The following is a 57,671-nucleotide window of genomic DNA, read 5'->3' on the forward strand; positions in this document are numbered from 1 at the left end:
CTCATATAACTAGAACGATTATCAAACTTACCAATCGAAACAGGTACTTTCACCCCGTTATATTTAATCTGTTGAACAGCTGCCGTCACTTGCGGGCTTTGAATTGATTTGGATGTTTCTGTGGTTGAGCAGGCCATTAAGCCGAAAGTACTAAATACTGTAACCGCTAATAATTTTTTCATTTTGACTCAAATAAGCAAGATATAAAAAAGTTTCACTAGTATATACTAAAAAAACTGAAAACAGTTTATCGCCATCAATACACTAAACCATTATTAATTATAATAAAATTTATTCCATAGTCTCATAAATATTGCATATTATAAGTACATGATTATGGTTCAATCGGCTGGAATAACCGAGAATCTCCCTTAGTCCTTGGCTCAATCAGATGAAATGATCATTAGAGTTTTAATATGAATAAAATGTGCTTTCATATTGACCACTATTTTTCTCGATGCTACTTTCATTTTGCTAGACCTCAAGTTCTCACCATAGCCAAGCTGTGCTACATCTCTAGATAGATTATTCGCCCTAAATTTGCCTATTCAATATCATTTTATTTCAGCTAGTAACGATAAACAGTAAGACATCAAGCTCATGTTCACCTCTTAATTGAACAAATCAACCCACAAAAAAGGATAAAAAATGTTTGGAAAAATGATACATCAGGATTTATTGATTAGTAACTTAATTGAGCATGCAGCAAAATACCATGCAGATACTGCCATTTTTTCACGTGAAGTTGACGGTCAGCTCAGCACAACAGATTGGAAACACATCCAGCAGAATAGTAAACGCTTAGCGAATGCTTTCAAGGCGTTTAATTTAACAGAGGGTGATCGTATTGCCACAATCGCATGGAATAATCGCCGTCACTTAGAATCATGGTATGCCATTTCCGGATGTGGTTATGTTTGTCACACCATTAACCCACGATTATTTCTAGAGCAGTTGACCTTTATTATTAATGATGCCCAAGATAAAGTTATTTTCTTCGACATTACATTTTTGCCATTAATCAGTGCAATTAAGGATCAAGTTCCTTCGGTTGAAAAATTGATCTGTTTAAGCGCCTATGATGAAAGCGTTGCCACCGCACTTCCAAACGTTCTTTTTTATGATGCGTTAATTCAAGATCAATCGGTAGAATTTGATTGGCCACAATTCAAAGAAGAAACCCCCAGCTCCTTATGTTATACCTCCGGCACAACGGGGAATCCCAAAGGTGTGTTATATAGCCATCGTTCGACCTTACTGCACACGATGGCCATTGCACTCCCCGACTCGTTAAATATTTCTGCTCGAGATATTGTCATGCCTGTAGTGCCTATGTTCCATGTCAATGCATGGGGCATTCCCTATGCAGCAGCAATGGTCGGGAGTTCTCTCATTCTGCCTGGACCACATTTAGATGGTGATAGCCTGGTTCGTTTAATTGATGATTATAAAGTGACAGTGGCATTGGGCGTTCCGACCATTTGGCAGGGATTATTGCTTGCTGCTAAAAAAATAGGCAGCAGCTTAGAAAGTATGCAGCGCAATGTGGTTGGTGGTGCAACCTGCCCACCCTCTATCATCCGTGAATTTAGAGACACCTATCATTGTGACACGATTCATGCATGGGGAATGTCAGAAATAAGTCCACTGGGCACAGCCAATCAACCCAAAGCAAAACATGCCTCGTTAAATCCGACAGAACTTGAGAAATTGCGCCAAAGCCAAGGTCGTCCGCCTTTTGGTATAGAGCTACGTATTGTTGATGAAAATAGCATAACACCACTCGCAAATGATGGGCATACCCAAGGAAACCTACAAGTTCGTGGTCCATGGGTCGTTGATCACTATTTTAATCAAGAAAAAAGTTCTCTAACTTCAGATGGTTGGTTTGATACTGGTGATATCGCAAGCATTGATTCTGATGGTTACATGACCATCCGTGATCGCGCCAAAGATTTAATCAAATCAGGCGGTGAATGGATTTCATCTGTTGAAATAGAGAATATTACCGTCGGCCACCCTGAAATTCGTATGGCTGCAGCAATTGCTGCACGCCACCCCAAATGGGATGAACGTCCAATTTTAATTGCGGTAAAACAAGAGCACTCCACTTTAACTGAAGAAGACTTGCTTACATACTTCGCCGATAAAATCGCATCTTGGCAGGTTCCAGATGCCGTGATTTTTGTTGATGCTCTGCCTATCAATGGAACAGGGAAAATTGTGAAGGCAGAACTGCGCGAAAAATATGGTGATTTTTTACTAAAATCATAATCGCTGAATACCACGATAGAATAAATTCACTATTCACCAAAGCGTAACCCTACACCCGCAATGGTGAAAATATACTTAGGTGTCACTGCGGAATCCCCTATTTTAGTTCTGAGTTTTTTTACTAAGATTCTAAGATAGTGGGTATCCTCTTCATGACTAATCCCCCATAACTCAGTCATGATTTGTTTTTGCGTCACGATTTTGCCTTGATGACGAATCAACAGGGCCAACAACTGAAATTCTTTTTTGGTTAAGGTAATTTCGCCGCCAGCTAACTTGGCTGCATGTTCAGCAACATCAATCCAAAGCTGTCCATCATTAAATATTAGATTGTGTTCTGCCTGTTGTGGCTTATTGCGGAACATCACCCGAATACGGGCACAGAGCTCCTGAATGCTAAACGGCTTGGTAACATAGTCATTGGCACCCGCATCTAGCAGTTTAATTTTTTGATTTTCATCTGGACGTGCCGACAAGACGATCACAGGAATGTCTGACCATTGGCGCAATTCTGTTAAAACCTCTAGCCCTTCCATATCGGGTAAACCCAGATCTAGAATCAACAGATCAGCGCCACGTGTTGCTAAACTCTCCAATCCTTTCATACCATTTTCAGCCACATGTACCTGATAGCCCTGTGCACGTAAAGCAATGTCCAAAAACTTCCGGATTTGTGGCTCATCATCAATAATCAGAATTGATGCTGGTGAGTTAAATGAGTGCGGCATAACAGTGGTTTTAATCCTGATGAAGTGGTAATCGTATTCTAATTAAGGTGCCCTGACCATATGTCCCTGCGAGTGCTTCGATACTGCCCATATGCGCCCCAATAATCGCTTTAACAATAGCAAGACCTAAACCTGTTCCCGTTTTGCCCCGATCACCACGTTGCATGGTATAGAACATATCAAAAATTTGCTCTCGCTCATCTTCTGGGATTCCGATGCCTTGATCTATAATATCAATTTGTAGGAACTGATCTTCTTGATAAATCCTGACCTCAATCGGCACATCATCAGGTGAAAATTTGGCTGCATTTTCCAACACATTAAAGATGGCCTGCTCAATCAAGGCCGGATGCACAAATAATTGTGGCAAGTCATCTGTCATTGTAACGTCAATATTAATCTTGGGCTGATAGCGCTTCAGTCGCTGTGTCGCCGATCCGATCAGTTCTTCTACACCAATCCAGTCACGACTTAGACTTAAACCCTGATGACCTAATCGGGTCATATCCAGCAGATTTTGAATATAACGATCCAAACGCTCACCTTCAACATGAATGGTGTCCAATAAACTTTCACGATCCTCTGCTGGCATCTGCTCACCATAGTATTTCAGACTATCTGCTGATCCGATCATTGCAGCCAAGGGGGAACGTAGATCATGAGAGACAGATGACAATAATGCCGAACGTAATTTTTCAGTTTCTGCTACCACGCGGGAGTTTTCTAACTGTAAAGACAACTGTACCCGTGACGTGGTTTGTGCAATATCATCAATCATCAGTTCCGCCAACCGTTGCTGCTCAAAACTGATTGTTTCTGTTTTTTGATTAAATCGAAGTGCGATCACCCCATAGCCTCCCACCAGATTTAGTGGATTAAACCACCATTCGGATTGGGTTAGCGTATTGGTAAAACGCCCACAAGGCTTGGCATTTTTCTGGGTCCAATTGGCCGCGATTTGATCTTTTTCATTCAACACACTGCTATCGCCTAACTCCTGTGTGCCAATTCTCAACCACACTGTTGCATTTAAACAACTCTCTAAATGTTGTTTGGCAATATTTAAAACCTGTTCAATATCGACACAGCTAGATAACTTCCGCTCCAACTCCTGTATTTGTAAAGACACTGAGTTGGCAGCACGTAAACTAAGAACTTGAGCGCGTAATTGATTGGCTAAACGCCCCACCAACAAGGCCGAAGCAATAAAGATAACAATGGTGATCACGCCACGTTCAGCACTAATGCGCAAGGTAAATCGAGGTTCAATAAAAAAGTAGTTATAAAGCAAGAAACAAATCACCACACTCAAAATGGTGATCAGCATCCGCGCCCGCATCGCAACCACCAACACGGTGACCACAAAAATCAAAGCCAATTCACTATACCCAATAAAATGATCACTCACTGTTGCCGCAATTAAGCCCAATAAGACAATCAAACTACTTTCAATGATCTCACGTGGGTTAAAAACCAGTGCTTGTGCCGACCACGATACGCGTGCGCTATCTGTCTGCGGTTTCGGTTCATTAGATTTCGTTTTTAATGGTTGAACGAAGGTGATCTCAAAAGGGTGCTGTTTTTCTAAAAGTTGATCCGCAATATGGTCTGATAACAGACGCTGCCAAAACGATTTTTGAGGACTTTTACCGAGTAAAATATTGGATGCACCATAATCATAGGCCGCCTGTAAAATGGTCGATGCAATATGATTGCTATGTAACAAATAGGTATCTGCACCGAGTTTCCGCGCCAAGTTAAATGCCTTGGTTACGGCTAAGGTTTGTGTTGTTGTTTTCTGGCTCTTTTGAATTGAAATTACACTCCACATCGCATTGCGTCTCTCTGCGATACGATGTGCCCGCCTAACCAAATCCTCAGAAAACTCAGAACCATCAATTGCTAACATCACATGATTTTGAATCGGGATAATCTGCCCTTGTGCAACAAATTTTTCCCGATAATCAATTTCAACTTGCCCTGCAACGGTTTGAATCGCTAAATCCCGTAAAGCGGTTAAATGTGCAGGTTTAAAAAATCCTTGTAATGCTTGAGGAGCAACATCAGCAAAATAAATCTTGCCATGGTTCATGCGTTCTAATAACTCAGGTACGGGCAAATCAACCAAACGAATGTCTTTCAGACGTTTTAATAATGCGTCAGGAACCGTTTCACTAACCCGAATGCCCGTGATCTGATAGACCACATCATTCAGGCTTTCCAGGTGTTGAATGTTTAAAGTGCTATAAACATCAATGCCTGCATCCAACAGTTCATTGACATCTTGCCAACGATATTCATGCCGACTGTTTGGCACATTACGATGTGCCAATTCATCCACCAACACGATTTCAGGCTTTAATTTAAGAATTTGGTCAAGATCCATCTCTTCCAGCATACGGCCTTGATATTCCACAGCCTTTCTTGGAATTACATTGAGGCCTTGAATCAAACGCTCGGTATCAGATCGACCGTGGGTTTCAACCACCCCGACCATCACATGCTGCCCTTGTTGCATCAGTTCATGCGCTCGGGTCAGCATGGCATAGGTTTTACCTACGCCAGGTGCTGCGCCCAAGAAAATGGTTAAACGTCCAGATTGTTCGCGTTGACTATGTGCCAACCACGCATCTGCTTTGTTATTACGATCAATCTGCATAAGTGCGCTCTATTAACGAGGTGTAGATGACAATTGATCTAAGGCTAGATTCAACTGCAGTACATTGACTCGTGCTTGTCCATATAAACCAAGCTGTGCAGGCTGAATCTGTTGTTGTACTAAATCTCGCAATTGTTGCTCTGCTAAATGACGTTGTTGTGCCACTCGCTTCACCTGTAACAATGCACTCTCAGGTGAAATATCAGGGTCAATCCCACTACCTGATGCTGTCACCATATCGTTCGGTACCTGCTGTTCTGAAATATGATTGTTCTGGGCAAATTGCACCGTTCTTTCCTTAATTTGTTTTTGTAAGTCAGGATTAGAGACTGCCAAGTTACTACCTGCCATTCCATCAACATTGTAACTTACCGCACTAGGGCGACCATGGAAATATTGTTCACCAACAAAATTTTGCCCCACCAAACGAGAACCCACAATTCTGCCATCCAGTTCGATTAAGCTGCCATTGGCTTGCACTGGAAAGAGTAGCTGTGCAATAGAAACACTAGCCGTAGCATACAGCACTCCTGCAATTAGGAAACCCACGGCTATCAGACCAAGACTAGGACGTAGAACTGAATGTCCTTGACCCGATAATGCCAAGTCCTGTTGATTCAATTGCTCATGATTCAATAAAGTATTCATTTCTCACTCCTAAATCCACAATGACACAATAAGGTCGATCAACTTGATCGCGATAAACGGAAAGATCACCCCACCTACCCCATAAATCAACATATTACGGCGTAACAATTGCAATGCACTGGCAGGTTTAAACTGCACCCCTCTTAAAGCCAATGGGATCAACATTGGAATAATCAGTGCATTAAAAATCAAGGCTGAAATTACTGCACTGCTTGGACTACTGAGTTGCAAAATATTCAGCACCCCAAGTTGTGGAATGGCCACCGCAAACAATGCAGGTAAGATCACAAAGTACTTGGAGACATCATTTGCTAAAGAAAAGGTGGTTAAGGCGCCACGGGTAATCAATTGCTGCTTCCCAATTTCAACTACATCCAACAACTTGGTTGGGTCAGAGTCCAGATCTACCATATTGCCAGCTTCTTTCGCGGCTTGGGTGCCTGAGTTCATGGCTAAGCCAATGTCTGCCTGTGCCAAGGCAGGTGCATCATTGGTACCATCACCGACCATTGCCACCAGTTTACCCGCAGCTTGTTCTTTACGGATACAAGCCAATTTATCTTCAGGTTTGGCTTCTGCAATATAATCATCCACCCCCGCTTCTGCTGCAATCGCTGCTGCAGTCAACGGATTGTCACCTGTAACCATAATGGTTTTAATACCCATCTCACGTAACAGCGCAAAACGTTCTTTAATACCCTGCTTGATCACATCTGATAGCTCAATCACCCCTAAAATACTGTGATTTGAAGCGACTACGAGTGGTGTTGCACCTTTAGAAGCCACTTGCTCGACACGAGTTTTGAGTTCAATGTTGTCTTTGATCTCTTGATTGGTAAATTTAAGGATGGCATCGACAGCACCTTTACGAATCTTTTGTCCAGTCGCTAAGTCCACACCAGACAAACGTGTTGATGCACTAAACTGGATAAATTCTGCATCTTGAGGCTCACGAATGCTCTCGCCCATTTCTTTACCCAAACTCACCACAGATTTACCTTCAGGGGTTGGGTCAGCGAAAGACGTCAACATTGCGGCTTGACGTAATTCAGTTGGACTCACACCAGCCAATGGATAAAAAGCTGTCGCTTGGCGGTCGCCATAGGTAATCGTGCCGGTTTTGTCCAATAGCAGCACATCAATATCACCTGCAACTTCAACTGCTTTCCCTGATTTGGCTAAGACATTGGCTTTTAAAGCACGGTTCATCCCAGCAATCCCAATCGCAGGGAGCAAGCCCCCAATTGTGGTTGGAATCAAACATACCAATAGAGCAATCAACAAGACGATGCTGATTTTAATCCCGACCATTGAACCAATAAAGGGTAAGCTTGCCACCACCACAATAAAAGTAATGGTCATAATATTGAGCAAAATACTTAACGCGACCTCATTCGGTGTTTTTTGGCGATTGGCACCTTCAACTAAGGCAATCATACGGTCTAGGAAACTATGACCAGCTTCATTACTCACGCGAATAATAATTTCATCTGACAAAACCTTAGTGCCGCCAATCACGCCTGAACGATCCGTATTGGCTTCACGCAATACAGGCGCAGACTCTCCGGTAACAGCTGATTCATTGATGGTCGCAAAGCCTTGAATAATCTCGCCATCCGCAGGAACAATTTCACCGGCTTTGACGATGACCAGATCATCTTTTTTAAGCAGATTGGCAGAAATCGTATTCGGTACAGCATTTAAATCGAGGATACGATTTGCGGTTAAATTTTCACGGGCCTGACGTAGAGATGCAGCTTGCCCACGCCCTTTGGCCTCAGCAACCGCTTCTGCATAATTAGCAAATAGTACTGTCACCAATAAGATCAGACTCAACAGCAGACCAAAACCGAAACTGGTACTCCCCATCAAGGTTGCGACAATCGTTAAGATTGTACCCACCCAGACACAGGCCATCACTGGATTTTTAAAAGCATACTGTGGCAACAGTTTATGAAAAGTTTGCTGAATAATTTCTTTATTCAAAATATCCATTTGTTGTGTCGCATTTGAATGTTTCATTGTTGTCGCTCCACGCTTAAACTTTCACAGATAGCACAGATAAATAATCAGCAATTGGCCCAATCACCAACACAGGCATGAATTGCAATAAAGTGAGAATCAACACGATCCCAATTAAGGTCAGTGCAAAGGTCGGTGACTCAATATGTAAAGAACCTTTGCTTTCGGTTGCTTGAGGTTTGGTTGCTAAACTGACCGCAATCAACACGGGGATGATCAAGACGCTATAACGGCCTGCCAACAGAGCAATACTGGCACTCAGATTCCACCAGAGCGTGTTATCGCCTAAACCTTCAAAACCAGAACCATTGTTGGCATAAGCAGAGACATACTCATAAAACACTTGGCTAATACCATGGAAGGCTGGATTTGAATTCCCTGTAATCGATGGAAATGCAATGGCAATCGCAGTTAAACCCAGAATCACTACAGGTTGTAATACAATCACCAGCGCTAACAACTTAATTTCAGTGACTTCAATTTTTCGACCAAACAACTCAGGGGTACGTCCCGTCATCAAGCCTGCAATAAATACAGCCAAGAACAGGTAAATAAAGAACTGTAATAGACCACAGCCAATCCCACCCCAAATGGCATTAATCAGCATATTGCACAACTCAACCAATCCCGTCAGTGGTGAAGCAGAGTCATGCATCATATTGACCGAACCGTTATTCACTTGCGTGGTCAAACTTGCCCACAGTGCCGATGCCTCTGTACCAAAGCGGACTTCCTTACCTTCCATCAATGCCGTGTTTGCAATCAACGAAGATTTTTCAGTCCACAACGTTAATGAGGTTGAAGCCAACGACATCAGCAGCATGGTGCCAAAAATCATCCACATCAATTTCTTACGTTGGATAAAGCGGCCAACCATAAACACCACAGACAATGGAATCAGTAAGATCGCGATCATCTCGATCACATTGGATAACGGCGTTGGATTCTCCAATGGCACACTGCTATTCGGACCATACCAACCACCACCGTTACTTCCCAGTTGTTTAATCGCAACCATGGGGGCAACTGGACCCAGTGGAATATGTTGAGTTTGTACTTCTGCTGTAGGCGCTAAAACCTGTGCAGTTGGACCAGCGGATAATGTTGCAGGAACGCCTTGAAAAGTAAGCAGCAAAGAAAAAATTAAGCCGAGCGGAATAAAGAATCTAAATAATGGTCGAATGATATCCATCCAGTAATTACCTAAATTAATCGTATTTCCATCTTTTTTATTCGAGCCCTCTTCGTTGCCAGATTGCAAAAACAAAGCTCTCAACATTGCCACCAGTAAAGCCAGTCCAATAATTGGCGACAAATATTGCAAGCCGACAATCACCGTCATTTGCGATAGATAAGACAGTTGAGCCTGTCCTGAATAGTGTTGTTGGTTGGTATTGGTCAGAAATGAAATGGTGGTATGTAAGGCCAGATCCCAATTCATATTCGGGATATGATCAGGGTTGAGTGGTAACCATGCTTGAGTCATTAAAATAGTGACGCTTGCAGCGAGCAGTAAAATATTACTGAGTACAAATGCTGTTAAATATTGCCGCCAACTCATTCCACTACGCTTAACCCCTAGCACCGCATAAATTGGTTGCTCAATCCATTTAAACAACGCGTCACTTTTCATTGGCTTTGCTTGCATCACATCGGCAAGATAAGCCCCTAGCGGATACGCAAGCAGTAATGAAAAGACAAATACAGAGATAAATTCCCACATAGCATATGCCATTTAAAAATAGTTCAGCTTTAGTATGGAAATTGGGAACGTAAATTCTCTATATTGAAAAAAGCAGGAAACGTAAATTCTGCGTAAAATTATTCAACTTTGTTCTAATACGCTGAAATTTTTAGCTAAAAAGAAAATATGGAGAAATAAATCTCATTTTTTACAAAAAATCTTTGACCAAATAAAAAACTTTTTTGGGAAAAATGCAAAAAAGAACGATTATTATTTTAAAATAATAATTTATATTTATCATTATTTTACAAATAAAAACACATATGTATATAAATTTTTTAAGATTTATTTTTATCCATTTTCATCTAAACCAGCGTACTGTTTAGTTCATTTAGAACATTTACTCTTATTTTAATTATGGTATTTTTGTTACATGAAGTTATAGCCAATCACGATAGATAACTTTTTTGTTGTCAGATCATAGCTTCTTAACACTTAAGAATCTTGAAGTTCAAGGAAAGATTACAATGAAATTAAAACATCTTAGCACTGCCATGATCTTAGCAACGCTACCTGCAACTGGAGTTTTTGCAGCTGCGTTAGACCGTTCAGGTCAATCCATTTCTGCTTTTTTACAACCGGGCAACTATTTTGAAGCGGGTATTTCCGTTCTAGATCCGACAGTTAAAGGTAAAGAAGCAGGCACTTCAAAAACAACTCGTAATATTAGCGATATGGGTGATGACTACTATTTCCCGAGTGCTGCATTAAAACTTCAATTGACTGATAAATTCTCTTTTGGTCTTCTTTATGATCAGCCATTTGGTGCAGATGCTCAATACAAAGGCAATAACGTATTCGTAGCAAGCCCTTCAGATCCAATTCTTGGTAGCTTACCAATTACAACTGGCGCATTAGGTGGAACTCAAGGCGGAACATCGGTTGAAGTTGATAGCCAAAATATCTCGATGATCTTCGGCTTCCAACCAACTGAAAACTTTAACTTCTACGGTGGTGGTGTTTACCAAACGATTAAAGGAAGTGTGAATTTACGTGGTTCAGCGTACAGCGTCTATAATGGTTACGATGCATCGATTCCAGAAGATGGTGCTGCTGGATGGTTAGCAGGTGCTGCTTTCCAAATCCCTGAAATTGCACTTAAAGCGTCTATCACCTACCGTTCTGAAATTGATCATAAAATCAATGCGAATGAAACCATTGCACTTGCAGATGCTATTGGTGCAAATTCTGCAATGTTAGGTGGTGCAATTACACAGCTAGTTCAAGCTGGTCAATTAACTGCAGCTCAAGCTGGTGCGATTCAGCAAACAATTGGTAAAGCAGTTGCTGCCAACCAATTGGAAGGTCAAACAAAAATCACCACACCTCAATCTGTTAACTTAGATTTCCAAACAGGCATCATGGCAAATACAGTTGCATTTGCAAACGTACGTTGGGTGAACTGGAAGGATTTCTCTATTCGTCCATATAAATTTGGCAAAGTTTCAGAAGCTGTCGGTGGGCTAGTTGGTCGTCCAAATGGCTTTAACTTAGTTGAATACTCTGATGACCAATGGTCTGTAAATGCGGGTGTTGGTCGTAAACTCAACGATCAATGGGCGGGTAACGTTTCGGTAGGTTGGGATTCTGGTGCAGGCAACCCTGTAACTACACTTGGTCCAACAGAAGGTTATTGGAACGTAGGTGTAGGTGTTCAATATAGCCCTACTCCTGCAACCTTTATTGCGGGTGGCGTGAAGTACTTCTGGTTAGGTGATGCCAAAGCGCAAACCGGTGCTCAAGCTGGCGGTAATGACTATGTTGCTGAGTTCGAAGATAACAAAGCAATCGCATACGGTTTAAAAATTGGTTATAAATTCTAATTAGAATTTATAAAAGAAAGGTCATCTTCGGATGGCCTTTTTTATTGTGCTTTAATAAATAAAATCAAAACTATAGATCAAAATTCAACATTCATTTCAAATCATAGAAACACCAAGATAAAACTTGAATGCTCAACCATTTTTCGTGACCTCATCAGTTCATTTATTGACATTTGTAAAATATTTAAGCGCATAAAAATTATGTTACTTTCCGCGCCATTCTGTTACAAAGTGATTTGAGAGAACATATTAATGAAGCTGAATGCTATTCAAACGGCTCTTCTACTTAGCTTAGTTCCAACAACGACAACATTTGCCGCAGCACTGGATCGCTCAGGCCAGTCTATTGCCGCTTTTTTACAGCCAAATAATTATTTTGAAGCGGGTATTACGGTTCTTGATCCCAATGTATCAGGTCAGGACACATCACAAAACAATACTGGCAATATGGCGAATCATTACTACTCGCCAAATGCTGCCTTAAAAATTCAAGCAACCGACAAATTCTCGATTGGTTTGATCTATGACCAACCTTATGGTGCTGATGCTGAATATACGGGAAAAAGTAACTTTATCGAAAGTCGACCTCTACCATTTAAAGGTGGTACTTCCGTTACCGTAGATACTGAAAACTTAAACCTGTTATTCGGTTACCAACCAAATCAAAACTGGAACCTCTACGCGGGGGCAGTTTATCAAACCTTAGACAGTACTGTGCTATTACGTGGTCAAAGCTATAGTGCTTACAGCGGTTATGACTTTAAAACAGGTAAAGATGAAGCTGTCGGCTGGTTAGCGGGTGTTGCTTATCAAATTCCTGAAATTGCGCTCAAAGCATCTTTGACTTACCGCGCCAAAATCAAACATGAAATGAATGCCCATGAAACGCATGGCATTGCGGGTATGACTGGCAATGCGGGTTTTGATGCGATTTTAAATAAAATTAACCATTCAGAGGGTACAACTGAAATCACCACCCCTCAGTCAGTTAATCTTGATTTCCAAACAGGGATTATGGCAGACACCGTTGCATTTGCGAATTTACGCTGGGTGAACTGGAAAGACTTTGCCATTCGTCCATATAAATTTGGTGCTGCTTCAACTTTACCGCCAATCGTTGCTTCAACAGGTAAAAAAGACGGTTTTGATCTGGTTGCCTATACTGAAGATCAATACTCGATTACTGCGGGTGTCGGTCGTAAACTGAATGAGCAATGGGCTGGTAATTTATCGGTAGGTTGGGACTCTGGTGCAGGTAACCCTGTGACGACATTAGGTCCAACAGAAGGCTATTGGAATGTCGGTATCGGTGTTCAATATAGTCCTACGCCTGCAACCTTTATTGCGGGTGGGGTGAAATACTTCTGGCTCGGCGATGCCAAAGCACAATCAGGTTCGCAATTCAATACACCTGCTTATGTGGCTGAATTTGAAAATAATGATGCCATCGCTTATGGCTTAAAGATTGGGTATAAATTCTAACTATCGACCCAAAATAAAAGGCGCTATTTGGCGCCTTTTATTTTTCAATTTTCCCCAACATACTTAAAAGAAAGCTGAGGAGAATTCATTATTCAGGAATATCACGTTGCGATACCGAACGAATCGCCTGTTTTAATGCATCATAACCATGCAATGGTGGAAATTGCGGAAATTCGGCAATCACATTGGCTGGTGCATCAAATAAGAAACCATGATCCGCTTCACCGAGCATCGTAGTATCGTTATATGAATCACCTGCTGCAATGACACGGAAATTCAAGCCATGTAATGCTTTTACTGCCTGACGCTTTTGATCAGGTTGACGTAATTTATATGCGGTGATCATGCCATTTTCATCAGTTTCAAGCTTATGGCAGAAAATAGTCGGCCATCCCAATTGCTTCATTAATGGATGTGCAAACTCATAAAAAGTATCGGACAAAATAATCAATTGGAAATGGGTACGCACCCATTCAACAAATTCTTTCGCGCCTTCAAATGGTCCCATATCTGCAATCACAGCTTGAATATCATTCAATCCCAAGCCGTGCTGTTTTAAGATATTCAGACGTTGTGTCATCAGTACATCGTAATCTGGAATGTCACGTGTAGTTGCTTCGAGTTCTTTAATCCCTGTTTTTTTTGCAAAGTTAATCCAGATTTCTGGAACTAACACCCCTTCAAGATCTAGGCATACGATTTCCATGAATGCTTCCAATGTTGGTTAAAAATTGCTGTATCATAGCACTAAGATTATTCAATTTTTGCGCTGTTGTTGAATAAAATCATTTTATTCTGCAAGATTAAAATCAATGACAAGCACGCTGCTTTGCTTCGAATGATTTACAATTGTGCCCAAGCCTATCGCCAGGAACATCCATGACTGTTATTCCGACTATTGACCTTGTAGATGCGCTCGCTGCTGAATATGCAGATAAATCGCCACGAGAAATTTTAGAACTTGCATTAAGCCAAGAAGGTGAAATCGCGATTTCCTTTTCAGGCGCAGAAGATGTTGTTTTGATTGATATTGCTTCTCGTCTAGGTAAGCCCTTCCGTGTTTTTAGTTTAGATACGGGACGTTTACATGCAGAGACTTACCAATTCATTGAAACAGTTCGTAAGCACTATAAGATCGATATTGAAATTTGTTTCCCAGAGTCTGCTGCTGTTCAGCAATTCGTGACCGAAAAAGGCTTATTCAGCTTTTTTGAAGATGGGCATCAGGAATGCTGTGGAATTCGAAAAGTACAACCTTTACGTAAAAAACTGGCAACTTTGGATGGATGGATCACCGGACAACGTAAAGATCAAAGTCCAACGCGTAGTGAAGTGCCTGTAGTTCAAGCTGATGCAGGTTTTTCTGGTGAAGGCAAGCAGTTGATCAAATATAACCCACTTGCGAATTGGAGCAGTGCTGATGTCTGGAGTTATATCCGCATGATGGAAATTCCATATAACCCTTTGCACGAACGAGGTTTTATTTCAATCGGTTGTGAACCGTGTACACGCGCGGTACTGCCAAATCAACATGAACGCGAAGGTCGTTGGTGGTGGGAAGAGGCTACGCATAAAGAATGTGGCTTGCATGCGGGTAACCTTAAAAAATAATCAATTACAGATTTGGTATATTAAAACCACTGATTCGTCAGTGGTTTTATTTTTCCTGACTCGCTTGTCTAAAGTCATATTTTAACCAGAACAAACAGTATATACTGCGCAGAACGGTTCCAATAATTCTAATAAGAGCTCCTAGAGAGTATCTTAGAAAAAAATGCGATGAGAGGCTAGATCTGCTATGCGCCCACTACACCCCATTGATTTTATCTTTCTCTCGCTAGAGAAAAGACAACAGCCTATGCATGTAGGTGGCTTGTTTTTATTTGAGCTTCCAGAGAATGCGTCACCGACGTTTGTGCACGATCTCGTCAATGAAATTCGCCAATCAAAAAGTATCCCTGTACCGCCATTTAACAATCAACTGAATGGTTTATTCTGGGGTGAAGACAGCGAATTTGATCTCGACCACCACTTCCGCCATATTGCACTACCCAATCCAGGGCGTATCCGTGAATTACTGGTTTATATTTCACAGCAACATAGCTCTTTAATTGATCGTGCCAAACCACTTTGGACCTGTGACATTATTGAAGGCATTGAAGGCAACCGTTTTGCCATGTATTTCAAGATTCACCATGCCATGGTAGACGGCGTCGCAGGTATGCGTCTGATTGAAAAATCACTTTCGCAAGATCCAAATGAAAAGCATGTGGTGCCATTGTGGTGTGTAGAAGGCAAACGAACCAAACGTCTCAAAGCGCCAAAACCACCAACAGTCAGCAAAATCAAAGGTGTGATGGAAGGGATTAAATCGCAGCTTGAAGTTGCGCCTAAAGTCATGCAGGAACTGTCTCAAACCATATTTAGAGAAATGGGCAAAAATCCAGACTATGTCTCGACCTTTCAAGCCCCACCCTCGATTTTGAACCAACGAGTAAGTTCTTCACGTCGTTTTGCTGCTCAATCGTTTGAGCTTGGTCGTTTCCGTCATATTGCCAAATCATTGGGCGTAACACTGAATGATGTGATCTTAGCCGTCTGCTCTGGCGCTTTACGTGAGTATCTACTCAGCCACAATAGTCTGCCAAAGAAACCGCTGATTGCGATGGTCCCTGCATCACTGCGTACTGATGATTCAGATGTCAGTAACCGTATTACCATGATTTTGGCAAATCTGGCGACCCATATTGAAGATCCAATTGAGCGTTTAGAAATTATTCGCCGCAGCGTACAAAACTCAAAACAGCGTTTTAGTCGTATGACTGCCAATGAAATCTTGAACTATAGTGCGGTGGTGTATGGACCAGCAGGTTTAAATATTGCGTCAGGCATGCTGCCTAAACGTCAGGCATTTAATCTGGTGATTTCCAATGTCCCAGGCCCACGTGAACCTTTGTATTGGAATGGGGCGAAGCTCGATGCGCTCTATCCTGCATCGATTGTGATGGATGGACAGGCACTGAATATCACTATGACTAGTTATTTAGATAAACTGGAAGTGGGTCTAATTGCATGTCGTAATGCTTTACCAAAAATGCAAAATCTACTCACCCATTTAGAAGAAGAAATTCAACGCTTTGAACAAGCAATTCAAGATTTACCACAAAAAGTGGCGAATTAATCATTGAGAAAAAATTAAGGGGCTTTCAGTGGCCCCTTATTTTTTGATTGTGCGGCAACGCTGTAGTAGTTGATGGCAGGCTGAACGAATCATTGCCGTGGTAATCTGAACTTCTTTACCTTGGCTGTCTACCATATAACATGTATTTACAGGGTTACTGTCTAAAACATGCTTGAAACCGTGGTTCACTAATCTTTCACTCACATTCATCGTTATATACCTCATATTATTTGCTAAGGGACCCAAAAGTACCTATGGCTCATTTTATGGTTCTAGTATTTAAAATTCGTGATAGAAAGTAAAATTTCAGTTGTAACAAGGCTTAAGCGAAATCTTGTTACAACTTTAAGTTAAAATGATATCGTATTGCTCTTGCGTATATAGATTTTCCACTTGGAATTTAATCACTCGATTCACAAAATGTTCTAAATCCGCGACAGCTGGGGCTTCTGCTGTTAATAGGCGATCAATCACCGCTGGATGTGCAACAACAGTAAAGCCACCCTTGGAATCAAATGCACGGGCATAACGTAATATCTCTCGAAATATCTCGTAACATACTGTCTCTGCAGTCTTCACATATCCCCGTCCTTGGCAGGTTGGGCATGATTCACAGAGCAAGTGTTCCAAAGATTCACGCGTGCGTTTACGGGTCATTTCGACTAGACCAAGTTCAGAAACTTGAGTAATTTTAGTCTTGGCGTGATCGCGTTCCAACATACGATCAAACTGACGCATTACTTCTTCACGGTGCTCAGCTTCTTGCATGTCGATAAAATCAATAATGATAATTCCCCCCAAATTGCGCAGACGTAACTGCCTTGCAATCACTTGGGTGGCTTCCATATTGGTTTTAAATACCGTGTCTTCTAAACTGCGCCCACCGACATACGAACCAGTATTCACATCAATCGTGGTCATGGCTTCGGTCTGATCAATCATCAGATAACCACCAGACTTCAGTGCAACACGCGTCTGCAAGGCTTTCTGGATATCTTCTTCAACGTTATACAAGTCGAAAAGTGGCTTTTCACCCGGATAATGAATTAAACGGTTTTGAATGGTCGGCACAAATTCATCAACAAAGTCACTGAGCTTGGCATGAATCTCACGTGAATCGACATAAATCTTCGCGGTTTCATCACTGGCCAGATCACGTACGATACGTTGTGGCAGGGGTAATTCTTCAAAGATCAGTTCAGCCGTCGCAGCTTCTTTCTGCTTACGTTGAATAAATTCCCACAGCTTACTGAGATAGCACATGTCCTGTGCAATCGCAGCTTCGTCTACCCCTTCGGCGGCAGTGCGAACAATCACACTACCTGGTAAATTATGTTCTGCCTGAATATGTTCAATGATGCCACGTAAACGATCACGTTCATCTTCTGATTCGATTCGCTGTGATACCCCAATATGGTTGCCATACGGCATCAACACCAGATAACGAGATGGAATGGAAAGATCAGTACTCAGGCGTGCACCTTTGGTGCCCAACATGTCCTTCATGACTTGGACGGTCAGCATTTGCCCAGGATGTAATAACTCAAAGACATTTGGAGTCGGCTGCGAACGCGACCACACCATATCGTTAATATGCAAAAAAGCGGTTCGAGACAAACCAATATCGACAAAGGCAGCTTGCATACCCGGCAATACGCGTACGACTTTGCCTTTGTAAATATTACCCACTAACCCACGTTTTACAGTTCGCTCAACGAATAATTCATTGACCGTACCATTTTCAATCAATGCCACACGACATTCCATCGGCGTGACGTTAATCAGCAACTCTTCTGCCATAACAAACTCAAAACTTTTATAAAAATTCTTATACCCGAAAGTGTCAGCGTAGTGCTTTAACCCTTTCTAATAACTGTGCTGTCTCATGCAAAGGCAAACCGACGACATTACTATAACTGCCTCGGATTTGCGGAATATACTGCGCTGCAATACCCTGTATTGCGTATGCACCCGCTTTGCCTATCGGCTCACTCGTGGCCCAATATTGTTCCATGTCTGCATGACTGAGTTGCTGCAACTCAACTTGCGTTCTGACCACAGTACTCAATATTTGAGTCGCAGTTGCCACACAAAGGCCAGAATAGACATCGTGCCATTGTCCAGAAAGTGCCGACCAGATGCTAAAAGCATGTTGCTTTGATTCTGGCTTGCCAATAATCTGTCCAGCAAAACTTAAGCTCGTATCTGCTGCAATTACAATTGCAGCAGGATATTTCTTTAAAACAACTTGCGCTTTATCTCTGGCTAAGCGTTCAACATAATGCTCAACCGCTTCTCCATCATGCACCGCTTCATCGACATCTGGACTAAATATTTCAAAGTCCAAACCCAATTGCTGTAGTAGCTCCTGCCGACGCGGCGAGCTTGATGCAAGAATTATATGCGCCATTTATGTAAACAATAATAAACCAGAGGCCATGCCAATACACTGGTCACAACCGGTTGCCAATGGCGCGCAATCGAAAAATGTGTACCCGCAATGGTCTGACTAATCCACAAGAATGTAATATGTACAACAGCCGCAATCACCGCAATCACCCAGGAATTACCAAAAGTCAAAATACGACGTTCACGAATTAAATAACGGATACCAAAAGTGATGAGTACGAAACTCAGCGCATTTAGACCAAAAGGTGCATCAAGCAACAGATCAGCAAAAAGCCCCATACCAAAGGCAAACCAGACCCCGCACCAGACGGGCTGGTAAAGAATCCAGAACAGCATGACCAAAAGCATGATCGAAGGACGCCATCCTGAAGCCTCATAGGCCATTGGATAAACCATCAATACCGAAGCAATCACAATGGATAAAATAATCATCCATAGTGGGTCTTTGCGTTTTTCATAATTGAGCTTAGCGATCGGCATACGGTTGCTCCTGCGCTAAGGATTCAGAGAAAAGCACCACTACATGATGACCACTGGCAAGTTGAGCCGCTGGTGTGACATCAATTTCAGCAAATTCACCTGAAGTATGACGACTCACTTTAGATACAGTTCCCACTAAATAACCCGCTGGAAAATGTTCGCCCAAACCTGAACTAAACACTTTGTCTCCAACCTGAATATTGGCACTGGTCGGTACATATTCCATCTTAAGCTGACCTAAATCACCTGTACCCGAAACAATCGCACGCATGCCAGTACGCTCTAAGCGCACAGACAATGAATGTTCTTTATCAGACAGTAGCATGATGCGGGCACTATGCGGATAGACATTAATGATCTGCCCCATGATTCCCTTATCATCCAGAACAGTTTGCCCTGTTCTTAAATGATCAACCGCACCACGGTTAATGATAATAATATGGCGCAATGGGTCTGCATCGGTTCCAATCACTTCGGCAATTTGCATACGACCATCAATAATCAATGGCGTATCCAACAGCCCTCTCAAACGGTTATTTTCCGCAGAAAGTTCTGAAAGCTTTTGTAGACGGACTTGTGCTTGAAGGAGTTCAGCTTGCATTGCGGTGTTTTCACGGCGCAACTGAGCTTCAGATTTGGTTTGTTGGTTAAGCCATTCTCGCGACAGTACAGGATAGCTTGCCAGCGCATAAATTGGATTATACGCGGCATACAAGACATCCCTTGCAGGTTGAATTACATAAGGCATGCGCCAATCAAAGAAAAGCACCACCAAGCATGTAATCACCGCAATGACAAATGAGCGAAAAGATGGCGGTTGTCTTGAAAAAAGATTCGGTTGCACCGCCTAGTCCTTATGATTTAACCAACGAAAAGCATGTCGTGGTTTGGATTGTCAAAGAACTCTAATACTTTACCGCCGCCACGAGTGACACAAGTTAAAGGATCATCTGCAACAATTACAGGTAAACCTGTTTCTTGCGCAAGTAATTTATCTAGGTTACGCAGTAATGCACCACCACCTGTCAACACAATACCACGCTCTGCAATATCCGAAGACAATTCAGGTGGCGTTTGTTCAAGTGCAGATTTTACAGCGCTGACAATGCTTTGCAACGGATCAGAAATCGCCTGCGTAATTTCATCAGAAGTCACTGTAATCGCGCGAGGTACACCCTCAGCCAAGTTACGACCGCGAACTTCGATCTCTAGGGTCTTGCCATCAGCAACAGCCATACCCACTTCTTTTTTAATGACTTCGGCTGTCGTTTCCCCGATCACACAACCGTGTGCTTTACGCACATAATTGATGATTTGCTCATCAAATACATCACCACCGATACGTAATGAATCAGCATATACGCAACCCTGTAATGAAATGATTGCAATTTCAGTGGTGCCACCACCAACATCAACCACCATCGAACCACATGCTTGCTCAACTGGCATACCTGCGCCAATTGCAGCCGCCATTGGCTCTTCGATTAAACGTACATCACGCGCACCTGCATTAAATACAGCTTCGCGAATCGCACGACGCTCAACCAATGTCGATTTACAAGGTACACAGACCACAACACGCGGTGCAGGCGGGAACAACCGCTTTTCATGCACTTTGCCAATGAACTGATTCAACATGGTCTCAGTGACTTCGAAATCAGCAATCACACCGTCTTTCATCGGACGAATTGCTGAAATATTCGCTGGTGTACGGCCTAACATTTGTTTAGCATCAATACCTACAGCGGCAACAATTTTTTGTGAACCACTATGGCGAATTGCCACAACAGTTGGTTCATTTAATATAATGCCACGGCCTGGTGCATAAATAAGTGTATTTGCAGTACCTAAATCAATGGCTAAATCCGGCGAAAACAAGCCAATTAGTCGTTTTAGAATCACGGGGGCGTTCTCAATTAAACTTTGTGTGAATACAAGGTGGCAACTTTAACTAAATGTGATGATTTGAACAAGTCAATCGCTTATTATAACGCACGATATTTTGAAATTTTTTAATACTGAATTAGGTAAAGTTATGTCTACATCATCAGATGCTCAGCAGACAACAGACTTAAATGCGCAAACGGTCTCGCAAATTGCACACCTTGCACGTTTATCTCTCAATGACACGCAATCTGCTGAATATGCTCAAAGTTTAAATAAAATCCTTGGCATGATGGAAAGCTTGAAAGGCATTAATACCGATGATGTTGAGCCTTTAAAGAGCCCATTTGACAACCCGCAACCCTTACGCGCTGACGTTGTGACTGAAAGCAACCATCGTGATGAATATCAAGCGGTCGCGCCTGCTACAGAAGCAGGTTTGTACCTCGTACCTCGCGTAATTGAATAAGTTTTATTCGATTAGTCAATATTTTATATTTAGAATGTAAAGAAATTTTTCATATGACAGATTTACATCGCTTATCAATCCGTGAACTCTCTGAAGGCTTAAAAACAGCCCAATTTTCATCACGCGAATTGACTGAACATTATTTAAAGCGTATTGCCCAAATTGACCCAAAAGTAAAAAGTTATGTGACGGTTACCGCAGAACAGGCGCTTGCTGAAGCGAATGCGGCCGATGCAGCACTGAAAGCAGGCAATGCACACGCGCTGGCAGGTATTCCCCTTGCCCACAAAGATATTTTTTGTACCCAAGGCATTAAAACCACTGCGGGTTCAAAAATGCTGGATAACTTCATTTCACCTTATGATGCAACTGTGGTTGCAAAAGCCAAAGCTGCGGGTCTCGTGACTTTAGGTAAGGTGAACATGGACGAATTCGCCATGGGTTCAACTTCTGAAAACTCTTATGTCGGTGCAACGTCTAACCCTTGGGCACTGGATCATGTTCCGGGTGGTTCATCAGGTGGTTCTGCAGCAGCCGTCGCGGCTGATCTCGCGCCGATCGCAACAGGAACTGATACAGGTGGCTCAATTCGTCAACCTGCTTCATTCTGCGGCTTAACGGGTTTAAAACCGACCTATGGTCGTGTGTCTCGCTTCGGTATGATTGCTTATGCATCATCACTCGATCAAGGCGGTCCAATGGCACGTTCTGCGGAAGACTGTGCTTATTTGATGAATGTGATTGCTGGTCATGATGCAAAAGACTCGACTTCAATCAACAAAGAAGTGGACGATTACGTTGCTAACCTGAATGGCACAGCGGTGAAAGGCTTACGCATTGGTATTCCAAAGCAATACTTCAATGTGGCAGGTTTAGACGCTGATGTAAAAGCACGCGTTGAAGAATCGTTGAAAAAGCTTGAAGAGATGGGAGCAATCTTAGTTGAGGTTGACCTTAACATGACTGAAGCTTATGTGCCGACGTACTACTTGATCGCACCTGCGGAAGCCTCTTCGAACCTGTCACGTTTTGACGGTGTACGTTATGGCTACCGTTGTGAAAACCCAGTGGACTTGATGGACTTGTACAAGCGTTCACGTTCAGAAGGTTTTGGTGCTGAAGTACAACGTCGTATCCTGATTGGGACTTATGCCCTTTCTGCGGGTTACTACGATGCCTACTATGTCAAAGCACAAAAAGTACGTCGTTTGATTCAGCAAGATTTCCTCAAGGCATTTGAAAATGTCGATGTGATTGCTGCGCCATCTGCACCAACCACAGCTTACAAAATCGGTGCAAACCTCAGCCCGACTGAAATGTATTTAGGCGATATCTATACCCTTGCAGTGAACTTGGCAGGTCTACCAGCCATCAATGCACCTGTTGGTTTTGATAAAGACAGCCTACCTGTGGGCTTACAGTTGATTGGTAACTACTGGTCAGAATCACAATTGCTTTCGATTGTGCATCAATATCAACAAAATACAGACTGGCATACCAAACGTGCGGCAATTGCTGAGGAGAATGCATAATGACTGAAGCTCAAAAGTTGAAATTGATTGACGGTTGGGAAGTCGTTATCGGGATTGAGATCCACACTCAGTTGGCGACCAAGTCTAAAATCTTCTCAGGTTCATCGACTGAATTCGGTCAAGACCCAAATACACAAGCCAGCCTTGTTGATTTGGCCATGCCGGGCGTATTGCCAGTATTGAACGCAGAAGTGGTTGATCTTGCAATTCGCTTTGGTTTGGGGATTGATGCGTATATCGACCAAGCCTCTGTATTTGCACGTAAGAACTACTTCTATCCAGACTCGCCAAAAGGCTACCAGATTAGCCAGATGGACAATCCGATTGTAGGCTTGGGTCATATCGACATCCAGCTTGAAGATGGCACTGTGAAGCGTATTGGCGTGACTCGTGCCCATCTTGAAGAAGATGCAGGTAAATCGATTCATGACCATTTCGAAGGTATGTCTGGTATCGACTTAAACCGTGCGGGCACGCCATTGCTCGAAATCGTGTCTGAGCCAGATATGCGTTCGGTTGAAGAAGCGGTTGCCTATATCAAGTCGATTCACACGCTCGTGCGTTGGTTAGGTATTTCTGACGGTAACATGGCAGAAGGTTCATTCCGTGCTGACTGTAACGTGTCGCTGCGTCGTCCGGGTCAACCTTTTGGTACGCGTTGCGAGTTGAAAAACCTCAACTCATTCCGTTTCATTGAGCAAGCGATCAATGTTGAAATTGAACGCCAAATGGAAATCTTGGAATACGGCGGCACGATTGATCAGGAAACTCGTTTGTTCGATCCGAACAAGATGGAAACCCGTTCAATGCGTTCGAAAGAAGAAGCGAACGACTACCGCTACTTCCCAGATCCAGACTTATTGCCAGTAATTATTGCTGATGAGCAGATCGAAGCGGCACGTGCTGCCCTTCCAGAACTGCCTAAAGCGCGTCGTGCACGCTTTATCGCTGACTTTGCTGTGACTGAGTACGATGCGCATGTATTGACGCTGTCACGCGAAATGGCGGACTTCTACGAAGCTGTTGTGGCTGCTGCTGGCGGTGCAAAGCAAGGTAAAGTTTCTGCAAACTGGGTGATGGGTGAATTCTCAGGTGCTTTAAACAAAGCGGGCCTAGAATTGGCGGACTCTCCTGTTTCTGCTGAGCAGTTAGGCGGCATGATCGCGCGTATTGTCGACAATACCATTAACGGTAAAATTGCAAAGCAAGTGTTTGGCTTTATGTGGGAAGCAGAAGGAAAATCTGCGGATGACATCATTGCTGAAAAAGGCTTGAAGCAAGAAACCGATACAGGTGCGATTGAAGCGATTATCAAAGACGTGCTTGCAGCCAATGAAAAAATGGTTGAAGAGTACAAGTCTGGTAAAGAAAAAGCCTTTAACGGTCTGGTTGGTCAAGTCATGAAAGCTGCAAAAGGTAAAGCTAACCCAGCTCAAGTGAATGAATTAATGAAGAAATTGATTGGTTAAACTGATTTAATTTCAAAAGAAAACCCGCTTTAGAGCGGGTTTTTTGGTTTTTATAGGATAAAATATCTGCACAATAAATTTTAAACTAAAACGGACATGATTATTCAACTTATGAAAAATAGATTACTCCTGAGTGCCTGTTTGCTTTTGATCAGCAATTCTAATTTTGCACAAACCCCTCAAATCCCTAAAGCCGATGCTGATGCTATTTTCAAAGCGGCAGGTTTTACAAAAAGTAAAAAAGGCTGGAAAAGTGATTGCTCAGTCGGTGAAATTACAACTTACGCCGATTTAAACGGTGACGGCTTAAAGGATGCTGTTGTTTCAGATTACGGCACCATGTGTTATGGCAATACAGGGGTTGGTTACTATGTTGTAGCGCAACAGAAAAATGGTCAATGGAAAACCATTTTAAAAGAAGCAGGTATGCCTGAGTTTTTAAAAACAAAAGGAACAGATGGCTGGCCTGATATTGAGAATGGTGGGCCTGGTTTCTGTTTTGAAGTTTTACGCTGGAATGGTCAAGCCTATAAGGTTAATCGCTACGAATATGAAGGCAAGGCTTGTGAGTTATAACGAATAAAGTATCAAGCCAATGAACTAAGAAAAAGTTGCTTGGTTAAGTTAAGCTGATCTCATTTCAAAAAACCCGCTTTAAAGCGGGTCGGCTTAGAAATATTTTGTAAATATAATTGATGCTATCACTCCAGCTAAAATATTAAGACATAAAACTATAGTTTGTGTAAATAAAGATTTAAGCATACTTGGTTGAGCATTTGAGATTAATTTACTATCAGCTGCATTAAAATTAATGTAGCTAATATTTCTATAAGAATCAACAACTTGCTCTAACTTATTACCAAAGATATTGGCAATAAAAAGCATTATTAGGAAATAACAACCAAAATTAATTAAAAATATCGCAAGACCATTGAAATCACTAATTCCTAAATTTAAACCAAGCTTTGTATTAAAGATAAAAGCCACAAGACTAATAACAATAATCTTTGAAAGAACGGTAAAATAATGAGAATATTGTTGCAAAAAATTAAAAAGTGAATTTAATTTACCATCAGAAGAGTTAGATGTATTTACCCATTCTTCAATTGCTTTCACAAAAGGGATCGTTACGAAATAGCTCTCATATTTCATAGAAAAATCTAATGTTGGCACCATTTTCAGAACATTTGAATGAAGATGTTTTGGAACATTATTTGATTTGGATAAGTCTTCTTCAATACCTAGTTTTGATGAAACCTTTATAGTTATCTCATAATTAGAAATCTCTCCTGTAGTAGAATTTTTCAGACAAAAACCATACTCAATGATTATCTGTGTGGTAGCATGGTCTTGTGAGGTTGCATTATTTTCAAATGATTGAAAATTCAAAAATGATTGGGACTCATCGTTCACTCTCAATACAACAATTTTAGTTTTTGTTTCAATACACTGATAATGATCTTGTGTTGACAGTTGAACTATTTTGAAATACAAGCTTTTAATTGAATTAAAATCAATTAATAAGCTATTAAAAAATTGCTTATTAATTTTTTGATTTGATTTCACTATTTGATCATAAATTTCTTTGTATGTCCCCAGAGTTATTAATTCTCCTGATGGTGTTTGTACCATTTGGTTATCATTAGTCATTTCAGGTAGAATTGACATATTTACCCCCTTTGAATGAAAAATGAATTTATAACATAGTAGCTTTCAAAAAAACAATTAAAAAAACAAAACCACAAGGCTTAAAATATTACTACTAAATCAAACAAAATTATTTACTTTAAACTATATTTTCTATTTTTAAATTTAAACCCACCAACTATTACTCATTATTTAATTAAAACCTAAGCTATTAGCTACATATCCATTTAACCAATATATTCCAAAGAAAATTAAGAATCTTATATTATAAAAAGCCAGTAGAAACATTCCTTCACTGCCCTCTTAACACACCCAACTTATTCCAAATATCTGGCGTTAAAAAAGTCGTGACCAACTTATTTAAATCAATATAACGCAAGGTGCCTTGCAACTGCTGTCTAACTGCTGGATCTTTAACAATATCCTGCCCTGCACTCTGACCTAACTGCTGAAAAGCCTCTCCAACAGCCTTAATACCTTCAGCCTGAATCACTGCTTTGGTTTGTGTCGAACACTGCTCCACAATCACACGCTGTAACACCTGAGCCAACTTCTGATCCAACTGGGTTTTCTGCTCAGGCGTAACATTACTAAAAGACTTTAAATCAGGATGTGCTGCCAAAGCGCTAAAAGTCCATTGCAAAACCGTAGTCTTATCCGCTGCTGTTGTGGCTTTCACTAAACAATCACTCAATTGATCGACTGTTGGCCCTGCCATTGCCACTTGGGTTGTGCCCAACACAGCCGCAGCCATCAACACAGAACGACTCAAATGAGAAAATTTACGGCGGGTAGAAGTATAAACACGAGACATAAGCACAGTTCCAAATTGCAATCTTTCCCTTTGTATCATGCTCTGTCTAGATCATCTGTTATGACGCTGTAAATTGCGTAAGTCCATGCCCTTAACACTTTGGCAAAATGTAAAAGCGTTCATGGTTGTAAATTCTCAGCCTGCACCTTCATAATCCCATTCTTCTGGAATATTCGGCTGCTCAGGTGCTTTATTTAGATCAATATTCAGATTGCGGCTGCCCTTAAATGATTTCTCACCCGAATCTGACGCAGGTGATACATCCAGACTGTAGCGATAACGGAATTGCCATAACATCGGCTTGATCGGACGAATATCTAAACTCAAACTATCTTCATCATGGCACTTGCCCTTAGAGTTTTCATAATCCTGTTCGGAGAAACAGGCCCGAATCATACGGCTAAAATTAAAAGGATAGTTTTCAATAAAGCGATGCGTTTTACCTGAATCCTTTAACTCATAAAAGCTGGCCCGTTCAATTCCAGCCCCACCACCTGAATACATTTCTGAAAAGGTATCAATCACTGCAACCGCATAACGGTTTTGATCCATTGGAAACAGTTTAGGAAAAATATATTGGCTAGATCGTGCCATTTCTTCCGTAGCCGCCAACTGAATACGCCACTGCTTTAACAATTTAAAACCTGTGCTCGATGTCGCAAACTGGGCAATATTTCCCTCAGATAATAACCATAAGGTTTGATCTGGCGTTTTCAAACTCTGCAATTGTGTGCGCTGCTGACATAGCTCTTTGACTTGTTCACAGAGTTGCGTCTGTTCCGTTGCACTCAGTTGCCCCATTTTAAAGTCAAGAATCTGTAAAGGTGCAGCAAAAACAGATGCACTAAAATAGGCAGATGCACCTATTAAAATTATTCCACCTAAACCCATCTTATATTTAAGCATTGCGTTTCCTTAGGCTATTTTTATACTCATAATATTATTTGACGATTGCTTCAATCTGATCAAGTTCCCACACTCCACCCGCAGCAAGACCTCGGCACATCCCTGTCCAGCGATCTAGCGTATGTACAAACTTCTGCCCATCCCAAACCCATTCATCACTCGACCAGCAATCACCGATACCACGCCCTTTCTGCGAACTGCTGAGAATCCCATTATAAAATTCAGAGGAATGTTCCGTCACAAAAGTAGCTTTATTCGCCAGTGACTCATCCAATACCCATGCACCATAACCTTCGTTATATGCACCTCGCCAACATAGCGTGACGGCCAAAACTTTTTTATTGGTCAATTTATAGAGATCAATCGCTTGAGGTGCTGTTTGATTACCATCATAAACCCCTTCACAGAATCCTTCTTTTTTAGGCACTGGCTGATTCGCCATCAAGTTTTGATAGAGTGCAGCATAGCGTTTATCGGTTGGCCGCAAGGTCAGATAAGGCTTACTGGATGTTTTGATCTGCTTGACGCTGAATTTGGGTTGAGCGGCCAATACCGTCGACTCATCTGCCTTGCCCTTTTTAATCAAAGCGCCCACTGTGCCAATACGTTTTTGAAAATCATCCATTTTTAGCAATACCGCAGTCATTCCCTTATCTGATATTTGCCAATGTAGATTGGCATTTTTAAACACGATTTCGGTCTTTTTCTTGGATTGCTGTAATAAGGCATTGACTTGATTTGTAGAGAGTTGTCCCATCAGTGGGAATTCTGTTCCATCAACGGACACTTGCCCAAAGTCTTTGCCATTCACATAGAAATGGAGATTTTTAAGCTTTGCTGCTGGCATAGAAGGTTGTTCAAAACGAGCCAATGCAAATTCAACCTGTACAGGCTGTCGTACGCCTGCATGACGGGTCAATAACAGCGATGCAGGTTCATCATCACTATATTCATTGTAATAACCTGCTGCTCGGCAAGTGCCTGTATTGCTACAGTAAATTTCCCAATCTTCATGCGAGAATGAAATGCCTTTAATATCTTGGGCAAAAGCACTAGAACTCAGGACAATAAGGGAACAGGCTGAAAGAATCTTTTTCATAAGACTTATGCTCTAGGCAAGGTAACCAAACAACTAAACTCAATGTCAGGTTCCGATCACTAATTTTTTAGATATGACTTATTTATTGTTCAATCATACGCCACTAATTTTTTTATTATTATACCAAGCATAAAAAATTATTGTGGGTTCACATAAACCATAAGAAGATGGCAATCATTTTAAGTTTAAGAATTCATCACAAAAAGTTCCCATTGATTCAGTTTTCAGTCCAACCCCTCCCTTCGCAATAATAATTCCATTAGCGTCAGTAAATACACGAAGTAAGCAAGTGTAATAGGTCGGAGAATTATAACCAACATCTCTATATTGATCTTCATAAATTGGTTGAGCAGCAACAACTCCTTGACCTGCTGAGTACAATGTAGTCACTTTAGTACCTGCATACTCACTCCCCGTCTTTACAAATTTATCTCGAGCATATTTCTGAATCGTCCATGTATGCATATAAGTTTTCTCTTTAGATAACACATCTTCTACTGACTCATGTGGTGCTCCTATTTGAGCAACCAATCCATTTAAAGGATGTCCAATTTGCTTCTTTAGTAATGCATTTGTTTTATGATCCCCATAACCTATACACCCAACCACTAGAAAGCTGATAAGAAATATCGAGACAATCATGCTAAGCATTTTTTTCATCGCAAACTCTTCATAAAAAGATAACACTCATAGTAATTGTTTTGTTCAACCCCACTCAAATTCTGTAATTAATTTAAATAAACCATTAAATTAAAATTAACAAAAAGAATAAAAAATGATTTATAGCGTGAAATACACCATTTAAACCATCATGTGATTGGTTCAGTTAAAGCTAATATAAATTTAGAAAATGCACTTATCTCAAACAATATGTTAATTTTGATCCAAGCTCGGATACTGAATTAAAAAATGAAAACATTAATCTCTATTCTTACTATTTTATTCGCATTATCAGCCACTTCAACTCATGCAGAGGTCAGCACCTTTAAGCCCATCTTTCCCAAATTTTCAAATACCGCGCAAGAGCGAAAAGCCGAAAACCAAATTTATGCCTTGGGTGAAGTGTCCTTTGCCAACGATGTCCGTGTTCCCTTTTATGGAGTGACTGCGCTGAATCCTGCCGATGAAGGCTTATTAAAAGACTTTAAAAGCTGTACAGCCAAAAGCTGCCATTTCGATTTTAAGCTGGATACACATCAGGCCAAGCAACTCAAATTAGTTGCGCTACCTGAAATTGGTGCAGTACTTGTACCCAAAGATTGGCACGATGTGGAGGCAAGTGCAGGTGCAAATGGTACGGGTTCAGCCCTACTGATGAGTCCAAATCAGAAACAGGCCATAGAATTATACGATTCATCCTTCTGTGTCGGTTGCGGTATGCCCAATGCCACGCTTTACTTTCCCAATCTGTTAAAAGAGAGTATTGAAAATGAGTTTGGTGGCTATAAAGATCCACAAAAACTGGTGACCGTGGTGCATCCTTCCAAACAAGTGGCTTTCTTTAGCTATCAAATCCCAAACCTGAATAATAAAACTCATGGCGTCGCGAAATACCATGACGAGGACACCTTCAATTTTAGAGAAATCATCGTCACGCTGGATAAATCACAACAGCACTTGGTTGGGCCGATTTTAAACTTCTATCACTTTAACCATTGAGCCGTTTCAAACCGCTTGACTGGCTTTGAGTAGACTCAAGAAATGCTCAACCCGAACACTATTGCCTTTGGCACGGCAAATTGCATAGATCGGGGCAATACAGGGCTTTTTCGCTTCTAGCGGTTTGTACACAATTTGCTTATTCCAGAAGTCCTGAATTGAGGCTGGAACAATTGACAGCCCAATCCCCGCTGCAATCAGATTCAGGCTCGAAGTTAAACGAGGAGCTTCCTGCACAATGTTGGGGTTAAAGCCTGCCTGATAGCAATTTGCCAAAATATTATCAAACAAGTCTTGCCCCGCAATACGGCGATACAATACAAACTCATACGGCTCTAAATCGACTAGGCGGATTGATCCCGCTTGCTCAGCCAAAGGATGATTACTCGGCAAAGCGACAATCAAGGGCTCATCCAGTACATGAATGCTTTGTACTGCGGCATGAATCGGTGCAGGTTTACGTAGAAAAACGATATCCAGTTTTTCATTGATCACCGCATCGGTTAAAGCAGTACTGCTGTCTTCCTCCAGATGAATCGCCACTGCAGGAAACTGCTCCCTGAATTGACGCAAGAGTGCAGGCAAGAAAGGATGCAAGCCTGCGGAGTTGGTAAAGCCAATATTGATCTGACCTTCCAAGCCTTGCGCAATGTTTTTGACCCGTTTCGGAATCGACTGAGCATGCGCCAAAATGGTAATCGCTTCCTGATATAAAGCCTTACCCGCTTCCGTCACCTCCACACCTCGAGGCAAGCGTTTAAGCAAAGCCGTATCCAGCTCTTCTTCTAGACTTTTAATCAATCGGGTCAGTGGCGGCTGTTGCATATGCAGTCTAACCGCAGCTTTGGAAATATTGCTTTCTTCCACCACAGCAACGAATGCATTGAGTTTATGAATATCAATCATACATACTCTAAAAGTATAGATAACACCAAAAATAGCATTTGTGAATATACCACAAATCTTTCATGCTATAGCTCACAAGGTTGAACAGAAAGGTAGTCCAATGAAAGCCCAAGCCCTATCAATAGAGAGTGAACCACTAGCGACTGCTCCTGATTGTAAGGCACTTTTTACGGGATTTATGAAATTGGGATTGATGGGTTTTGGTGGCGTGCTGCCACTGGCACATCGCATTATCGTTGAAGAACATAAATGGATTGATGCTGGCAAATTTACCGACTTACTTGGCGTGTGCCAACTATTACCGGGCGGTAACATCATCAATATGGCCGTTGCCATTGGTATGGAATTCCAAGGCGTGAAAGGTGCGATCAGCTCAGTCCTCGGTTTAATCTCTGCCCCGACTGCAATTGTACTGATCATCTATCAGGTCTATGAGCATTTCCAGTACCTCCCCGCAGTCAAACACATGATTCAAGGTTTGGCCGCTGCCGCCGCAGGCTTGCTATTTGCGACAGGATTTAAGATGCTCAAGCCAATTTTAAAAAGCTATCTGACCATTTTCACCATTGGCCTGACTTTCGTGTTTATGATCTGGATCAAGCTGCCGTTGGCACTGACTTTAGCGATTCTACTGGGCATTAATATGCTGGTTCTAGGAGTAAAAAAATCATGATCTTAGTTACTCTTGCTGTCGTTTTTACTCAGCTTTCGCTACTGGCTTTTGGGGGTGGTAATGCCATCCTGCCTGAAATGCAGCACCAAGTGGTAACGGTGCATCAATGGATGAGCGCAGAACAGTTTAGTTCGCTGTTTGCCATGGCTCAGGCTGCCCCTGGACCCAATATGATGATTGTGCCTTTGGTCGGTTGGCATGTCGCAGGTCCAGCAGGTTTATTGGTGACGTCGTTGGCGAAGTTCGGTCCATCTTCAATCATCACCATTTATGCACTGAAATTCTGGGAACGCTTTAAAGCCAATCCATTACGGGCACGTTTTGAAAAAGCGTTGAAACCGATTACCGTGGGTTTGGTTCTGGTCAGTGCATGGTTGATTGCCGATGCTTCTGCACAAAATCTGCTCTTGGTCATCATCGTGATTTTGACAGCGATTCTCGGCATGTTTAAAAAGATTCATCCGCTTTGGGTCATGGCCGCAGGAGCAGGGCTTGGAATCGCCTTCCTTTAAAAGGGCAAAAAAAACCTGCTGAATGCAGGTTTTTTATTGAATCTCGAATTACCAGATACTGACTCGTTTTTCAGGCGCTAAATACATTTTATCTCCCGCTTTAATCTTGAAAGCATCATAGAACGGCGCTTGATTGACTAAAGCACCATTGGCACGAACTTTATCTGGTGCGTGCGGATCAGTTTTTAAATACACAATTGCTTGTGCTTGACGGGTTTTGGCACGCCAAACTTGCGCCCAGCCCATATAAAAACGCTGCTCACCCGTACGTCCCTCGATCACAGGCGCAGTCTTCCCTGCTAACGAAATTTGATAGGCTTTATAAGCAATCGATAGACCCGAGTTATCAGCAATATTTTCACCCAAGGTCAGTTCACCATTGACGTGATAGCCTGCAATCGGCTCATAGGCATTGTATTGTGCAACCAAAGCTTGTGTTTTGGCTTTAAACTTCTGATGATCTTGTTTGGTCCACCAATTACGCATATTGCCCAATTCATCAAACTGGCTGCCCTGATCATCAAAACCATGACTGATCTCATGCCCGATCACACTGCCAATTCCACCATAGTTCACTGCATCATCAGCATCGATATTAAAGAATGGCGGTTGCAAGATTGCAGCAGGAAAGACAATTTCATTGGAGGATGGATTGTAATAGGCATTCACGGTTTGAGGGGTCATAAACCACTCATCACGATCCACAGGTTTGCCTAACTTATCCAAACTGTCTTGATGCTCAAACTCTCTGGCACGAATTACATTGCCAACCAAATCTCCGTCTTTGACTTCAAGTGCAGAATAATCACGCCATTTGTTTGGATAGCCGACTTTAATCGATAAGCTGGCTAATTTATTTTTAGCCTGCACTTTGGTTGCAGGACTCATCCAGTCCAATTGGCTAATGCTTTGATCATAGGCTTGAATCAGATTCTGCACCAAGGCATCCATACGCTGTTTTTTATCCGCAGAAAAATGTTTCTCCACATAGATTTTACCCAGACCATCGCCCAATACTGCATTCACGGTTTGTACACCACGCTTCCAGCGCACTTCTTGTTCTGCAACATCACGCAAGGTTTTGCCGTAAAATTCAAAACTTTCATCCACAAAAGCCTTGTTTAAGAAGGGTGAAAAATTACTGATCAAGTTCCATTTAAAATACGCTTTCCATACATTTAAAGGCGTTTTATTGATGACTGGATCAAGTGCTTTGAAATAGCTTAATTGATGCACCTGAATAGTCTGAATTTTGTCTTTGACGCCAACCGCCTTCAGATAAGTATCCCAATCAAAGTTACGACTTAACTGATTCAAATCTTTAAGCGGGTAAATATTGTAACGCTTGGATAAATCACGATTTTGAACATTACTCCACTGAATCTTGGCAAGTTCTGTTTCGAGCTTGAGTATGTCTTGTGCATGCTGTGCCGCTTGCTGATCACCAGACAGTTGCAGCATCCGCTCAATATGTTTCAGATATTTGGCGCGAGTTTCGACAAACTTCGGATCATCTTTTAAATAATAATCCCGATCTGGTAAACCCAAACGACGCTGTGCCAGACCTGCAATCATCACATCAGAGCGTTTCATATCTTGATCAATACTGATATCAAACGGCGTTCTAACCCCGATACGTGAGAAATGCCCCATTAATTGAGCAAGCTCTTGTTTATTTTGAATCGCATCCACACCTACCAATTCTTGCGTTAATGGTGTAATTCCTTGCATTTCAATTGTTTTTTCATCCATAAAGCTGGCATACAGGCTTGCAACTTTTTGTTCAACCGTTCCTGTTGCCCATTTTTTTGTACTCAGCGCTTCAACAATAGTATGCAACTGATTGGTCGATAGCTCATGTAATTCGTTGAATGCGCCCCAACGTGATTTATCTGCGGGAATCTCAGTCTCTTTTAACCATGTGCCATTCACATAGTTATAAAAGTCATCATTGGCAGACACGCTTTGATCAATATATTGTTGGTCTATACCTGAAATTTTTTGTGTTGGGGAGGATTGAATTGCTTGATCTGCCCATACAGTTACAGTAAAGGCAGTCAGTGCAAGCGCCAATGCACTTTTGAGCAATATAGGTTTCATGATTTATCCTATTTATTTAGGTTTTAAGCGATACAAGAGAGAAATGAAAGATCATTAATTTTATCAAGCGACTATAGTGAAGTACTTTGATCAAATAAAGTCATTTTCGTTGTAATATATATTCACTTTTCACATAAAAACCACAATTTAAGCCAATAAAAAAGCCTTAGCATCGAACCAAGGCTTTCTTAATCTAAACTGTTCAAACTAATCTAATATTTTTTCAAACGCTTTAAGACGCTTATGAATCGATAGCAACTCGATGATAGTTTTCCATGAACTAATCAGATATTGGAAAGAATCTCGAACATTACTAAAAACATTCGAGATCTGTTGAAATAAACCAAGGGTTAACAAACCTGCCGAAATAGATGGGAATAACACGACTAGCTTATATAAAATATCAAGTTGTCCATACCAGTTTGCGGTCAAATTAAAATAAGAATAATGGAAGTATAGGCGGAAATAGTTTTTTCTTACTTGAGCAAATAGCTCTTTTAACTTGGCGGGCTGAGCATATTCAATATGATCTTCACCATAAACCAACTCTTTACGGTAAGCAGCCTCGACTTTCTGATTATTAAATTGTAGACCTGGCAATTTTATCCCAACAACCATTAAAAGTATGGTACCAAAGACCGCCCATAACACAGCAGCCCATACTAATGAATATTTAACCTCGCCAAAAATAGGTAATGCAGGTACATGATTTGATAAGATAAAAAGTAATGGTAAAAATGCAATAAGCGTCATAATCGCTTTAATAAACTCTACACCCAAGTCCTCAACAATCGTTGCAAAACGCATAGTATCTTCTTGCACACGTTGTGAAGCACCTTCGATATGTCTCAATTTTTCCCAATTCTCGACATAATATTCATTCATCGCTGTACGCCAACGGAAAACATAATGGCTAGTAAAGAATACATTGATCGTTGCCAAGGTCACATACACCATAGCAATCCATAAAAAAACCGTCAATTCATTATAAAGATCCATAATATTCCCTCCTTTTGCAGAGAGCATACTTTGGACTAAATCCCAAAATGGTACATACCATGCATTAATCGCAACATTCGCTTGTACGGCAAACCAGATATTAAAGATGATAAAGGCGGATCCCCAAATCGACCAAGGTTGCCATTTATTGGCTGAAAATATCCGCCAAAAACCAGCAAATAGTGCTGTTGCGGTAATAAACCAAGAATAGAACCAAAGCGAAGAAGGTGCCCAGAAGCGACTAACACCAATTGGCAACTCTGCATTGGCATAACCTTTGGCAAAACCTAGATATTCACCCCAGCTATGACCACCGGTGTACCACAGCAACATATTGAGGGATAACCATACGATGACGGAAATAAAAAACAAACGCGGGTTCGGAAAGAAAGACTTAAACATCTGTTTAACAATCCTTGTTATGTAGCGAGTTATTTGAACAAGCCATCCTATGACCTGAAACTTAAAACTGTCTGATAAGAAAGTTTGATGATTTGTAGTTATTTACCTGTTTTTTCGCCTTTTTAATAGCTTTTTGTAGATGATTTACAATTTGTTTTTGCCCGAACATAAGTTTAGTAAATGGACTCAAGTACTTAAGTCCATTACAAGGCTCATAAAATAAAGGCTTAGCGTGGCGCTGAAGTACTCATTTTTAAGGCAATATCCTGTTGCTCGCTTGGCGTTGGGAAGCTCTTGCTTTGAATTGCCCATTGAATTTCGGCGAGTTTTTCATTAGCAGCATCTACACCTGCCTGCATGGTCATTTCTCGACCTTTGACATCAAAGATATGTGCTTTTTCACGCAAGTCAGGTTGAATCACAATATCTGCTTCTTTAAGTTCCTCTTCGGCCAAACGCCCTTGCATGATATTGATATTCTGATTGAACAAACCCCAGACATTACTGGTTTCAGTATGAATCGGCTGAGCCAAGATATCCACGGCGATGACCACATCTGCACCCAGTTCACGTGCAACCTGCACAGGTACAGGGCTGACTAAACCACCATCAACATACTCAACATCATGAATTTTAGTCGGTACAAACATACTTGGAATGGATGCAGAAGCCCGCACTGCCTGCCCGGTATTACCATAATTAAAGACGGTTCGGGTGCCATCTTTTAATTCAGTTGCCACCACATACATTGGGATTTTCATCTTTTCTAATGGCAGGTTATGCACTTGCTCATTGATATAGTCTTCCACTTTTTTACCGTCAAAAAAGCCCTTTAGACTGACATTGACTTCGCGCACATCATTGGCTTTGAGTTTTAACGCAATATCGCGTAATTCGGCAGGACTTTTACCACTGGCATAGATTGAACCAACAATACTGCCTGCACTGGTCCCCACAATAAAATCTGGACGAATGCCTTGCTGCTCTAAGACTTCAATCACACCAATATGGGCATAACCACGCGCGCCACCACTGCCCAACACCAATGCAATCACAGGACGCTTTTGCTGCTGTTTGATGGCATTAAAGGGTTGGCTTACAGCTTGAGCTTGGGCATCTTCAATGACAGGTTTTAAATGTGAGGTACTTTGGCAACCAGCCAAAATTGCCATTGAAAGACCCAACATCCATAATTTAAGCTGTTTCATACGCCGCGATTGCCATATTAACCATATCTCAGATCCGAATTTTAGCGTTTAGCACATCTAAAAACTGTAGCAATTTTTTGTATTTGTCATCAAAAAGACATAAAAAAAAAGCTCCTCGAAAGGAGCTTTTTTATGATTTTAGTTTTGCTTTGACTGTATTACCAAATATCAGAATCAACTTTTTTCTTTAATTCTGGATAGTTATCAATCTTAAACTCAGGCTCTTTAATGCCGCGCTTCAACTGAGAGGTATAGTCTTTTAACAGAGTCCGTGCCATAGGGGTTAACAATAAGATTGCGATCAAGTTAATCGTCGCCATGATCCCCATAAACAAGTCTGCCATTGACCAAACCAATGGAACACTGCCAATCGCGCCGAAGTACACCATCACCAATACAAAGATTCGGAAGATGAACATCACTTTCGGATTGTTATTGATAAACTGCACATTACTTTCTGCATAGGCATAGTTACCAAGTACAGCGGAATAACAGAATAAGAACAACAGCACTGCTAGGAAGTCAGCCCCCCAATGTCCGACTTGAGTCTCTAAGGCACGCTGTGTCAGCTCTACCCCGACAAAGCCCGCATCGTGATAAACACCTGACACCAAGATAATGATCGCAGTACTGGTACACACAATGAACGTATCAACGAATACACCAAGCATTTGCACCAAGCCTTGGTTCACAGGGTGTTTCACATCCGATGCTGCGGCAGCGTTTGGTGCAGAACCCATACCCGCTTCGTTAGAGAACAAACCACGCTTGATCCCTTGCATCATCGCCATCGAAATCATGGCGCCAAAGAAACCGCCAGCTGCAGCATTAAACTGGAATGCTTCAGTGAAGATCAGTTTAAAGATACCAGGTAGCAGTTCATAGTTGCTGATGGCAATATACATCGCCACTGCAAGGTAGAGACCAGCTTTGAGTGGGACAAACATTTCTGCGAATTTGGCGATACGTTTGATACCACCAAAAATTGCCAAGGCAACCATAACAACCAGTGCAAGGCCTACCCATGAAATTTCTAGATCAACACCACCTAAGTGTGCTACCAGATTGGCTTTGTCCCAACCCCAAGCATGTGAAGATGCATTGGCAATCGCATTGATTTGAACTGAGTTGAATACGAAACCATAGGTAAAGATCAAGGCCAGCGCGAAGATCACACCAAAAGTTTTACTGCGTAAGCCTTGGGTAATATAGTAGGCTGGTCCACCCCGAAACTGCTTACTATTGCTATCTCGTACCTTAAAGAGCTGCGCAAGCGAAGACTCAATAAAAGCCGAGCTCATCCCCAATAATGCAGTAAACCACATCCAGAACACCGCACCCGGACCACCAATTGCAATGGCAATGGCTACACCCGCAATGTTACCGACCCCAACACGACTGGCTAAACCCGTTACAAATGCTTGGAATGGCGTCAATCCATGTGAATCTTTCTCTTCACCTTTAGTACGACTGCCCTTCATCACCTTGATACTGTGGAAGAACATTCGAATCTGCACTGCTTTTGTTGCAACAGTATAGAAAATACCAACCGCAAGCAGGAAAACAACGAGGAAGTCCCATAAAGGATCATTGAAAAAACTTACCCAAGCCATCAGGGTGTCATTTAATTTTTCATTCATCACTTATTCGCTTTTAACTATTTTATGTACATCCGTACATATACGATAACAATGGATGAATCAAAAAAGCCCCGCTTGGGGCTTTTGATCCGACTTAGGCAAAGAATTTCAAAATTAATTGAATTACTGTTGCGTTAATTAAATCGACGAAGAACGCACCACAAAGCGGAACAATCAAGAAGGCTTTATGAGATGGTCCATACATATTGGTAATCGCTTGCATGTTTGCAACCGCAGTTGGTGTCGCCCCCATACCAAAACCACAGTGACCTGCCGCCAATACCGCTGCATCATAGTTTTTACCCATAACGCGGAAGGTAATAAATGCAGCATATAATGCCATGGTAATGGTTTGCGCACCTAAAATAACGACCAGCGGGCCAGCCAAATCAGCCAACTGCCATAATTTCAGTGAAAGCAATGCCATTGCAAGATAAAGTGATAATGATGCATTACCAAACACATCAATTGCACGGTCAAAGATATCTACTTTTAATACGCTTTCTAAGACATTACGTAAGATCACTCCCCCGCCAAGCGCCCAAACGAATGTTGGTAACTCGAACCAAGTGCCCTTACTGAAACCTGTCATGAATTCTGCAAACGCCAAACATGCGGCAAACATACCCAACGTGGTAATCGCATTATCAGCCGTAATTAAACGAACCTGATGTGGATTTTCAAATGGTGCAAGCTCGTCAGGATGTTGATCTAAATGCGTATCGCGATTTTTGATTTCAGCTGGGGTCTGTGCTTGAGCAAGGCTATAACGGTTAATTAACAACTTCGCCAATGGACCACCGATAATACCACCGATAATCAGACCGAAAGTTGCACTCGCCATACCTAAAGCCAACGCACCTTGAATCCCATGCTGAGTCTCAAGAATTTCACCCCACGCACCTGCGGTACCATGACCACCAGTCAATGTGATTGAACCTGCAATCAAACCCACTAAAGGATCAATGCCCAGCATCGTCGCAAGGCTCATACCCACAGCGTTCTGTACCACAATAAAGGATGCGACACAGACCAAGAAGATCACTAAACCAATACCGCCTTCTTTCAACTTCATGAAGTTCGCACTTAAGCCAATCGAAGCGAAGAAGATCAACATGAAACTGGTTTGTAATTCACTACTAAAAACAATACTGTAACCCCAAAGTGAGTGTACAAGTAGTGAAAGTACCGCTGCAACCAAACCACCAGCGACTGGCTCAGGAATGTTATAGCGTTTTAAGAAGTCAATTTTATTAACGAGCAAACGTCCTAATAACAAGACGATGACCGCCGAAATTAGGGTATAGAAACCATTAAAAGTAAATTCCATATCTTCTTCCGTTTATTTTATTCGTTCTAGCGATGGTTTTTTCACCACATTGAAACGCATAAAATAGTAACTCTCAAAATGAGTGAAAACTCAATCAACTTAATAAAAAGCATACAGTTCTAAGCAAGAACTGAGGTCTGTTCAGTTGATCAGTTTTCACGGATGATTTACACCTACAGGATAGATGGCTTAGAAGTTATAGCGAGCCATGGCCCCTACACGATTATCCTTACCTTTTTGTCCATCAAAGGTTTTACGTTCGCCGTAGACATACTCTAGACCAAACGTAATCGGTGTGACTGGTGAATACATGATATTCCACCAACCTTGTTGCAAGGTTTTGTTCTGTGCAGCATCTTTTGCAATCACCGCTTGTTTAGCAAAGTCATTGCTATCATCAGCAAACATGGCGCCATAAGCCAACGTGCTACGTAATTTAGGATTAATTTGATATGTCGCACCGAGCGTCAACGCATCAAACTCATTTAGGTTTAAACCCAAATTATTCGGGTTTACGTTGTAAGCATTGTTGGTATACAACAAGAATTTGCTGTCACCTTTGACATGCGAGTAATCAATCATCGCCTGTAAAGCATCGCTGAACTTATATTTCGCACCAAGCGCAACACCCCAGCCTAATTCTGAATCATCAGCACTGAGCTGTTTGTCATTGTTATAGGCAGCTTTACTGCGGGCTTCAGTAAGTAACACACGTGCAGAACTTGTACCCTGACCTTCAGCAAAATCATATTTTAATTTTGAAGTTAACGCAGGTGCACGGTTATCATCATTGCCTTTTTCTAAGGCAACGAAATAATGTGTATTCGGATTAAATGCACCACTATAACGAACCATTGGTGTACGGTAAGTACCAATACCCAGTGGTGAGTTGAAATCTAGCATTTCTGGCTGTAAATCTGTTGCCAAGAAAGTCGAAGTGGTTTGACCAAATAACCAATCATTAAAGGTTAAATAAGCATGACGGATACGAATGGTGTCATTGCTGCTACCACCACGGAAGTCAACTTCCAGTTTACCGCCGACTTCTGCGCCTTCCACAGGCGCTTTAAAATCCAGCCCTAAACGCGTAACCGTTGCCGTGCTATAGAAACGATCACTGTTCTTTTCAGCGCCTTCTAAATCCACTTTATTGATACGGTTAAAGATCCCGTCACCACCTTTGGCTTGATAAGAAGCATCGCCACGCAAGAAACCATGTAATTTAACTTCTGCGCCAGAAGCAGTGTTAAACACCAATTGTGATTTCTTTGGAACCGCAGGTGCAACCGCTGCATTTGCAGGGTGATCTGGATGTGTTTCCTTAAAATTAGAATGTTCCTTTACTTGAGCAAGGTCATTTTGTTGTTTTGCTTGGGGAACATATTGCTGTAATAACGCTTTTAATTCCTTCACTTCATCACGAAGTTGCTGAATCTGTTCTTGCTCAGTAGCAGCATGCGTGTTGTTCATCATTAAGGCTGCAACTGTAAGTGCTAAACCTTGCATGATAAACGGCTTACGGATGAGAGATAAACTCATGAGAAGCTCCTTGTATATGGTGTATATTTCAACATTTCCCACAGATGTAAAATTGGATAAATTCAATACATCTGTAAATAGAAAATTCCCCCTCACCCAATCAGTAAGGAAAGCCTAATCAATTTTTAAAAAGGGCGTATTATGCATAAATTTCGGATATTGTGTGTACTTTTTATTTAAGGAGTTTTACCCATTTTCATGACAATAAAAAAATAATTTTTCGATTTCATTATGTTACTAATAGTTTTCTTTTTCACACAAACTGCACAAAACTTTAAAAATGAGTAACAAGACACATTAATTCTTTCTTTTTAGCGGTCACTTTTTATACTCAATTAAATTTTTCCGTGAAAATCATCACTAAAGTTTATTTATTGATTTATAGTCTGCGGATACGACAAAACCAACATGATCAGGAGTTTTTATGAACACGGAACAGGTCCGCTATGTAGATGAAGCGATTACATCTCGCCATTCAGTCCGTGCATTTTTAGACACCCCGATTGAGACGCAAACCATTAAAGATATTTTAGCGGTTGCCAGTCGCGCACCTTCAGGGACTAATGTCCAGCCATGGAAAGTTTATGTGGTGACAGGGCAAAAACGCGCAGAGATGATAGACCGTGTCTGTGCCGCACAGATTGAACTATTACAAAAACCAGAACTGGCAGTGCAATATCAAGAAACCTTTGCCTATTATCCTGCAACGTGGATTTCACCGTTTATTGATCGTCGTCGTGCCAATGGTTGGGGACTGTATGGCTTATTAGGCATTCAAAAAGGTGAAAAAGAAAAAATGGCAGCGCAGCAATTGCGTAACTTCCAATTGTTTGATGCACCCGTGGCCCTATATTTTACCGTCAATAAAGTTATGGGCATCGGTTCAAAAATGGATATTGCCATGATGATTCAAAATGTCATGGTGGCTGCTAAAGCGCGTGGCTTAGACACATGTCCACAGGCGGCATGGAATCATTTTCATCCAATCGTGCTGGATATTTTGGGCGCACCAGAAGATGAAGAACTGGTCTGTGCAGTGGCTTTAGGTCATGCTGACCCTGAGCATATTGTGAATACCTTTATTACACCGCGTGAACCCGTTGAAAACTTTACGGTGTTTTTAGACTAGACCTTTAAACAAAGCAGTTTCTCTAAGCTGAGAGACTGCTTTGCTGTTTTCCAACTTTTAAAATGGCAAAAAAACCAGCACTGGTAAATAAAAGCATCATGATGCCCATGTTTAGAGATGCCTTCCACACCAAGAAATTCAAAATAATCCCTGCCAGTAAACCACAAGCAAACTGCATACTGCCCATGATGGCACTGGCCGTACCTGCACGTGCGCCTTGCTGAGACATCGCCAAAGCCATGGCATTCGGCCCTGTTAAACCAATTCCTGATACCACCAAGAATAAACCTGACATTAGCAGTAATAGCGGTGCATCCACCATCAATCCAGCAGTCAGCACAATCAATGCCCCAAAACATTGGATTAAACCACCCAAACGTAGGCGTTGAAAAATTCCCATGCGAGTATTCAAATGTTTATTCAGCGAAGACATCAACATGATCCCAGCGGCATTTAAGGCAAAGGCATAAGAAAAATGCTGTTGCGACAATCCATATTGCCCCATAAACACTTCTGAAGCCGAGCTGATGTAGCAGAATAAGGCTGCCCCAGTTAGACAACCTGCAAACATCGGCACACGGAAACTTTCATCTTTTAAAATTGCCCCATACAGCGTACTGACTTGATAGGCTGATAATTTTAAACGGCGCTCAGCGGGAAGTGATTCTTTAAAGAAGAAATGCACACAAAGCCAGCACATTACGCCAATCATCGATAAAGTGATAAAAATTGCTTGCCAAGGGAAGAAATTCAGAATCCATGCCCCAAAAATGGGCGCAAGAATCGGAGCCAGCCCCATCACAATCATCATGCTGGAAAATGCTTGTGCAGAACCCTGCATATCCAGACGGTCACGAATGGTTGCCCGTGCCATCACCACACCTACACAACCACCCAAGGCCTGAAAAATACGTGCGGCGATCAAGGCCCACTCATTGGTCGCAAATACGCAGGCCAAACTGGCAATTGCATACAAGGCCAAACCAAAATATAAAGGCTTTTTTCGTCCAATCCGATCACTGACTGGGCCATAGATCAACTGACCAATCGCCAGTCCCAAGAAATACGCAGGTAAGGTATTGGCCACCATTTGTGTACTGACCCCAAACTCATCTGCCATTTGCGGCAGTGCAGGTAAGTACATATCAATCGATAGCGGCCCTAATGCGGTTAACAAAGCAAGCAACAAAATCCATGCTGTTGAATATTGACGCTGATTGGTTTGCTCTGTCTGCATAATACGCTACTTTTCATCTATATCTGGATTCTAAGCTTAGCATCCTCCATGAATTTGTGCATAATAAGAATGATAAAATCGATTGTAGAATACAAGAAGGACACCCCTTGAATCCTTGGTTCGGACGTTTAAAACAAACAACCTATAACACCACGTTGATGTATAACGTGCGCATGCTCATTGCCTTTACTGGGACTGCTTTTGTTCCCTACCTTTTAAATTTTCAATTAGCTACTATTCCACTGACTTTAGGTGTAGTTGCAGCCGCGATCAGTGATATCGACGACCGTTTTTCTGTACGTATCCAGAACCTGATCTATACCTATATTGGTTTCTTTATTACTGCTGCTTCAGTTCAATTGTTATTCCCCTACCCAGTTGCCTTTGCCATTGGGCTCATTGCGTCATGTATCGGCTGGATCTTATTGGGTTCTTTGGGTCGCCGTTATGCCACCATCGCTTATGGTTGCTTAGTAACATCTGTCTACACCATGTTGGGCGTGCATTTATTTGATCAATGGTATATTCAGCCTGCACTTTTAGTCGCAGGTGCAGCTTGGTATGGCTTGCTCTCTACCATTAGCTTTCTGCTTTTCCCTGTCCGAAAAGTTCAGGATCAACTTTCAGCTTCCTATTCAGCCCTCGGTAGCTTTTTATTTGCTAAGTCAAATCTATTTGATGTGGACATGACGCCTTCAAGCTATCAACAAAGCATGATTGATATCGCCTTGGAAAATGGCAAATTGGTGGGGATCTTCAATGACCTCCGTATGTCGTTATTGACTCGTTTGAAGGGCGACCGAGGACAAAAAGATACTCGGCGCAGTCTGCAATATTATTTTGTGGCTCAAGATATTCATGAACGCGCGGACTCAGCCCATATCGATTATCAAAAGCTGGCAAAGGTCTTTCAGCACAGCGATATCTTATTCCGCTTTCAACGGATTTTATCTATTCAAGGCAAAGCCTGTCAGGACTTGGCACAATCCATTTTAAGCCGTACCCGTTATGTGCATAACAAGCGCTTTAAACACAGTTTTGAAAATTTAAGGCTGTCCTTAGAAAAATTGCGTGAAGACGGACATTATGATCAGGTGCGGGTAAATGCCTTATTTGCGCTCTATCAAAACCTGAAGTCAATTGATGCGCAATTACAGAACCTAGAGACCGAACGGAATCTGCAAAAGATCGATGCGGAACATGCAGAAAGTCAGCTCAAAGATGATGATCTCAAAGGCTGGAATGACATCATGGTTCGGGTGAAACAGCACCTCACACCTGAATCGGTACTCTTCCGTCATGCCGTGCGTTTATCCATCGTCCTCTTTATTGGTTATCTGTTTATCCAGATGACCAATATTGCTTATGGTTACTGGATTTTATTAACGGCATTGTTTGTCTGCCAACCCAACTTCAACGCCACCAAGCGACGTTTATATCTACGTATCATCGGAACCCTGATCGGGATTATTGTGGGTTTAGCGATTATCTATTTTATTCCTTCAATCGAAGGTCAATTGGTCATGCTGATCCTGAGTGGTGTCCTATTTCTGGAACTGCGCAGTAAACAATATGCACAAGCCACTGCCTTTATTACCATTCTCGCCTTAATCAACTTTAACCTAGATGGCTCTGCATTCGCAGCAGGTTTACCCCGTTTTATTGATACCGTGATTGGCTGTGCTTTGGCATGGTTTGGGGTTAGCTTTATCTGGCCAGACTGGAAGTTCCGTAGATTGCCCCGCTCAATTCAACGCTCCTTACAGGCGCAATGTAAATATCTGGCCGAGGTGGTGGAACAATATCATCAGGGCCGTAACAATGCCTTGAACTACCGAGTGGTTCGACGCGCTGCGCACAATACCGATGCAGAAGTCGCTTCATTGATTTCAACCATTGCAACTGAACCCAACATTGATGTGAACCGAAAAAGTTTGGCTTTTGAATTTTTATGTCTCAGCCATACCTTTTTAAGTTATATCGCAGCCTTGGGGGCACATCGTGAACAAATTCAAGATCAGGAAGTGCTGAGCTTACTCGATCAAGCTTTGGATGATATTCAAGGTGCCTTGCTCAGAGATGAAGTCCCTGATTTATCAGCACAAAATCTAATGCAAACCATTCGTGAACGCTTGGGCCGCAATGATGACAACGACCCGAAATCGCTGATTATTTTGCAGCAACTTTCGCTCATGCTGAGTGTATTAACACGCTTAAGTATGTTGAAACAAAGTCTGAGCCATGAACCGAATGAAGATGGTACCGAATTTGCTTCACTTTAAAGGCTGTTGTGAATGCAATCGCCACCGATGTTCGCCATTGGCATAATATCTTTGCATGCCAATAGATGTTAAACTAAACCCAGTTATATACTCATTTTTTATACTATGACCGCCAAAACGCTATACGCTTATACGCTACAACCTGTTCCTTACGAAGTTTCTGAAGCTGAACAACGTCAAGCTCAACTGATGATTTGGCGTAGTACCAACAAATTCAGCCGCAAAGCATGGATGATTATGATTGCACTGGTTGTGCTTTCATTGGTTGCTGCAGGACTTATTAAATATTATTCAACCTACTCAACCGTGATTTGTTGGGTGGTGATTGTGAGTGTGGTGCTGTTCTATTTGATCAAACGTTTTGGTCTGGAATGGTACGTTAAACGCAAGATGACTGAATTCCCTGTACAGGAAATTAAAGGTCTACGTTTAGGTGTACAACCTCACGGTATTGTGATGCGCCAAAAAATGGGCCTGCAAGAAGGTACTGCAACCATTGGTTGGAAAGACATTTACGAATGGTATAGCTCTCCTGACTTTATTTTGGTGAACTTCAAAGTAAAAGCAAAAGGTGAAGAACAACAAGGTGCCTATATTTTGCCAAAACGTATGGACTCAAAGAATTTCTCGTTCAATACCATACGTAGACATTTGAATGAAACAGTTGGCGCAGCCAAATCAATCTAAACCTTAAAGATTGATCCAAAACCTCCCTTGATGGGAGGTTTTTTACTGGATGAATAAAAGAAAAATTTAAGGATAAGGTCGTTATTTTATTTATTTTTAAAATGCATCGGCTAGTTATTCCAGTCTATGCGCCGATCTAAGAATGCATGCCTCGAGTTTAGCTTTGGCTCAGATTGTAGCTTGCCAAAATACTCAAGCTTCTGATCATCTTTAATGTCAAAACGTTTCATCCATGCTTCGGCTCGATAACCTTTAAGCAGAGGTATTTCTTCTGTATCGTAATTGCCTCTATGCAGCGTCTGTATCCTTTCGGCTCGTAATGGCTTCAGAATACGATTGAGTAAGACATAAGGTGCAGGCAGAGGGTCAACTTCGTCAGAACCACTTAAAGGGAGATTGCCTGCTTGAATCACGATGCCAGCCCCATAATCGTACCCAATAAACCAGCTCATTGGTAACTCACTATTTAAGGCTTTTTCTTCACGAATTTGATTAAACCATTCCGTGTTAATCGCAGTTAACCAATTTACAGTTTTAATGCCGTGAATTAAATTATCTGATTCTAGATAAGGGTTACCAATATCCATTGCCCACATTTTTCTTGAAAAGAAAGCTTCTGTTGGTTCATTTTTATCACTACGAATTCTAGAAATTAAACAAGCATAACCGGCATAGCCATGATGAGCTTTTAAACGGCGAGCACAATTCAAAAACAGTTCAATAAATGCCTTACTGTGCTCTTCTACCCATTCAATCGGCATGGCAAAGGTTAGAGAAGGTTAGAGTTAGAGTACTTTGATGAATATCCATTTTACTTTGCCATTTGCTTATGCCCCCTATATAAAACTCCCATGCTCCCGTCTCATACTTCTCTTTACCACTGGTATATAAAAAATTATATGGACTCATTTGACTATAAAACTGAAATACCTCTCTTATGGATCTTGATTTGTCGAATTGTATACAGTCACCTCCTGCGCCTTTGGGTGGCTCTTCTTGCCAAAACCAGGTGAGATGTTGCTTAGCAAAACCTAGATAATCATCAAAACATTGGGCAATCGCTTCACGCATTTCATCGCTATAGCCTTCTTTAAAATAAAGCACAGCCCGAATGGCAGGAATAGCCCCAACATAATCTTCTGGACCTTGGGGAGTGAAAATACCTCCACCAATTGCGCCTTTTTCCTGTTGGTCAGCCCAAACTTTATAGTCTTCTTGATTTTTAAAATGCAAAGACCTACCCCCAATCAACACGCCGATCTAAGAATGCATGTTTCGAGTTTAGCTTTGGCTCAGATTGTAGCTTGCCGAAATACTCAAGCTTCTGATCATCTTTAATGTCAAAACGTTTCATCCATGCTTCGGCTCGATAACCTGTAATTAATGGATTTTCTTCATTATTATGATTCCCTCGATGTAGGCTTCCAATTTTTTCAACACGTAACGGCTTTAAAACTCGATTTAAAAGTACATATACCGCTGGTAATGGATCTTCATCTACAAATCCATTTAAAGGTAAGTTACCTGCCTGAATAATTATGCCTGTTCCATAGTCGTAACCGATAAACCAACTCATCGGTAATTCACTATTTAGGGCTTCTTCTTGAATCTTATTAAACCATTCATAATTAATTGCAGTGAGCCAACTGACAGTCTTTATTCCACTAATTAAATTATTAGATTCTTTTGTAGGACTTCCAACATCCATGGCCCACCACTTTCGAGAAAAATAAGCTTCGGTTGGTTCATTCTTATCCTCTCGAATTTGAGAAATAATACTGGCATAGCCTGCATAACCATGATTGGCTTTTAAGCGTTGCGCGCAGTTAATAAATAGTTCAATAAATAGTTGAGTATTTTCTTCAACCCAATGTATTGGCATAGAAAAAGTTAAACTGCTTTGATATATTCCCATTTCAGATCGCCACTTACTAACGCCGTTAACAGCAAACTCCCAAGCACCTGTTGCAAACTTTTCTTTGCCGCTGGTGTATAAAAAATAGAAAGCCTTCATAGGACTATATTTTTTTAAACTATCTCGTATAGGTTTTGCTTTATCGAAGGTTGTATTTTCGCTTTCACTTTTTGGTGGTTCATCTTGCCATTGCCAAGTCAAATGTTCTTTGGCGTAGGCTTGGTAGTCATCAAAACATTGTGCAATCGCTTCACGCATTTCAGCGCTATAGCCTTCTTTAAAATAAAGCACAGCACGAATGGCAGGGATTGCCCCAACATAATCTTCAGGTCCTTGTGGAGTGAAAATCCCTCCACCAATTGCGCCTTTTTCCTGTTGATCTGCCCAAACTTTATAATCTTCTTGATTTTTAAAATGCAAAGACCTATCCCCAATCCACACGCCGATCTAAAAATGCATATTTAGAGCTTAGTTTAGGTTCTGCCTGTAATTTTTCAAAATAATCCAGTACGTCACTCTCTGGAATATCAAAACGTTTTAACCAATTGTCCGCAAGATAGCCTTTGACCAACGGAATCTCATCAGTGGAGTAGTTACCGCGATGGAAACTGCCAATCTTTTCAACCCGTAACGGTTTTAAAACACGATTCATTAATACATAAGGCGCTGGTAATGGATCTGTTTCAATTGAACCCGACAGCGGTAATCTTCCTGCTTGAATCACTACGCCTGCGCCATAGTCATAACCGATAAACCAACTCATCGGTAATTCAATATTTAGTGCTTTTTCTTCACGAATTTGATTAAACCATTCCGTGTTAATCGCAGTTAACCAATTTACAGTTTTAATGCCATGAATTAAATTATCTGATTCTAGATAAGGGTTACCAATATCCATTGCCCACATTTTTCTTGAAAAGAAAGCTTCAGTTGGTTCATTTTTATCACTGCGAATTTCTGAGATTAAACAGGCATAACCAGCATAACCATGATGTGCTTTTAAACGGCGAGCACAATTCAAAAACAGTTCAATAAATGCCTTACTGTGCTCTTCTACCCATTCAATCGGCATGGCAAAGGTTAGAGTGCAAGGTTAGAGTTGCTTTGTTGTGTTCCCTTTGCAAATTGCCAACGGCTAATTCCACCAATATTAAACTCCCAAGCCCCTGTCTCAAATTTTTCTTTACCACTGGTATATAAAAAGCTAATCGGTGTCATTGGGCTATAGAGTTTAAAAATTTCACGGATTGGTTTTAACTTGCTGTAGGCAATACAATCTGCCCCAGCACCTTTAGGTGGCGAACCTTGCCACAACCAAGTGAGATGCTCGTTGGCATAAGTCTGATAATCATCAAAACACTGTGCAATCGCTTCACGCATCTCATCGCTATAGCCTTCTTTAAAATACAGTACCGCACGAATCGCTAGATTAGCCCCTACATAATCTTCAGGGGCAGGTGCAACAAATAAGCCATGCCCCAAAGCTCCTTTTGACTGTGTTTTTGCCCAAGCCTCATATTCCTCTTGCGTTTTTAAATACATACTTTTTCCTTTGTTCTACCAAACAGGTACAGGAAATCTCGGCGCTGGAGTTTTCCCACGAGAGATAACATATAATAATGCGCCTGCAATTCCAGCAGCCCAAGCCGCAGCCGTAGATAGCTCAGTTACAGTACTCTCTTCCAGATTGCCGCAATCGCACTCTTCTGGCGTTAAAACTTTAACTTTATTTGCATCCCCAGCAATCTCTGTATAGCTTTTTTCTTGATCTCGGCCATACACATCATTACCAAATTTAATTTCCACCACATTCTTAATATTCTCCTGTGTCGGTGGCTTGCTTGGATCTTTGACAATGATCACATCGGGCCGTTTAGTTAAATTCTGTCCTTTTTCATAAGGATACCCTTTTTCTTTCTCCCAATATTTACGAATCCAAGCAGGCACATATTCATGAACTTTTGTCAGCAGACGCTTACTCATGATTGGCTCAGGTGGAGAGGTTGTCATATCGTAGGTCACCTCGGGTTTATAAGGACTTTGATGCCTCATAAATTTATCCAATTCACGCAAGCGTTCCGAGACACAGGACTGATGCAGATTTTGCCCAGTCTTCCCTTTATTTGGTCTCAGACCACAATAACAAATCGCCTTACATAACACTTCTTTATCTTGTGGCGTTAAAGCCCCTTGATCAAGCGCAATGACTTTGATGGGTTCTAACTGCGTCGTGGTGAGTGTTCCAAGTGGTTTTCCGCCCTTAGCCATAATTTAACTCACCGACTAAATCCAGATAGATTTTTGCCTCAGACGGTGTATAAATCCAGTCAGTAAACCCATTTTCATCACTTGCATAAATCGTGCTTGTGCCATCCTCTGTCGTAACTCTGACACGCCGATGCGCAATTGGCTCACCTGTCTTTTGATCGACGATTTGAAATCGGCCACTATAGTTTTGGTGCTCAGGCGCAGCGACCGTCTCTGCATCTTCATCGTTCGGATTTCCTATCAGGTAAGAAGAAAATGGAGAACTTGGGTCAACTATCACCAAATATTGGCTGGGCAACAAGCTTGCACCACATGCTGTTTTCATATTGGCTAGGGCAACAGCCCGCCCATCGGGCAATATAAAACTATTTTCACCTTGGGTAATCGGGAAAACACCTTTACATTTCGGACAGGCAACCATATAGCCTTTGCCCGCCATGCCGATACCATTAATTGAAATACTTGGGTGTCCTTGTATGACCACACCGCCATGATCAGTTTTGCAACCTTGCACAATTATAGCTAGAGCCATATAGATATCCTTATCATTGTTTTTAATTTAACTAAATTATAAACAATAAAAGTCACCTGTATACAGACCAGTCCATCTTATTAGTAAAATTAAGTAAACCTCTACAGCTTTAAAGAGAATTCTGATTGCACTGAAAGAAATGAGAATCAAAATCAACATTACCTACAAAATCCATATTATGTACTTATTCTTAGGTTATAATTTCTTACATGAACTTCATTATCTTTCCATTTTTTGACCATGTTTAAAAAAGCATTCTTCCAAATTCATTGGTTTTTAGGGATTACTGCGGGGCTTATTCTCTCTTTGATGGGGGTAACAGGTGCAATCTACTCATACGAACCACAAATTCTAAAATGGATCAACCAAGACAGCTATGTTGTTGAGGTTGCTCAAACCCCAAAACTCACGCCTGCTCAGCTGTATCAACATTTCAATCAGCAGCAACCCGAGATTGAAATTAACAGCATTACCATTGCTTCTGACCCAACGGCATCTTCGACCGTCAATATCAAAAAAGAAGGTGCACGTCGTGGCTATAATATGATGGTAAATCCTTATACCGCTGAGGTCCTACCTGATATTAAAGGTCGTGACACGCTGCAATTTATTCAGCGATTGCACCGTAATTTAACCGCAGGAGAATTTGGGGCACAGATTACTGGCGCATCTACGCTGATGCTGATTTTCTTTGTATTGAGTGGCATCTATCTGCGCTTTCCAAAGAAACATAGCATCAAACAATGGTTGTTTATTAAGCCAAAACTGAAAGGTCGTAATTTTATTTGGGATCTACATGCAGTGGTTGGAACCTGGGTGGTGGTGTTCTATCTACTGTTTGCTTGCACCGGCTTATATTGGTCTTATGACTGGTGGCGTGCAGGCATGTTCAAAGTCATGGGCGTTGAACAACCACAACGTAATCAACAAAACAATGAACGTGGCAAAAATAAACAGCCTGAGCTGGAAAAAGCACAGCTTAACAGCATCCTGACACAGACATGGACTGGGGTAAATGCGCAGATTGGCCGTGAATACTCAAGCTTAACCCTGAATATTCCAAAAAATGCGGATGCAAAAGTTGAACTCTCGTTTGTCGATGCCACCCCTCAACATGAACGTGCGCGTAACCAAGCAGTCTATAATTACCAAGACAATAAATTCGAAAAATTTGAATTGTATGAAGACAAGAAGCTCAACGAAAAAATCATGAGCAGCATGTTGCCTGTGCATCGCGGCAGCTTTTTTGGTTCGACCTATCAATTTATTGCCATGCTGGCTTCATTGGCAATGCCACTATTCTTTGTAACGGGCTGGATGCTGTATCTAAAACGTCGCAAACAGAAAAAGCTGACTCAAGCTGCACGTCAGTCACTTAGCGCACAGCAGATTGATCCAAATGCTAAGCCTTGGCTGATCACTTATGCGACGCAAACAGGTGTGGCTGAACAACTGGCATGGCGTACTGCGACCAGCTTGCAGGAAGCGCAACAGCCAACGACGGTTAAACCGATCCAGCAATTGACTGAGCAAGACCTATTGCAGGCGGAGCAAGTTTTATTTGTGATCAGTACCTATGGCACAGGTGAGGCACCCGATCTCGCTGCAAGTTTTAGCAAGAAACTGATGCAACAAAAGCTTGATCTTAGCCAAATGCACTATGCTGTACTCGCGCTCGGTTCAAAAGAATACTCTGATAGTTATTGCAGCTTCGGCTATGCAGTCGATGCATGGTTAAAACAATGCAAAGCACAACCATTGTTCGATTTGATCGAAGTGGATAATGCCAATGCCAACGATATTCAGCGTTGGAATCAGGGCTTGTCTGTGGTAACCCAGCATGAGCTACATGCAATGAATATTGAGAAAGTATTTGATCAATGGACCTTAAGCGAACGCTCCCTGCTCAATCCAGACAGCCTCGGGCAAGCAGCCTACAATATCGAACTGCGTTCGGCTTCTGATATGACATGGCATGCGGGAGATATTGCAGAAATTCAACCAGCCAATAGCCTAGCTGAAATTCAAAACTTCTTGATCAAGTACCAAACCCCAGCCCACAGTATCGTTAAATCATTGAACCAAAATATTGAACAAGCACTTTGGGATAAAAATTTGCGGGTTGAAATCAAGCCTTTCAGTTCGCTTGAAGATTTACTGGAACAGTTGCCGACTTTACCTACGCGTGAATATTCGATTGCCAGCATTCCATCGCAACAAATACTGCGACTAGTGGTTCGTCAAAAACGCGATGAAAATGATCAACTCGGCCTTGGTTCTGGTTGGTTAACCGAATTTGCAGAGCTTAAGCAAACGGTTGCTTTACGTATTCGGACCAATGAATCCTTCCATTTAATTGACGATAACCGCCCGATTATCTGTATTGGTAATGGTACAGGTATTGCTGGTTTGATGAGCCTGTTACAACAGCGTAATCGACAAAATTACACGGCAAACTGGCTGATCTTTGGTGAGCGCCAACGCGAACATGATTTCTTCTACCAAGAAACCATTCAAGCTTGGTTAAACATGGGGACACTACAACGTCTGGATTTGGCTTTTTCTCGCGATCAACAACAGCGTATCTACGTTCAGGATATATTACGCAACAATGCTGATGAACTGATCAAGTGGATTGAGCAAGGGGCTGTGATTTATGTCTGTGGTAGCATTGAAGGCATGGCCTCAGGTGTTGATCAAGCTTTGACAGATATTCTCAGCGAAGAAAAACTAGATGCATTAAGACAGGCTGGGCGTTATCGTCGAGACGTTTATTAATCTTTTTCCGATCTAAAAAACGAGTGCCAGCCACTCGTTTTTTTTCATCAGCGCATAAGAGAATTTGCCTTTCTCAGAATTTTGCATACACTTAGCACGGTTCAAATCGACACAATTAAGATTATGCAAATAAGTTCGTGGGTTCGTATTGTTTTCGCCCTTATCGGTTCAATTCTTTTTTTAGATGGCGCAATTCTAATCGCCTTTAAAAAGATTCACATCGGAACAGTACTCCCTCTCCTCCTTGGGCTATTTTTCTGTCTTTATGCTTATTTCTATTATCATATTGAACGTTTCTTCTTCTATCATTTCCGCCTGCATTCGATTTGGCGCTTTGGCTGGCTATGTTTCTGGATCTGGTTAGTGAGCTTAGGCTATTTCTTTGATTATCTTTCAAACAATAATGCCAAAACCCAACATGTTCCACCCGTCAAAGCGATTATTGTATTAGGTAGCGGCGTTGAAAATGGCCAACCTTCTGCCACATTGGCTAAACGCCTAGATCGCGCTGCCCCGATTGCTTTGGCTCAACCACAAGCCAAATTGGTCATGACAGGAGGGATTGATTTTGGTGAACATGATAGTGAAGCAATGGTGATGTCACGTTATGTACAGCAGCACTATCAAATCCCAACCTCACAAATCATCTTGGAAGATAAAAGCACCAGCACCGAGCTAAATCTTAAAAATAGCCAAAAGCTCTTGCAAGCACAACAGATTAGCATTCAACAACCGATTGCAATTGTGACCAGTGATTTTCATACTTTACGTGCTGCTGCGATTGCTAAGAAACAGGGCTACAGCAATATCACCCTACTTGGCGCAACCACACCCCTTGCGACACGCTACAATGCATGGCTAAGAGAATATTTTGCCTATGCCAGTGGTTGGATCTTAAATGAATATTGATTGAGGGTCTCCTCCTTCAATACGAGGATGAAGCTGAGTTATGCAAACGAATATCGCGTGGTAGCGGAAGTTTTAACTCAGCAAACACATCAGGACGCTGTAAATAGATTTGATATAAAAAATTCTTGATATCCAATAATAAAGCATCTGGAGAAACCAACAGGTTATTGCCTTCTGGAGTTAAATCCAAAGATAAGATGGTATTGTTTTCTTTTAAAAATGGAATCATTTTTTCAATAAAGGCCAGCAAAGTTATTTCCTGAATTTCGTATTGCGCCCAATTGTCTTTAATTAATAGTTTTGCCAAACTTTTATTTTGCCAAACCGATAACGCATGCTGTCCAGAGGGTGTTGAGCATAATGCCCAGCCGTCGTGATAAAGTGCGATCACCTGACGTTGCATAATAATATTTTGGATAAACTGACGATATGCATCTTTGAGTGAAGAATTGGCAGGTGTATTTTGAGATTTCGACGCAGCCTTGCGTTGATAAGGGTTTCTCATAAAGTACTTCATATTAGAATCATTATTGATGCTAATCATAAAATAACTTTATTGGGATTACAATGTATGAGATATGGGGAGAAATATGGTGGGCGCTGACGGGATCGAACCGCCGACATTCTGCTTGTAAGGCAGACGCTCTACCAACTGAGCTAAGCGCCCTGAGGAATAAAAATTGATTGACTATCAATTTTTATGACGCAAGACAAACGGAGTGCGTAGTGTCTTACATTTTCATTTCCTTGAACAGGGAATCAAGAAAATGGCGCAGCGGACGGGGCTCGAACCCGCGACCCTCGGCGTGACAGGCCGATATTCTAACCAACTGAACTACCGCTGCACTGTATACTTCTATAGAGAAGTAGATGTCACTAATTATGGTGGGCGCTGACGGGATCGAACCGCCGACATTCTGCTTGTAAGGCAGACGCTCTACCAACTGAGCTAAGCGCCCTGAGCGAGGTAACAAATCTAAAGCATCGCTTTAAAAATTTGTTTGAATATAAAAGACATAAATTCTAATGTACTCAACTCTATCTAATCTTGCAATCTTAAAGTGGCGCAGCGGACGGGGCTCGAACCCGCGACCCTCGGCGTGACAGGCCGATATTCTAACCAACTGAACTACCGCTGCACGATAATTTTGCAATCATAGCAAACGACGATTAAAACTTAAGTGGCGCAGCGGACGGGGCTCGAACCCGCGACCCCCGGCGTGACAGGCCGGTATTCTAACCAACTGAACTACCGCTGCACTTGAGTCTTAACGTAAAGAGCTTGGTGGGCGCTGACGGGATCGAACCGCCGACATTCTGCTTGTAAGGCAGACGCTCTACCAACTGAGCTAAGCGCCCTTAACGTCTTCATCGTTTGTGAGGTGCATTATAGAGAATCTTTACAGCCTGTCAAACGCTTTTGCCATTCTTTTCCGAAAAAACCGCACGAATGATTAAAAAATAAGTAATTCCATGCAAAAACCGATATTTTCGTATTTTATTTAAGCACTTATTGCGATTTTCATGCATCATTTTTAATGGCATGTTCCGATATATACACCAAGGCGTGTTCAGAAACCAGTTCAAATAGTTCTAGGATTTCATCATTATTCATTCGAATACAACCATGCGACATAGGAATGCCCATCGGTTCGGTGTCAGGTGTACCATGAATATAGATATAACGCTTAAAGGT

48 protein-coding genes, 6 tRNA genes and 2 pseudogenes (2 of these 56 cut by a window edge) are annotated in these 57,671 nt (G+C 41.7%); 17 read left to right on the forward strand and 39 right to left on the reverse strand.

Annotated features, from left to right (window positions below; all coding sequences use genetic code 11):
• A protein-coding gene (locus NG55_RS15745) for a CsgG/HfaB family protein (protein WP_016541409.1) crosses the window boundary here: on the reverse strand, window positions 1-182 show its beginning. Its footprint begins 490 nt before the window's first position; the window shows 182 of its 672 coding nt (coding positions 1-182); it begins with the start codon at window positions 180-182; its stop codon lies beyond the left edge, outside the window.
• 466 nt (window positions 183-648) lie between these two features.
• Here NG55_RS15745 and NG55_RS15750 point away from each other — a divergent pair, with 466 nt between their 5' ends.
• Window positions 649-2,274: a long-chain fatty acid--CoA ligase gene (locus NG55_RS15750; RefSeq protein ID WP_065343760.1), complete on the forward strand. Its 1,626-nt coding sequence runs from the start codon at window positions 649-651 to the stop codon at window positions 2,272-2,274.
• Between the two features lie 29 nt (window positions 2,275-2,303).
• Here NG55_RS15750 and NG55_RS15755 read toward each other — a convergent pair whose 3' ends face one another.
• From NG55_RS15755 to kdpA, 5 genes are read right to left on the reverse strand one after another with little or no spacing between them, the layout of a single operon-like run.
• Complete coding sequence (locus tag NG55_RS15755; protein WP_065343761.1) at window positions 2,304-3,002, reverse strand: response regulator; 699 nt, start codon at window positions 3,000-3,002, stop codon at window positions 2,304-2,306.
• A 10-nt stretch (window positions 3,003-3,012) separates the two neighbouring features.
• Window positions 3,013-5,661 (reverse strand): sensor histidine kinase, encoded by a 2,649-nt coding sequence (locus NG55_RS15760; protein WP_065343762.1) that lies wholly within the window; start codon window positions 5,659-5,661, stop codon window positions 3,013-3,015.
• A 12-nt stretch (window positions 5,662-5,673) separates the two neighbouring features.
• Window positions 5,674-6,309 carry a potassium-transporting ATPase subunit KdpC gene (gene kdpC, locus NG55_RS15765; RefSeq protein ID WP_065343763.1) on the reverse strand — a complete coding sequence of 212 codons (636 nt, stop codon included), beginning with the start codon at window positions 6,307-6,309 and terminating at the stop codon, window positions 5,674-5,676.
• Between the two features lie 9 nt (window positions 6,310-6,318).
• Window positions 6,319-8,331 carry a potassium-transporting ATPase subunit KdpB gene (kdpB, locus tag NG55_RS15770; protein WP_065343764.1) on the reverse strand — a complete coding sequence of 671 codons (2,013 nt, stop codon included), beginning with the start codon at window positions 8,329-8,331 and terminating at the stop codon, window positions 6,319-6,321.
• A 16-nt stretch (window positions 8,332-8,347) separates the two neighbouring features.
• Window positions 8,348-10,054, reverse strand: coding sequence for a potassium-transporting ATPase subunit KdpA (gene kdpA, locus NG55_RS15775; RefSeq protein WP_065343765.1), 1,707 nt, complete (start codon window positions 10,052-10,054; stop codon window positions 8,348-8,350).
• A gap of 488 nt (window positions 10,055-10,542) precedes the next feature.
• Between kdpA and NG55_RS15780 the strand changes: the two genes are divergently transcribed.
• Window positions 10,543-11,898: an outer membrane protein transport protein gene (locus NG55_RS15780; protein WP_016541416.1), complete on the forward strand. Its 1,356-nt coding sequence runs from the start codon at window positions 10,543-10,545 to the stop codon at window positions 11,896-11,898.
• 252 nt (window positions 11,899-12,150) lie between these two features.
• On the forward strand, window positions 12,151-13,380 hold the full coding sequence (locus tag NG55_RS15785) for an OmpP1/FadL family transporter (protein WP_065343766.1): 1,230 nt from the start codon (window positions 12,151-12,153) through the stop codon (window positions 13,378-13,380).
• Window positions 13,381-13,468: 88 nt separating this feature from the next.
• Here NG55_RS15785 and thrH read toward each other — a convergent pair whose 3' ends face one another.
• Entirely contained in the window at window positions 13,469-14,086 is a 618-nt protein-coding gene (thrH, locus tag NG55_RS15790; RefSeq protein WP_016541418.1) for a bifunctional phosphoserine phosphatase/homoserine phosphotransferase ThrH, read from the reverse strand.
• Window positions 14,087-14,259: 173 nt separating this feature from the next.
• Here thrH and NG55_RS15795 point away from each other — a divergent pair, with 173 nt between their 5' ends.
• Window positions 14,260-14,991, forward strand: a complete 732-nt coding sequence (locus NG55_RS15795; protein ID WP_016541419.1) for a phosphoadenylyl-sulfate reductase — start codon at window positions 14,260-14,262, stop codon at window positions 14,989-14,991.
• Between the two features lie 187 nt (window positions 14,992-15,178).
• On the forward strand, window positions 15,179-16,561 hold the full coding sequence (locus NG55_RS15800) for a WS/DGAT/MGAT family O-acyltransferase (RefSeq protein ID WP_016541420.1): 1,383 nt from the start codon (window positions 15,179-15,181) through the stop codon (window positions 16,559-16,561).
• A gap of 36 nt (window positions 16,562-16,597) precedes the next feature.
• Here NG55_RS15800 and NG55_RS20900 read toward each other — a convergent pair whose 3' ends face one another.
• The 6 genes from NG55_RS20900 to NG55_RS15825 all read right to left on the reverse strand — a co-directional run bounded on the left by NG55_RS20900 (window position 16,598) and on the right by NG55_RS15825 (window position 21,352).
• Window positions 16,598-16,771 (reverse strand): PA1571 family protein, encoded by a 174-nt coding sequence (locus NG55_RS20900; RefSeq protein WP_004775299.1) that lies wholly within the window; start codon window positions 16,769-16,771, stop codon window positions 16,598-16,600.
• 135 nt (window positions 16,772-16,906) lie between these two features.
• Window positions 16,907-18,361, reverse strand: a complete 1,455-nt coding sequence (gene rng / locus NG55_RS15805; RefSeq protein ID WP_065343767.1) for a ribonuclease G — start codon at window positions 18,359-18,361, stop codon at window positions 16,907-16,909.
• Window positions 18,362-18,404: 43 nt separating this feature from the next.
• The gene (locus NG55_RS15810) at window positions 18,405-18,971 is read right to left on the reverse strand and encodes a Maf-like protein (RefSeq protein WP_065343768.1); all 567 of its coding nucleotides are present in this window, start codon (window positions 18,969-18,971) and stop codon (window positions 18,405-18,407) included.
• Window positions 18,959-19,450, reverse strand: a complete 492-nt coding sequence (gene mreD, locus NG55_RS15815; protein WP_016660178.1) for a rod shape-determining protein MreD — start codon at window positions 19,448-19,450, stop codon at window positions 18,959-18,961. Before mreD ends, NG55_RS15810 begins: the two co-directional genes overlap by 13 nt.
• On the reverse strand, window positions 19,437-20,294 hold the full coding sequence (mreC, locus tag NG55_RS15820) for a rod shape-determining protein MreC (protein WP_004652307.1): 858 nt from the start codon (window positions 20,292-20,294) through the stop codon (window positions 19,437-19,439). Before mreC ends, mreD begins: the two co-directional genes overlap by 14 nt.
• Window positions 20,295-20,311: 17 nt before the next feature.
• Window positions 20,312-21,352: a rod shape-determining protein gene (locus tag NG55_RS15825; RefSeq protein WP_004652309.1), complete on the reverse strand. Its 1,041-nt coding sequence runs from the start codon at window positions 21,350-21,352 to the stop codon at window positions 20,312-20,314.
• A gap of 133 nt (window positions 21,353-21,485) precedes the next feature.
• Here NG55_RS15825 and gatC point away from each other — a divergent pair, with 133 nt between their 5' ends.
• From gatC to NG55_RS15845, 4 genes are all read left to right on the forward strand, one after another.
• Window positions 21,486-21,803, forward strand: coding sequence for an Asp-tRNA(Asn)/Glu-tRNA(Gln) amidotransferase subunit GatC (gene gatC, locus NG55_RS15830; protein ID WP_004652310.1), 318 nt, complete (start codon window positions 21,486-21,488; stop codon window positions 21,801-21,803).
• 53 nt (window positions 21,804-21,856) lie between these two features.
• On the forward strand, window positions 21,857-23,335 hold the full coding sequence (gatA, locus tag NG55_RS15835) for an Asp-tRNA(Asn)/Glu-tRNA(Gln) amidotransferase subunit GatA (protein WP_065343769.1): 1,479 nt from the start codon (window positions 21,857-21,859) through the stop codon (window positions 23,333-23,335).
• Window positions 23,335-24,804 carry an Asp-tRNA(Asn)/Glu-tRNA(Gln) amidotransferase subunit GatB gene (gene gatB, locus NG55_RS15840; protein WP_065343770.1) on the forward strand — a complete coding sequence of 490 codons (1,470 nt, stop codon included), beginning with the start codon at window positions 23,335-23,337 and terminating at the stop codon, window positions 24,802-24,804. Before gatA ends, gatB begins: the two co-directional genes overlap by 1 nt.
• Before the next feature lie 96 nt (window positions 24,805-24,900).
• Window positions 24,901-25,380 (forward strand): hypothetical protein, encoded by a 480-nt coding sequence (locus NG55_RS15845; protein ID WP_065343771.1) that lies wholly within the window; start codon window positions 24,901-24,903, stop codon window positions 25,378-25,380.
• A 93-nt stretch (window positions 25,381-25,473) separates the two neighbouring features.
• On the opposite strand, the gene NG55_RS15850 is transcribed toward NG55_RS15845, so the two are convergent.
• The 5 genes from NG55_RS15850 to NG55_RS15870 all read right to left on the reverse strand — a co-directional run bounded on the left by NG55_RS15850 (window position 25,474) and on the right by NG55_RS15870 (window position 29,930).
• Window positions 25,474-26,472, reverse strand: a complete 999-nt coding sequence (locus NG55_RS15850) for a hypothetical protein (RefSeq protein WP_065343772.1) — start codon at window positions 26,470-26,472, stop codon at window positions 25,474-25,476.
• A gap of 271 nt (window positions 26,473-26,743) precedes the next feature.
• A complete protein-coding gene (locus tag NG55_RS15855; RefSeq protein WP_065343773.1) occupies window positions 26,744-27,265 on the reverse strand; it encodes a hypothetical protein in 522 nt (173 codons plus the stop codon).
• Between the two features lie 135 nt (window positions 27,266-27,400).
• A complete protein-coding gene (locus NG55_RS15860; protein ID WP_065343774.1) occupies window positions 27,401-28,171 on the reverse strand; it encodes a hypothetical protein in 771 nt (256 codons plus the stop codon).
• A 34-nt stretch (window positions 28,172-28,205) separates the two neighbouring features.
• Window positions 28,206-29,270: a DUF1176 domain-containing protein gene (locus tag NG55_RS15865; protein WP_065343775.1), complete on the reverse strand. Its 1,065-nt coding sequence runs from the start codon at window positions 29,268-29,270 to the stop codon at window positions 28,206-28,208.
• A gap of 174 nt (window positions 29,271-29,444) precedes the next feature.
• Window positions 29,445-29,930 carry a hypothetical protein gene (locus NG55_RS15870; RefSeq protein ID WP_065343776.1) on the reverse strand — a complete coding sequence of 162 codons (486 nt, stop codon included), beginning with the start codon at window positions 29,928-29,930 and terminating at the stop codon, window positions 29,445-29,447.
• 249 nt (window positions 29,931-30,179) lie between these two features.
• On the opposite strand from NG55_RS15870, the gene NG55_RS15875 reads away from it, so the two are divergent.
• Complete coding sequence (locus NG55_RS15875) at window positions 30,180-30,929, forward strand: DUF4850 domain-containing protein (RefSeq protein ID WP_065343777.1); 750 nt, start codon at window positions 30,180-30,182, stop codon at window positions 30,927-30,929.
• A 6-nt stretch (window positions 30,930-30,935) separates the two neighbouring features.
• Here the strand turns inward: NG55_RS15875 and NG55_RS15880 are convergent, their stop codons facing one another.
• Complete coding sequence (locus NG55_RS15880; RefSeq protein WP_004652327.1) at window positions 30,936-31,835, reverse strand: LysR family transcriptional regulator; 900 nt, start codon at window positions 31,833-31,835, stop codon at window positions 30,936-30,938.
• A gap of 100 nt (window positions 31,836-31,935) precedes the next feature.
• Between NG55_RS15880 and NG55_RS15885 the strand changes: the two genes are divergently transcribed.
• A complete protein-coding gene (locus NG55_RS15885; RefSeq protein ID WP_004652328.1) occupies window positions 31,936-32,508 on the forward strand; it encodes a chromate transporter in 573 nt (190 codons plus the stop codon).
• On the forward strand, window positions 32,505-33,020 hold the full coding sequence (locus NG55_RS15890; RefSeq protein WP_005322602.1) for a chromate transporter: 516 nt from the start codon (window positions 32,505-32,507) through the stop codon (window positions 33,018-33,020). Before NG55_RS15885 ends, NG55_RS15890 begins: the two co-directional genes overlap by 4 nt.
• 48 nt (window positions 33,021-33,068) lie before the next feature.
• Here the strand turns inward: NG55_RS15890 and NG55_RS15895 are convergent, their stop codons facing one another.
• The 6 genes from NG55_RS15895 to NG55_RS15920 all read right to left on the reverse strand — a co-directional run bounded on the left by NG55_RS15895 (window position 33,069) and on the right by NG55_RS15920 (window position 42,238).
• Window positions 33,069-35,120, reverse strand: coding sequence for a M13 family metallopeptidase (locus NG55_RS15895; RefSeq protein WP_065343778.1), 2,052 nt, complete (start codon window positions 35,118-35,120; stop codon window positions 33,069-33,071).
• Between the two features lie 207 nt (window positions 35,121-35,327).
• The gene (gene sbmA, locus NG55_RS15900; protein ID WP_065343779.1) at window positions 35,328-36,521 is read right to left on the reverse strand and encodes a peptide antibiotic transporter SbmA; all 1,194 of its coding nucleotides are present in this window, start codon (window positions 36,519-36,521) and stop codon (window positions 35,328-35,330) included.
• A gap of 227 nt (window positions 36,522-36,748) precedes the next feature.
• Window positions 36,749-37,729: a patatin-like phospholipase family protein gene (locus NG55_RS15905; RefSeq protein ID WP_065343780.1), complete on the reverse strand. Its 981-nt coding sequence runs from the start codon at window positions 37,727-37,729 to the stop codon at window positions 36,749-36,751.
• A gap of 158 nt (window positions 37,730-37,887) precedes the next feature.
• On the reverse strand, window positions 37,888-39,369 hold the full coding sequence (locus NG55_RS15910) for an alanine/glycine:cation symporter family protein (RefSeq protein WP_065343781.1): 1,482 nt from the start codon (window positions 39,367-39,369) through the stop codon (window positions 37,888-37,890).
• A gap of 94 nt (window positions 39,370-39,463) precedes the next feature.
• Window positions 39,464-40,699 carry a sodium/glutamate symporter gene (gene gltS, locus NG55_RS15915; protein ID WP_004652335.1) on the reverse strand — a complete coding sequence of 412 codons (1,236 nt, stop codon included), beginning with the start codon at window positions 40,697-40,699 and terminating at the stop codon, window positions 39,464-39,466.
• 189 nt (window positions 40,700-40,888) lie between these two features.
• Entirely contained in the window at window positions 40,889-42,238 is a 1,350-nt protein-coding gene (locus tag NG55_RS15920; protein WP_065343782.1) for a DcaP family trimeric outer membrane transporter, read from the reverse strand.
• Window positions 42,239-42,662: 424 nt separating this feature from the next.
• On the opposite strand from NG55_RS15920, the gene NG55_RS15925 reads away from it, so the two are divergent.
• Window positions 42,663-43,367: a nitroreductase gene (locus NG55_RS15925; RefSeq protein WP_065343783.1), complete on the forward strand. Its 705-nt coding sequence runs from the start codon at window positions 42,663-42,665 to the stop codon at window positions 43,365-43,367.
• 22 nt (window positions 43,368-43,389) lie between these two features.
• On the opposite strand, the gene NG55_RS15930 is transcribed toward NG55_RS15925, so the two are convergent.
• Window positions 43,390-44,604 carry a multidrug effflux MFS transporter gene (locus NG55_RS15930; RefSeq protein WP_065343784.1) on the reverse strand — a complete coding sequence of 405 codons (1,215 nt, stop codon included), beginning with the start codon at window positions 44,602-44,604 and terminating at the stop codon, window positions 43,390-43,392.
• Window positions 44,605-44,711: 107 nt separating this feature from the next.
• Between NG55_RS15930 and yccS the strand changes: the two genes are divergently transcribed.
• Both yccS and NG55_RS15940 read left to right on the forward strand, forming a co-directional pair.
• Entirely contained in the window at window positions 44,712-46,886 is a 2,175-nt protein-coding gene (gene yccS / locus NG55_RS15935) for a YccS family putative transporter (RefSeq protein WP_016541442.1), read from the forward strand.
• 105 nt (window positions 46,887-46,991) lie between these two features.
• Window positions 46,992-47,573, forward strand: a complete 582-nt coding sequence (locus tag NG55_RS15940; RefSeq protein WP_016541443.1) for a YcxB family protein — start codon at window positions 46,992-46,994, stop codon at window positions 47,571-47,573.
• Window positions 47,574-47,683: 110 nt separating this feature from the next.
• Here the strand turns inward: NG55_RS15940 and NG55_RS15945 are convergent.
• The 5 genes and pseudogenes from NG55_RS15945 to NG55_RS15965 form a co-directional block, all read right to left on the reverse strand.
• A pseudogene (locus tag NG55_RS15945) lies at window positions 47,684-48,806 on the reverse strand (type VI immunity family protein).
• A gap of 4 nt (window positions 48,807-48,810) precedes the next feature.
• On the reverse strand, window positions 48,811-49,908 hold the full coding sequence (locus NG55_RS15950; RefSeq protein ID WP_065343785.1) for a type VI immunity family protein: 1,098 nt from the start codon (window positions 49,906-49,908) through the stop codon (window positions 48,811-48,813).
• A gap of 4 nt (window positions 49,909-49,912) precedes the next feature.
• A pseudogene (locus NG55_RS15955) lies at window positions 49,913-51,030 on the reverse strand (type VI immunity family protein).
• A 15-nt stretch (window positions 51,031-51,045) separates the two neighbouring features.
• Complete coding sequence (locus NG55_RS15960; protein WP_016541448.1) at window positions 51,046-51,756, reverse strand: VRR-NUC domain-containing protein; 711 nt, start codon at window positions 51,754-51,756, stop codon at window positions 51,046-51,048.
• A complete protein-coding gene (locus tag NG55_RS15965) occupies window positions 51,749-52,288 on the reverse strand; it encodes a PAAR domain-containing protein (RefSeq protein ID WP_016541449.1) in 540 nt (179 codons plus the stop codon). Before NG55_RS15965 ends, NG55_RS15960 begins: the two co-directional genes overlap by 8 nt.
• Window positions 52,289-52,528: 240 nt before the next feature.
• Between NG55_RS15965 and NG55_RS15970 the strand changes: the two genes are divergently transcribed.
• Together NG55_RS15970 and NG55_RS15975 are read left to right on the forward strand one after the other, a co-directional pair.
• The gene (locus tag NG55_RS15970) at window positions 52,529-55,066 is read left to right on the forward strand and encodes a PepSY domain-containing protein (protein WP_065343786.1); all 2,538 of its coding nucleotides are present in this window, start codon (window positions 52,529-52,531) and stop codon (window positions 55,064-55,066) included.
• A 123-nt stretch (window positions 55,067-55,189) separates the two neighbouring features.
• A complete protein-coding gene (locus NG55_RS15975) occupies window positions 55,190-55,975 on the forward strand; it encodes a YdcF family protein (protein ID WP_065343787.1) in 786 nt (261 codons plus the stop codon).
• 16 nt (window positions 55,976-55,991) lie between these two features.
• Here the strand turns inward: NG55_RS15975 and NG55_RS15980 are convergent, their stop codons facing one another.
• The 8 genes from NG55_RS15980 to elsL all read right to left on the reverse strand — a co-directional run.
• On the reverse strand, window positions 55,992-56,480 hold the full coding sequence (locus tag NG55_RS15980; RefSeq protein WP_065343788.1) for a DUF2750 domain-containing protein: 489 nt from the start codon (window positions 56,478-56,480) through the stop codon (window positions 55,992-55,994).
• Window positions 56,481-56,566: 86 nt separating this feature from the next.
• Window positions 56,567-56,642, reverse strand: a tRNA-Val gene (locus tag NG55_RS15985).
• 101 nt (window positions 56,643-56,743) lie between these two features.
• A tRNA-Asp gene (locus NG55_RS15990) sits at window positions 56,744-56,820 on the reverse strand.
• Between the two features lie 38 nt (window positions 56,821-56,858).
• A tRNA-Val gene (locus tag NG55_RS15995) sits at window positions 56,859-56,934 on the reverse strand.
• A 103-nt stretch (window positions 56,935-57,037) separates the two neighbouring features.
• A tRNA-Asp gene (locus tag NG55_RS16000) sits at window positions 57,038-57,114 on the reverse strand.
• A gap of 43 nt (window positions 57,115-57,157) precedes the next feature.
• Window positions 57,158-57,234 (reverse strand) — tRNA-Asp (locus NG55_RS16005).
• A gap of 24 nt (window positions 57,235-57,258) precedes the next feature.
• Window positions 57,259-57,334 (reverse strand) — tRNA-Val (locus NG55_RS16010).
• A gap of 163 nt (window positions 57,335-57,497) precedes the next feature.
• Window positions 57,498-57,671 carry the final stretch of a cell wall-recycling L,D-carboxypeptidase ElsL gene (gene elsL / locus NG55_RS16015; RefSeq protein WP_065343789.1) on the reverse strand. The gene runs 336 nt beyond the window's last position, so the window shows 174 of its 510 coding nt (coding positions 337-510); the start codon falls outside the window, past its right edge — the gene reads right to left on this strand; it ends in the stop codon at window positions 57,498-57,500.

It is taken from the genome of Acinetobacter gyllenbergii (assembly GCF_001682515.1).
Lineage (GTDB): Bacteria > Pseudomonadota > Gammaproteobacteria > Pseudomonadales > Moraxellaceae > Acinetobacter > Acinetobacter gyllenbergii.

Excerpts from the sequence above, each read along its gene's own strand:
- NG55_RS15750 (WP_065343760.1), top strand. The coding sequence starts at position 649 with ATGTTTGGAAAAATGATACATCAGGATTTATTGATTAGTAACTTAATT.
- NG55_RS15755 (WP_065343761.1), bottom strand. The coding sequence starts at position 3,002 with ATGCCGCACTCATTTAACTCACCAGCATCAATTCTGATTATTGATGAT.
- NG55_RS15760 (WP_065343762.1), bottom strand. The coding sequence starts at position 5,661 with ATGCAGATTGATCGTAATAACAAAGCAGATGCGTGGTTGGCACATAGT.
- kdpC (WP_065343763.1), bottom strand. The coding sequence starts at position 6,309 with ATGAATACTTTATTGAATCATGAGCAATTGAATCAACAGGACTTGGCA.
- kdpB (WP_065343764.1), bottom strand. The coding sequence starts at position 8,331 with ATGAAACATTCAAATGCGACACAACAAATGGATATTTTGAATAAAGAA.
- kdpA (WP_065343765.1), bottom strand. The coding sequence starts at position 10,054 with ATGTGGGAATTTATCTCTGTATTTGTCTTTTCATTACTGCTTGCGTAT.
- NG55_RS15780 (WP_016541416.1), top strand. The coding sequence starts at position 10,543 with ATGAAATTAAAACATCTTAGCACTGCCATGATCTTAGCAACGCTACCT.
- NG55_RS15785 (WP_065343766.1), top strand. The coding sequence starts at position 12,151 with ATGAAGCTGAATGCTATTCAAACGGCTCTTCTACTTAGCTTAGTTCCA.
- thrH (WP_016541418.1), bottom strand. The coding sequence starts at position 14,086 with ATGGAAATCGTATGCCTAGATCTTGAAGGGGTGTTAGTTCCAGAAATC.
- NG55_RS15795 (WP_016541419.1), top strand. The coding sequence starts at position 14,260 with ATGACTGTTATTCCGACTATTGACCTTGTAGATGCGCTCGCTGCTGAA.
- NG55_RS15800 (WP_016541420.1), top strand. The coding sequence starts at position 15,179 with ATGCGCCCACTACACCCCATTGATTTTATCTTTCTCTCGCTAGAGAAA.
- NG55_RS20900 (WP_004775299.1), bottom strand. The coding sequence starts at position 16,771 with ATGAATGTGAGTGAAAGATTAGTGAACCACGGTTTCAAGCATGTTTTA.
- rng (WP_065343767.1), bottom strand. The coding sequence starts at position 18,361 with ATGGCAGAAGAGTTGCTGATTAACGTCACGCCGATGGAATGTCGTGTG.
- NG55_RS15810 (WP_065343768.1), bottom strand. The coding sequence starts at position 18,971 with ATGGCGCATATAATTCTTGCATCAAGCTCGCCGCGTCGGCAGGAGCTA.
- mreD (WP_016660178.1), bottom strand. The coding sequence starts at position 19,450 with ATGCCGATCGCTAAGCTCAATTATGAAAAACGCAAAGACCCACTATGG.
- gatC (WP_004652310.1), top strand. The coding sequence starts at position 21,486 with ATGTCTACATCATCAGATGCTCAGCAGACAACAGACTTAAATGCGCAA.
- gatA (WP_065343769.1), top strand. The coding sequence starts at position 21,857 with ATGACAGATTTACATCGCTTATCAATCCGTGAACTCTCTGAAGGCTTA.
- gatB (WP_065343770.1), top strand. The coding sequence starts at position 23,335 with ATGACTGAAGCTCAAAAGTTGAAATTGATTGACGGTTGGGAAGTCGTT.
- NG55_RS15845 (WP_065343771.1), top strand. The coding sequence starts at position 24,901 with ATGATTATTCAACTTATGAAAAATAGATTACTCCTGAGTGCCTGTTTG.
- NG55_RS15850 (WP_065343772.1), bottom strand. The coding sequence starts at position 26,472 with ATGTCAATTCTACCTGAAATGACTAATGATAACCAAATGGTACAAACA.
- NG55_RS15855 (WP_065343773.1), bottom strand. The coding sequence starts at position 27,265 with ATGTCTCGTGTTTATACTTCTACCCGCCGTAAATTTTCTCATTTGAGT.
- NG55_RS15860 (WP_065343774.1), bottom strand. The coding sequence starts at position 28,171 with ATGCTTAAATATAAGATGGGTTTAGGTGGAATAATTTTAATAGGTGCA.
- NG55_RS15865 (WP_065343775.1), bottom strand. The coding sequence starts at position 29,270 with ATGAAAAAGATTCTTTCAGCCTGTTCCCTTATTGTCCTGAGTTCTAGT.
- NG55_RS15870 (WP_065343776.1), bottom strand. The coding sequence starts at position 29,930 with ATGAAAAAAATGCTTAGCATGATTGTCTCGATATTTCTTATCAGCTTT.
- NG55_RS15875 (WP_065343777.1), top strand. The coding sequence starts at position 30,180 with ATGAAAACATTAATCTCTATTCTTACTATTTTATTCGCATTATCAGCC.
- NG55_RS15880 (WP_004652327.1), bottom strand. The coding sequence starts at position 31,835 with ATGATTGATATTCATAAACTCAATGCATTCGTTGCTGTGGTGGAAGAA.
- NG55_RS15885 (WP_004652328.1), top strand. The coding sequence starts at position 31,936 with ATGAAAGCCCAAGCCCTATCAATAGAGAGTGAACCACTAGCGACTGCT.
- NG55_RS15890 (WP_005322602.1), top strand. The coding sequence starts at position 32,505 with ATGATCTTAGTTACTCTTGCTGTCGTTTTTACTCAGCTTTCGCTACTG.
- NG55_RS15895 (WP_065343778.1), bottom strand. The coding sequence starts at position 35,120 with ATGAAACCTATATTGCTCAAAAGTGCATTGGCGCTTGCACTGACTGCC.
- sbmA (WP_065343779.1), bottom strand. The coding sequence starts at position 36,521 with ATGTTTAAGTCTTTCTTTCCGAACCCGCGTTTGTTTTTTATTTCCGTC.
- NG55_RS15905 (WP_065343780.1), bottom strand. The coding sequence starts at position 37,729 with ATGAAACAGCTTAAATTATGGATGTTGGGTCTTTCAATGGCAATTTTG.
- NG55_RS15910 (WP_065343781.1), bottom strand. The coding sequence starts at position 39,369 with ATGAATGAAAAATTAAATGACACCCTGATGGCTTGGGTAAGTTTTTTC.
- gltS (WP_004652335.1), bottom strand. The coding sequence starts at position 40,699 with ATGGAATTTACTTTTAATGGTTTCTATACCCTAATTTCGGCGGTCATC.
- NG55_RS15920 (WP_065343782.1), bottom strand. The coding sequence starts at position 42,238 with ATGAGTTTATCTCTCATCCGTAAGCCGTTTATCATGCAAGGTTTAGCA.
- NG55_RS15925 (WP_065343783.1), top strand. The coding sequence starts at position 42,663 with ATGAACACGGAACAGGTCCGCTATGTAGATGAAGCGATTACATCTCGC.
- NG55_RS15930 (WP_065343784.1), bottom strand. The coding sequence starts at position 44,604 with ATGCAGACAGAGCAAACCAATCAGCGTCAATATTCAACAGCATGGATT.
- NG55_RS15940 (WP_016541443.1), top strand. The coding sequence starts at position 46,992 with ATGACCGCCAAAACGCTATACGCTTATACGCTACAACCTGTTCCTTAC.
- NG55_RS15960 (WP_016541448.1), bottom strand. The coding sequence starts at position 51,756 with ATGGCTAAGGGCGGAAAACCACTTGGAACACTCACCACGACGCAGTTA.
- NG55_RS15965 (WP_016541449.1), bottom strand. The coding sequence starts at position 52,288 with ATGGCTCTAGCTATAATTGTGCAAGGTTGCAAAACTGATCATGGCGGT.
- NG55_RS15970 (WP_065343786.1), top strand. The coding sequence starts at position 52,529 with ATGTTTAAAAAAGCATTCTTCCAAATTCATTGGTTTTTAGGGATTACT.
- NG55_RS15975 (WP_065343787.1), top strand. The coding sequence starts at position 55,190 with ATGCAAATAAGTTCGTGGGTTCGTATTGTTTTCGCCCTTATCGGTTCA.
- NG55_RS15980 (WP_065343788.1), bottom strand. The coding sequence starts at position 56,480 with ATGAGAAACCCTTATCAACGCAAGGCTGCGTCGAAATCTCAAAATACA.